The organism is Caulobacter endophyticus (assembly GCF_003116815.1).
Lineage (GTDB): Bacteria > Pseudomonadota > Alphaproteobacteria > Caulobacterales > Caulobacteraceae > Caulobacter > Caulobacter endophyticus.
On the sequence record NZ_QDKQ01000056.1, the window covers coordinates 56,097 to 110,431 of the forward strand.

The following is a 54,335-nucleotide window of genomic DNA, read 5'->3' on the forward strand; positions in this document are numbered from 1 at the left end:
CCGCAAGGTGCTGGGCCGCGATCCGCAGGCCGGCGAGAACGTCATCATTCTCGACGAGTACGCCAACACCTCCTCGGCCGGCTCGATCATCGCCTTCCACACCGCCAATGACGATTTCGCCCCCGGCGACACCGGCCTGATCTGCAGCTTCGGCGCAGGCTACTCGGCCGGCACCGTGTTCGTCAGGAAGCGCTGAGCGGCGCGGCGCGCGGGAACCTGAGTTCGCGCGCGAACGACGCCAGGATCAGCGGCCACCCATGGTCGGAGGCCATTCCCTGGCGGATGGCTTCCGCGCCGTCGCCATGCCGGTCGAGATTGCGGTGCTCGACCGTCACTCGGGTCCCCTCGCCCGCCGGCTCGAACCGGAACTCGACCTCGCTCTGGCGCTCCAGCGGCTCGACGCCGCGATCGGAGGCGACGTTGAAGCCGACCACCAGCCGATGGCCAGGGTCGTAGGCGCGAACGTCGCCCCACGGGCTTTCGGCGCCGTCGCTGTCGACCTCGAACCAGGTCCCACCAGCCACCGGCTCCACATGCACGGTGACGAAGCGCGCGCCGCCGCGGCTGTAGGCCATCGGCCACCAGCGCCCCATGTCGCCGACGAAGCGGGCGAAGGCTTCGGCAGGCAGGGCCTCGACGGTGATCTCGCTGATGATCGGCTGGGCCATACGCATCCTCCTGGCGGAGGGAACGCGCACGGCGCCGAAGGGATCACCCGGGCGTCGCCGCCTGGGCGATCGGCTCCAGCGTGACGGCGACCGGAGCGCCGGCGTCCTGCGCCAGGGTCCAGCCGCTAGCGGCGCGACCGATGGCGTAGCAGCGGCGCGAACCGCGCTCCTCGGTCAGGCACAGTTTTCCATCCGCGATGGCGTAGCGCCCCTTGGACCAGCCGAAATCGTGCCGTTCGAACCAGCTTCCGTCGGCCCTAAGCGCGATCCCGTCCATGCCCACGGGCATTCTCGGAAAGACGACAAGATGGTCGCTGAACGACGCCCGGGCGTCGAGGTCGAGTGCGACCGTCGGCTTAGGATGCGCCGCCTTCCATTCCATGGCCCGCTGGATACGACGGCCGACGGCCGGGTGGTCGTAGAAGATGATCTCTTCCAGCCGCCCCGGCGTGGCGGCGCGGTACTCGATGGTCTTGACCAGGGCCTTGGACAGGCCGTCCGGCTCGTTGAAGTGCGAGAGGCTGTAGTGGTCGGCGTCGCTTTCGGCGATGCGGATCAGGCTGCTGGTCACCGGCGTCGCCAGCAGGAAGAGCACGGTCATCACGGCGCTCAGCACCGGCAGGCCGGCCGGATCGGCCACGCCCCTGATTTCCTCGCCGCCCAGCAGGCGCGCGGCCGGCGCGAACAGCCGGTCGACCAGGAAGAAGGCCAGGACGGCCAGCAGGCTCATGACGCCGGCGATCCATAGTGAGTGGTGACGGGCGTAGTGGCCCATCTCGTGCCCGACCACGCCACGCACCTCGGCGATGTCCGCGCCCTTCTTGAACATGGTGTCGCTCATCGCCACGCGGGCTGAGCCGAACAGGCCCGAGACGTTGGCGGTATAGGCGTTGGACTGTTTGGAGCCGTCGTAGATGAAGATCTTGTCGGACGGCACGCCGACCTGCCTGGCCATGGCCACCACCTCGTCGCGGACCGGACCGGCCGGCGCGGGCGTATACTTGTTGAAGATCGGCTCGATGTAGAGCGGCGCCAGCAACATGGCGGCGGCGATGAAGACTGCGGTCAGCCCGCCGCCCCACAGCCACCAGGTGCGCGGCGCCTTGCGGATCAGGGCGTAGAGGGCGGTGAAGAACAGGCCGCCGATCACGGCGGTGATGGCCAGGGAGATCGCGCCCTCGCCCAGCCAGCCTGGAAAGGCCTGACTGGTCAGGCCGTACTGCTTCTGCCGCCACCACTGGCTGTAGGCGGCCCAGGGCAGAGACAACAGGCTGTCGACGACCAGATAGACCACGCCAACCAGAAAACTGGCCAGAATCGGCCGACTGCGCCGCCCCTCGATCTTGCGTCGGAGCGCGGTCAGCGCCCCGCTGCGCACGATCAGGAAGGCGACAAGGAGCGCCACCAGCGTCCCCCACAGCAGCAGCCAGTGACCGCCGTGGGTATAGGCGCTTGCCCGGGCGTGCGCCTCGGGCGGCAGCTGGGCCAGGTAGGCCGCAGTCGCCGCAGCCGGATCGAAGTTCTGCGCCATACGTCTCCCCCGAGAAGCAAACCTGCAGCAGCAAGCCAGAGCCGGACGCCCGCGTCAGGTTAAATCGCCGTCAGGTCGCGCTGGCCTTGCGTCGCAGACGCCTTGGCCCCTGGCGGCGACGGCGCAGCGGTATAGAACTGGGCCGATGACCTTCGCTTCGAGGCCCGCCATGCGATTCCCAGCCCGCCGTGACATCCTGCTGGGCCTGGGGGCCGGAGGCGCGTTGACCCTGGCCGGCTGCGGCGGCAAGGACGCTGGCGCGGGCCAGAGCGGCGCGGCCCGGGTCGAGGCGACCAAGACCCTGCGCATCGGCCTGGAGGGCACCTATCCGCCGTTCAACTTCCAGGGCGCCGACGGCCAGCTGACCGGCTTCGACGTCGACTTCGCCAAGGCCCTGGCCGAGCAGATGAAGGTGAAGCCCGAGTTCGTGGCCGCGCCGTTCGCCGGTCTGCTGGGAGCGCTGGAATCGGGCCGCACCGACGTCGTCATCAACCAGATCACCATCACGCCCGAGCGCGCGGCCAAGTACGACTTCTCCAGGCCCTATACGGTGTCGGGCATCTTGATCATCGTGCCCAAGGGCAAGACGGGCGTCGCCGGCCCGGCCGACCTGGCCGGCAGGAAGGTCGGCGTGGGCCTGGGCACCCATTACGAGCAGTGGCTGCGCCAGAACCAGCCCAAGGCCGAGATCCGCACCTATGACGACGATCCGACCAAATACCAGGACCTGCGGGCTGGCCGCATCGACGCCGTGCTGAACGACCGCCTGGTCGCCGCCGACTTCCTGAAGACCGCCCCCGACCTGGTCGCCGCGGGGCCGGCCTTCGCCCCGCAGAGCCAGGGCGTGGTCATGAAGCGCGACCCGGCCCTGAAGGTGCTGGTGGACGAAGCCATCGAGGCCCTGCGGGCCGACGGACGCCTGGCCGCCATCTCGCAGAAGTGGTTCGCCCTGGACGTGACACGCTAGGCCATGAACGCGGCCGAGCTCATCGCCCAGTCGGCGCCGCTGCTGCTGAAGGGCGCGGTCTATACCGTGCTGCTCAGCGTGATCGGCATGAGCCTGGGCCTGCTGCTGGGCTTTGGCCTGGCGCTGATGCGGCTGTCGCGCTCGCCGCTGCTGGCTTGGCCGGCGGCCGTCTACGTCTCGGCCTTCCGGGGCACGCCCCTGCTGGTGCAGCTGTTCCTGATCTATTACGGCCTCCCGCAGCTTGGACTGGAGCTGCCGCCGCTGCTGGCGGCCGGGATCGGCTTTTCGCTGAACGTCGCCGCATACGCCGGCGAGATTCTGCGCAGCGCGATCGCCGCCGTCGACAAGGGCCAGTGGGAGGCCGCCGCGGTGCTGGGCCTGACCCGCGGCCAGGCCATGCGCCGGATCATCCTGCCCCAGGCCGCCCGGACCGCCGTCGCGCCCCTCTCGAACAGCTTCATCAGCCTGGTGAAGGACACCTCGCTGGCCGCGACCATCCAGGTGCCGGAGCTGTTCCGCCAGGCCCAGCTGATCACCGCCCGGACGTACGAGATCTTCGCCATGTACCTCAGCGCCGCGGCCATCTACTGGATCCTCTCCAGCCTGCTGGCGCTGGGCCAGGGATGGCTGGAACGCCGCGCGGAGGCCCGTCGATGAGCGCCATCGAGGCCAGGGGCCTGTCCAAGCGCTTTGGCGACACCGCCGTGCTGAACGGCGTAGACCTGACGCTCGCCCCCGGCGAGGTGGTGGCCGTGATCGGCCCCAGCGGCTCGGGCAAGAGCACCCTGCTGAGGTGCCTGGCCGGCCTGGAGGCGCTGGACGGCGGAAGCCTGTCGATCGCCGGCGTGCAGGCCGGCGGCAAGACGCCTCTGGCCCGCGCCCTGAAGGGCCGCGTCGGCTTCGTGTTCCAGAACTTCAACCTGTTCCCGCACAAGACCGCGCTGGAGAACGTGGCCGAAGCCCCGATCGTCGTGCGCGGCGATCCGCCCGCCAAGGCCCGCCGGAGGGCGCTGGAGCTGCTGACCAAGGTGGGGCTGGCCCATCGCGCCGACGCCTATCCCGGCGCCCTCTCAGGCGGCCAGCAGCAGCGCTGCGCCATAGCCCGGGCCCTGGCCATGGACCCGGAGGTCATCCTGTTCGACGAGCCGACCTCGGCGCTGGATCCCGAACTGGTCGGCGAGGTGCTGGCGGTCATTGGCGACCTGGCCGCCGAGAAGCGGACCATGGTCATCGTCACCCACCAGATGGACTTCGCCCGCGAGGTCGCCGACCGGACGATCTTCATGGACGAGGGCGTGATCCTTGAGCAGGGGCCGTCCGCGACGCTGTTCTCCGAACCACGAGAAGATCGAACGCGAAGGTTTCTCAGTAAATTGCGAAGCTTGCAGCCATAATTTAGCCTCTGGCGCCCGCCACCCCTCCCGGGCTACGCCGCGTGTGTCTAGAGGCGAGGATTCGTGAAAACCTACATCGACCTGAAAGGCGTCTCCGGCGCCGTCTATCGCTACAAGCTGGCCGAGGATCGCGACCCGCGCACCACGATCGCCGGCAACTATCTCTACGTGAACGCCGAAGGCGTCGTGGTGTTCGCCGGCGAGGCCAACAATCTGCACGACTCCACCCGCGGCTTCGCTGAAGCGGCCGAGAAACACGGGGCCGAGCACCTGTATACGCGCCTGAACGTGTCGGGGGCTTCGCGCGCCGACGAACTTGCCGACCTGCTGGCGGAACTGTCGCCGGCCGGCAACGCCGCGCAAGCGGAAGACTGATCCCGTCAGGCCTCGGCGAAGAACTCGCCGAGCCTCACGACCACGTCGGGCGCGGGCGTCATGATCGCCTGCAGGTGATCGCCCGGCGTCGACAGGAACGGCAGCCCATGGGCCGCCGCGAAGGCCTGGGACGGCGCGTGATAGGGATCCGCCGTCCCGTCCCACAGCAGCACCGGCGCGCCCGCGCCCAGCACCGCCTCGGCTGCGCCGTCCAGCGTGTTCAGCGCCTCGAACGCAGCCTGGACGCCCGGCAGGATCTCCGGCGTCACCCAGCTCACCAGGGCCGGCGCGACCTGCTGGCTGAACCCCCAAAAGATATCGAAGCGGATCGGACCCGACGGCCCCTTGGGCACGCCGTTCGCCAGATCCCAGCCGCCGATGGTCAGCGAGGCCAGGCGCCGCGGATAGTACCTGGCCACGCCCACGGCCATCCAGCCGCCCATCGAATAGCCTACGAGGTGCGCCTTCTCCGCGCTCAGGGCGTCCAGCACCGCCACGATGTCGCCGGCCCGCTGGTCCTGGGCGTAGAGCGCCGGATCGGTCGGCTTGTCGCTGAGGCCATGGCCCAGGGAATCGACGCAGGCCACGGTGAAGCGATCGGCCAGGGCGGCGACGAACCCGTTCGCCCGCCAGCTTTCGGCGTCCATGAACAGCCCGTGCTGCAGCACCACCAGCGGTCCCCGCCCCTCCACCGTGTAATGGATCTTCTGGCCGCGATGGGTGGCGAAGGGCATGGGCGAGTCTCCGGACAAGGGGACCGCCAGTCAGGCTGGTCCACAATTTCGCGCAAGGCGAACGGGACGAGAACACCCCGGCTTGTCTATCCTGACGGCGATGCGTCCCGAGTCGCTCTTTCCCCTGTTCGCCGCGATCTCGACCCTCAAGGGGGTCGGGCCGCGCGTCGCCCCGCTGGTCGAGAGACTGGCCGGCCCGATCGTGCGCGACGTGCTGTTCACCGCGCCGCAGAGCCTGATCAGGCGCACCGCGACCACGGCCGCCCTGGCCCAGGACGGCCAGGTCCAGACCTTCGTCGTCACCATCGACGCCCACCTGCCGCCGCAGCGCTCGGGCCAGCCCTGGCGGATCCGGGGCTGGGACGACACCGGCTTCGTCACCCTGGTGTGGTTCAAGGGCCACGGCCCGCACCTGGAGCGTCAGCATCCGGTCGGCGCGCGCCGGGCCGTCAGCGGCAAGGTCGAGCGGTTCGGGTCGGAGATTCAGGTCGCCCACCCCGATTACATGCTCGAAGCCGAGCGGATCGACGAGATTCCGGCGATCGAGCCGGTCTATCCGGCGACGGCGGGCCTGCCCTCGCGCACCTTCCGCAAGTTCGCGCTGGAGGCCCTGTCGCGCGCCCAGCCGCTGCCCGAGTGGCAGGACGCCGCGTGGATGGCGCGCGAGAGCCTGCCGCCCTGGCGCGAGGCCTTCGAGCGGCTGCATGGCCCCGAGGGCGAGATCGACCTGTCGCCGATGTCGGCGGCCCGCCGGCGCCTGGCCTATGACGAACTCCTGGCCCACCAACTGGCCCTGGCGCAGCGCAAGGCCGGCAAGCGCGCCCAGCCGGGGCCGCGCATCGTCTCGGGGCCGCTGGCCGAGGCGGCCGAGAAGGCCCTGCCCTTCCGCCTGACCGGCGCCCAGGTGCGGGCGCTGTCTGAGGTGCGCGGGGACCTGGCCCATGGCGAGCGGATGAGCCGCCTGCTGCAGGGCGACGTCGGCTCGGGCAAGACCGTCGTGGCCATGCTGGCCATGGCCGACGCGGCCGGCGCCGGCTTCCAGTCGGCCCTGATGGCCCCGACCGAGATCCTGGCCCGCCAGCATTACGAAACCCTGGCCCCGCCGCTGGAGGCGCAGGGATTGGCGGTCGTGCTGCTGACCGGCCGCGACAAGGGCGGCGCCCGCGCCGCCAAGCTGCAGAAGCTGGCCGACGGCTCGGCGGCCGTGGCGGTGGGCACCCACGCCCTGTTCCAGGACGACGTGGCCTTCAAGAGCCTGGCCCTGACCATCATCGACGAGCAGCACCGCTTCGGCGTCAACGAGCGCCGGCGGCTGCAGGAAAAGGGTGAAGGGGTGCACCTGCTGGCCATGTCGGCCACGCCGATCCCGCGCACGCTGGAGCTGACCGTGTTCGGCGACCTGGACGTCTCGCGGATCGACGAGAAGCCGCCGGGGCGAACGCCGGTGGCCACGCGCGCCGCGCCGACGCCGCGCGTGCCCGAGATCGTCGATCGTTTGCGCAGCGCCATCGAGGGCGGCGCCCAGGCCTTCTGGATCTGCCCGCTGGTCTCGGAGTCCGAGAAGGTCGACCTGCGCGCCGCCGAGGACCGCGCCGCCGACCTGAGGAAGGTTCTGGGGTCGCGCGTGGGTTTGGTGCACGGGCAGATGCCGGCGGCCGAGAAGGACGCGGTCATGCAGGCCTTCGTCGACGGCGAGGTCGGGGTGCTGGTGGCCACCACCGTGGTCGAGGTGGGCGTCAACGTACCCAACGCCAGCATCATGGTCATCGAGCACGCCGACCGCTTCGGCCTGGCGCAGCTTCATCAGCTTCGCGGGAGAGTGGGTCGGGGAATGCGCGAAAGCTCCTGCGTGCTGCTGTACGACCCGCCTCTCTCGGAAGTCGCCCAGCAGCGGCTCGACATCCTGCGGCGCTCCGACGACGGCTTCGAGATCGCCGAGAAGGACCTGGAGCTGCGCGGCGGCGGCGACCCGCTGGGCCTCAAGCAGAGCGGCTTTCCCGCCTATCGCCTGGCCGATCCCGTCGCCCACCGCGACCTGATCGCCGTCGCCGCCGACGACGCCCGCCTGATCCTGGCGCGCGACCCGGCGCTGGCCTCGCCGCGCGGCGAGGCGGTGCGGACCCTGCAGGCCTTGTTCGACTGGAAGCCGGCGTCGGGCCTGAACGACGCGGGGTGAGGCGCCAGCCCTCCGGCCCGTCTATCGAAATGCTCCCCCTGAAGGGGGAGCTGTCGCGGAGCGACTGAGGGGGAGGTGACTGCTGCTTGGGCGGGAGCACTGATCTCATCAGTCACTTCCCCCTCCGGCCCTCCGGGCCACCTCCCCCTTCGGGGGGAGGATCTTGGACACGCGACTTCGGCCTCTCGCGCGATTGCGCAGAGCTTATGGAGAGGGCGCGGGGCGTCCGGGCCTCGCCCGGATGTGTGAGTTCTAAGTACCGTTTCGACGAAGCTTGAACGCCCCGCGCGATCGTTACGCCTCAGGCCGGGACGCGCGGGCCTCTTCCGCCCTGTGCCCCTTCCCCATGCAGTGCGCCCCGTTTCTTGGCGGCCAGGCGTGCATGGCGGCGCGGACCCTTGGACGGGCGGGAGCCTAGTCAGGCAAGCTCCCGATGGATGGGTTTACGTCCCCCATCCTCATTTAAGCCTTCAGGCCCGGCTCACGCCGCTCCTTCAGCCCCGCTCGATCGCATCCACGTCGCACGCTTCGGGCCGGATCCTTGCGCCCTCTCCCTGCGACGGGACCCAATGATTATGCGGCGGGATTCAGCGCGTCTGATCCAGGCGCTTGAGAAAGTTGTAAACGGTTGATCGCGTTCAGGTCTTTGCGCCGAACGCCGGGGATCCACGCTGCTCTATCCCCGTCCGACCCACCTTCCGTAAAATCCCCGCTTTCGCGGAGATTTTACGGGTGGGGTATGGTCTTGCTCCGGGAGGGCTGCCAGCCCTGCCCAAGCTGGGGACGGTAATCCTTAGCGCCGGCGCTGCCCCCTCCGGCCCTTCGGGCCGCCTCCCCCTTCAGGGGGAGGATCCACGCCCCCTACCCCGTGACGAACACCTTCTTCAGCTCGGTCTTCAGGATCTTGCCGTTGGCGTTCCTGGGCAGGGTCTCGGGCCAGAAGATCACCTTCACGGGCACCTTGAAGGCGGCGAGGCGGTCGGCGACGAAGGCGCGCAGCTCGTCTTCGGTGGCGATGGCGCCGGGCTTGAGGGTGACGACCGCGGCGGGCTCCTCGCCCAGGGTCTTGTGCTCGACGCCGACAAGGGCGGCGTCCATCACGGCCGGGTGGTCGTAGAGGACGTTCTCGACCTCGATGCAGTAGATGTTCTCGCCGCCGCGGATCAGCATGTCCTTGGCCCGGTCGATGATGTAGCAGAAGCCCTCTTCATCCAGCCGCGCCAGGTCGCCCGTGCGCACCCAGCCGTCGATGAAGGTCTGGGCCGTGGCCTCGGGCTTGTTCCAGTAGCCCTTCACCACCTGCGGCCCCTTGCACCAAAGCTCGCCCACCGAGCCGATCGGCAGCTCCTCGTAGGGAGCTTCCAGGGTCATGATCTTCAGGTCGGTGACCGGCACGGCCGGACCGCAGCTTTCGGGGCGGTTCTCGTAATCCTCGGCCGAGTTGGAGGTGGCCGTCGCCGAGGTCTCGGTCATGCCCCAGCCGTTGCCCGGCGAGGACTTGGGCCAGATCTCCTTGATCTTGCGCACCAGCTCCGGGGCCGAGGGCGCGCCGCCATAGGCCACGGCCTCGAGCGACGACAGGTCGTACTTGTCGCGACTGGGGTGCTCGATGATCTGCCAGGCGATGGTGGGCACGCCGCCCATCTGCGTCAGCTTCTCGTCCTGGATCAGCTGCATGGCCTTTTCGGGATCCCACTTGCGGATCATGGCCATCTTGGCCCCGCCGAACAGCGAGGGGTTCATCACCGCGAAACAGCCGGTGGCGTGGAAGAACGGCACCGAGATCAGCGCCCCCTTCTGCGGCAGGCTGGGATCGGGCTGGGGCGGGGCCTCGCCGCGGCGCAGGAAGCTGCGCGCGGAAGCGGCCGCGGCGGCGAAGATGTTGCTGTTGACGGCCCGATGGGTGGCCAGGGCGCCCTTGGGCTTACCCGTGGTGCCCGAGGTGTAGAAGATCGTCGCGTCGTCCTCGGGACCCAGTTCGACGTTGGAGAGCGGGCGCTCCTCCAGCTTGATCCAGTCGTTTGGACAGCCGATCACGCTTTCCAGACGCGTGACGTACGGATGGGCGATGTCTTCCTTGCTGCGCGAGACGTAGACGCGCTTGAGCTGCGGGCAGTTGTCGAAGTGCTCGGCCAGGCGCTCGAAGCGCTCGACGTCCATGATCGCCACCGAGGCGCCGGAGTCGGTGAGGCCGTATTCGAGCTCCGGCCCGGTCCACCAGGCATTCAGCGGCGTGAGGATCGCGCCGATCGACAGGCCCGCATAGAAGGCCACGGGCCATTCGGGCAGGTTGCGCATGATCAGGGCGACCCGGTCGCCCTTCTGGACGCCCTTGGCCTCCAGCTCGGCGGCGAAGGCCGTCACCGCCCGGTAGAAGGCCTCGAAGCTGACCCGCTCGTCCTCGTGGACGAGGTAGATCTTGTCGCCGTGGGTGCGGCCGACCTGCAGGGTGTGGCGCAGCGTGGGCGGGAGGTTCTTCCAGGTCCGGGTCGGCACGCCGCGGATCACCACCTCCTCCATCTCGCCGGCCGATCCGGGGGCGGTGATCAGGGCGTAGGCCTGCTTCACCGACATGGCTGGCCATGGAACAGGGGTAGGCGCCTGAGCGGCCTGGGTCATTCGTTACTCTCCCGGTGTCGATCGCGCTCGTTCGAGCGGCGCGTTTCCGTCGAGTAAGCACGCCCGGGCGGCCGATGTAAACGGTCGTTTGGACGATAGGGGAACAATGTTTAGTTGGCTGCCCGATCCCTCTCCCCTTGCGGAAGAAGGTGGCGGCGAAGCCGACATATGAGGGGTCGCGCGGCGAGGTCTGAGAGATCCCTCGCCCACCCTCGCTCCGCGGGGCCACCCTCTCCCACAAGGGAGAGGGATCGCGATCAGCCCATCGCCGCCAGACGGCCCAGGGCCGCTTCCAGCTTGGCCTTGGCCGCTTCGGCTTCGGCGAGGCGCTCGCGGTTTTCCTCGACGACCTCGGGCTTGGCGCGGGCCAGGAAGTCGGGGTTGCCGAGCTTCTTGCCGGTCTTTTCGATCTCCGACACGTGGCCGGCGATCTCCTTGGTCAGGCGGGCCTTCTCGGCGGCGACGTCGATGAACTCGGCGACGCCCAGGGCGCCGGTCGCTTCACCCATCACCACCGGGGCCGTGCCGGCGGGCGCGGCCTCGGCGATGGAGACCTCGCCCAGGCGGGCCAGGCTGACCAAGAGGTCGCGCTGGCGCTCCAGGCGGCCAAGGGTGCCCTCGCCCGCCCCCACCACGGCCAGGGCCGGCTTGGCCGACGGCGGCACGTTCATTTCGGCGCGCAGCGAGCGGATCTCGCCGACGGTGTCGACCAGCCAGCCGATCTCGGCGGCGGCCTCGGCGTCGATCCAGCTGTCGGGCATTTGCGGCCAGCGGGTGGAGATCAGCATGCTCTCGCGAGCCGGACCGCCCTCCTCGGCCGTCTTGTCCCACAGCTCCTCGGTGATGAACGGCATCACCGGGTGCAGCAGGATCAGGATCTGGTCGAGCACCCAGGCGGTCATGGCGCGGGTCTCGGCCTTTGCGGCTTCGTCCTCGCCGTTGAGCACGGGCTTGGCCAGCTCCAGGTACCAGTCGCAGAAGACGTTCCAGATGAAGCGGTAGAGCGCGCTGGCGCCCTCGTCGAAGGCCGGGGCCTCGAAGGCCTTGGTGACCTCGGCCAGGGTCTTGACCACCTCGCCGCGGATCCACTTGTTGAGCGGCTGGGCGACCTGCGCCGGGTCAAAGCCCTCGACGCGGACGCAGCCGTTCATCTGGGCGAAGCGCGTGGCGTTCCATAGCTTGGTGCCGAAGTTGCGATAGCCTTCGATGCGCTGCTTCGACAGCTTGATGTCGCGCGCCTGGCCCGACATGGCCGTCAGGGTGAAGCGCACGGCGTCGCAGCCCAGCTCGTCGATCAGGGCCAGCGGGTCGATGACGTTGCCCTTGGACTTGCTCATCTTGGCGCCCTTCTCGTCACGGACGAGGGCGTTGATGAACACCTGCTTGAAGGGCACTTCGTCCATGAAGTGGATGCCCATCATCATCATCCGGGCGACCCAGAAGAAGATGATGTCGAAGCCGGTGACCAGGGTGCTGGTCGGATAGAAGCGGGCGACGTCGGGCGTCTTTTCCGGCCAGCCCAGGGTCGAGAACGGCCACAGGGCCGAGCTGAACCAGGTGTCGAGGACGTCCTCGTCCTGGGTCAGCTGGACGTCGGCGCCGAACTGCGCGCGGGCGGCGGCGTAGGCGGCTTCCTTGGTCTCCTCGACGAAGATCGAGCCTTCCGGCCCAAACCACGCCGGGATGCGGTGGCCCCACCAGAGCTGGCGCGAGACGCACCAGGGCTCGATGTTGCGCAGCCACTCGAAGTAGGTCTTCTCCCAGTGCCTGGGCTCGAAGACGGTGTCGCCGTTCTCGACCGCCTTCAGGGCCGGCTGGGCCAGGGTGTAGGCGTCGACGTACCACTGGTCGGTCAGGTAGGGCTCGATGACCACGCCCGAACGGTCGCCGTGCGGGACCATGTGGCGGGTCTTCTCGATCTCCTTCAGCCAGCCCTCTTCCTCGGCGCGGGCGACGATGGCCTTGCGCGCGGCGAAGCGGTCCATGCCGACATACTCGGGCGGGACGTCGCCGTTGAGCTTGGCTTCCGGCGTCAGGATGTTGATCGACGGCAGGCCGGCGCGCTTGCCGACCTGGAAGTCGTTGAAGTCGTGCGCCGGGGTGATCTTCACCGCACCCGAGCCCTTGGTCGGGTCGGCGTAGTCGTCGGCGACGATGGGGATGCGGCGGCCGACGATCGGCAGGACGACGTCCTTGCCGACCAGGTCCTTGTAGCGCTCGTCGGTCGGATGGACGGCCACGCCGGTGTCGCCCAGCATCGTTTCGGGACGGGTGGTGGCCACGACGATGTAGCCGCGTGTCTCATATTGGGTCGGCTTGCCCTCGTCGTCGAACGCGACGGGGTGCTGGTAGGTGACGCCGTCGGCGAGCGGATAGGCGAAGTGCCAGTAGGCGCCGTCGACCTCCTTCTGCTCGACCTCAAGGTCGGAGATGGCGGTCTGGAACTGCGGGTCCCAGTTGACCAATCTCTTGTCACGATACAGCAGGCCCTGCTTGTGCAGCTGGACGAAGACCTTGCGGACGGCGGCCGACAGGCCCTCGTCCAGGGTGAAGCGCTCGCGCGACCAGTCGCAGCTGGCGCCCAGGCGGCGCAGCTGGTTGGTGATTGCGCCGCCGCTTTCGGCCTTCCATTCCCAGACCTTGTCGACGAAGGCCTCGCGGCCCATGTCGCGGCGGCCGATGTTGCCGGCGGCGGCCAGCTGGCGCTCGACCACCATCTGGGTGGCGATGCCGGCGTGGTCGGTGCCCGGCAGCCACAGGGCGGCCTTGCCGCGCATACGGTGGAAGCGGGTCAGCACGTCCTGCAGCGTGTTGTTCAGGGCGTGGCCGATGTGGAGGCTGCCCGTGACGTTCGGCGGCGGGATCACGATGACGAACGGCTCGGCGTTCGGATCCTCGGACGGCTTGAAGGCCCCGGAGGCCTCCCAGGCTTCGTACAGGCGCGGTTCGACGGCTTTGGGATCGAAGGTCTTTTCAAGCATGGCGGAGGGGATATGCCATCTGCGGCCGCCTGGCGAAACCGGGCGACGGGATTATCGGGGATTTTGAACGGGAAAAGGCGGCCGCGAGCGCGACCGCCTTCTCAAAGTCCGGGCGTCGCACTCCGCTCAGCGGCGGAGCGACGCCGATATCATACGCCGCGGCCGCGCGAGATCCGGTGGACCTCTTCCTCGACCTTGTTCTCGACGATGCGCGGCAGGTTCTGGTCCAGCCACTCCTTGAGCAGCGGACGCAGCAGCTCGCGCACGACGTCTTCCAGCGTGCGGCCGTTGGCCGGCATCAGCAGGGCCGAGCTGAGGCTGCCGAAGGCGCTGGCGGCCAGGCCCGCGGCGTGGTCGCCGACCAGGGTCTCGGCCACTTCGTCGCGGTTGAACACCGGCGGCGGGGTGTAGGCCGGCTCCGGCGCGGGCGGAGGCGGCGCCGGCTCGTAGGCGGGTTCCGGCTCGGGTTCCGGGGCGTAGAGGTCGAGGTCGCCGAGCGTCTCGACCGGGGCCGGCGGCTCGATCGGATCGGTCAGCTCGAGGACGTCGTCCTCGATCACCGGCTCGGGCTCGGGAACCGGCTCGGGCGCGGGCGGCGGCGCCGCTTCGGCGGCCGGAGCGTCGTCTTCGGAGATGATCCGCCTGATCGAGGCGAGGATCTCCTCCATCGTCGGTTCTTGGGAGCTCTGGTCGGACATGATGGGCTGGGCCGTATTAAAGGGCTACGAATCCTTGCGCGCCTCGCAAGACGCGTGCCGCCGATGGTGCAGACTTGCACGGCTTAAGCAAGCCAAGGATTCGCGCCGCGTTGATTCGTCCTGAGAATGGACGGAATTACTTGCCGTCGGAAGACGTAGCGATCGCAGGCGAAGCGACCTTGTCGAGGCTGCGCACCAGGGGCTCCCACGGCACCGAACCCGAATTCACCACGCGATCGTACGAGGTCTTGGGGTCGTAGCGCTCGACGCCCGGCGCCAGCCTGGCCACGTCCAGCGCGCCCATGGCCTGCAGGACGCCGGCGCTGGCGACGTATTCGTCACGGCGGGCGGTGACCAGGGCCAGTTCGGCGGCGCGGAGCTCCTGCTGGGCGTTGAGCACGTCGAGCGTGGTGCGCAGGCCGACCTGCTGCTCCTGGCGCACGCCCTCGAAGGCGATCCTGGTCGCCCTCACCTGCTCTTCGTTGGAGACGAGGTTGGCGCGGGCCGCCAGCAGCGTGCTCCACGCGGCCGAGACCTGCTGGACCACGGTGCGCTTGGCGCCTTCGACCGCGATGCGGGCGGCGTTCTCGCGTTCCTTGGCGGCGCGGACGTTCGAGGCGTTCAGGCCGCCGGTGAACAGCGGCACGCGGGCGGTGACAGCGCCGCTGATGGCGCGGTCGTATTCGCCGAACTGCTTGTACTCGCCGTTCACCTCGTTGGCCGAATAGCCGAGGCTGGCGCCGGCCGAGACGGTCGGCAGATAGGCCGACTTGGCCTGGGCGACGCGGGCGGCGGCGGCGCGCTCGCCGTAGCGGGCGGCCTGGACCGCCGGGTTGTTGGCCTCGGCGGCGTCGAAGGCCTGCTCGACCGAAGCCGGCAGCAGCTCGGCCAGCGACGGCTCGGGCGCGAGATCGGCCGGGTTCTGGCCGACGACCTGGGCATAGTTGGCGCGGGCGACGGCCAGGGTGGCCTGGGCCGACGACAGGCTGGCCCTGGCGGCGGCCAGGCGGGCCTGGGACTGGGCGACGTCGGTGCGGGTGATCTCGCCGACCTCGAAGCGGGCGTTCGACTCGTCGAGCTGACGGGTCAGGACGCTGACGTTCTCCTGGGCGATGCGCAGGCTTTCCTGGCCGCGGCGGACATCGACATAGGCGGTGATGACATTGGCCAGCACGGTCTGCTCGACGCTGCGCAGGTCTTCGCGACCGGCCAGGACGTCGGCCTCGGCGGCCGAGAGCCGGGCGCTGGCCTGGCCGCCCGTGTAGAGCGGCTGGCTCAGTTGCAGGGTGGCGCTGCTGGACGCGGACTTGGTGACGTCCGCGCCGGTGACCACCTGGCCGCCGACCAGGGTGGTGCGGGGGTGGGCCAGATCGGTGCGCGATCCCGAGATCGAACCGTCCAGGCCCAGCGTCGGGCGGAAGCCGGTCTTGGCCTGCACCACGCCTTCGTCGGAAGCGCGCTGGACGGCGCGCTGCTGCTGGATGGTGGGATTGGTCTGGTAGGCCAGGGCGACCGCATCGGTCAGGGTCTCGGCGCTAGCCGCCGAGGCCAGGAAACCCATGCAGCAAGCAGCGGCCAGCAGACTGGCCCGACGGCTCTTCGACATCCCTCATTCCCCAACACACGCGAAGTCCGCGCTTTACACCCAAGCGCTGTAAGGCCCACCGTGGACCATCGCTAGTTAAGCTTTTTTCACGCGAATTTCGCGCGCTTGTCACCGAGGACGCCAGACTAGGCCCAGCCAAGCTTGGATGAAATACCCAAGCCTGGGCAGCAGTCCCTGGATTCAAGGACTTGAGTTGAGACGTCCGGGCGGGTTCAGCACCCGGACGCCCCTTATTGCAAGACTAGAACGCGAAGCCGGACTCGACCGTGAAACCGGCCAGCAGCGACGGGGTCGAATCGAAGGCGGCGCGACGGGCCAGGCCGTCCTCGGCGCGGGCGTAGATCGCCGCGCGGCCGACCGGGCCGTCACGCTCGACGACGCCGAGGCGGCCGTTCAGGGCCAGGGCGCCCGTCCACGAGGCGGGAGCCTTCGGCACCGCGCCTTCGCAGATGATGACGTCGTACTCGCCGCCCGGGACGGCCGTCAGGTCGTCGCCGTCCAGGCGGGTGACCTCCAGGCCCATCGTCTGCAGCACCACGGCGGCATACGGCGCGGCGATGGCCAGGGCCTTCTCGCCGGCGCGCGGCTTGAGGTTCTGCAGCAGCTTGCCGATATCGCGCGGGCGCATCAGCGTGCGGCCCGGGGCGTACTCGACCTCGGCGTCGGCGTAGGCCAGATAGGCCTTGCCGGCGGGCACGAGGCTTTCGCGCGGAACCACCCGCAGGGCGTCCTGCAACGGCAGGTCGGTCACGTCGGCGGTGCGGATCTGGCTTTCCACCATGTTCAGGCGGGCAGCCGCGAAATCGGAGCTCATGGACTTCCTCGGACAGCAGTTCGAGAGGCTTATAGGTCCGGGCCTCGTCGGAAGGCAATCAGGCCCGTGCAACCAATCGCGCCGAGGATTTGGCGAACTCAGGCCGTCTCGCCGAGCAGGCGGCGCAACTGGTTCACCGCCGGCTTCATCAGCGGGCACACGGTCGCGGCGGTGGCGAGCGGCGGCCCGAGCACGGCGGCGCGCGAGGCGTCGTTCTCGCAGAGTTGCACGGCGATGCGCGCGATCAGCGCCAGATCGGGGTCCAGCAAGGCCGTGCGCTGGTCCATCAGGCGGGTCAGGTAGCGTGGATCGGCGTCGTCGGGATAGGCGTCGATGGCCTCCTCTACGCTCTTGAGAAGCACCTCGATCCGCTCGGCCACGCCGACGGCCGCCGCCGCATCCCGCAATTTGGCTTCGATGTCACTCATGCCCCAACGCGCCCCCCGCGTTCACCATCCCCTGAATCGGCGGCCCGTATGACGCAAATCGCAGCGCTGCGCCTCCCCGAAAAGCGCTCTGTCCCCAAAATGGGGACATGGTGAATTTTCTCACAGAAGCGACTCACCCCCAGCCTGCACCCAGCGGCTTTCTCTGGGAGCAGGCATGACCACGGATGTTCGGCGCGCGGTGATCCGCCTATCGGCGGGCTATTTCCTGCGATCGCTGGACGTGGCCAAGGGCCTGCACCAGGACGATCCGGTGCGCGCCATCGTCTTCACGACGATCTGGGTGGCCAATGTCGCCCACATCCGCCCCAACGCCGGCTTCGACGCCAAGGACGAACTGGCCAAGGACGCCCAGCGGCGACCGGTCACCGTGGTGCAGGTCGCCGACTCGCTGGCCATGCCGGCCGAGACGGTGCGCCGCCATGTGGGCGCGCTGATCGCCGACGGCCTTTGCGTGCGGCACGGCCGCAAGGGCGTGACCATTCCCGCCGAGGTCTTCACCCGCCCCGGGATGCTGGAGGCCCTGGATCGCCAGCATCAGTATACCGAGACCTACTATCGCGAACTTCAGAAGCTGATGGCGATGTGAGACGCCGCTCGCCAAGGCGAGGAAGCGACAGCTTCAGATCTTGGAGATCTCACCAGCGACGAAACCTTCGACGAACGAAGGAGAGTGGCTCCGCGGGTAGGATTCGAACCTACGACCAGCCGGTTAACAGCCGGCTGCTCTACCACTGAGCTACCGCGGAACAGGTCGCTCTCAGTTGAGGAGGCGGTTGATAGCCGCCGAACTGACTCGGCGCAAGACGCACGAACGCCGCATCCGGACAAAAGCTGATGTTCTTGTGGAGGAATTCTCGGCAGCAGGAGCTTCGAAGCGATCGAAGGAAGAGTGGCTCCGCGGGTAGGATTCGAACCTACGACCAGCCGGTTAACAGCCGGCTGCTCTACCACTGAGCTACCGCGGAACAGGTCGCTCTCTGTCGAGGCGCGGTTGATAGCCGCCTCACTGACTCGGCGCAAGCGCCTTCTGACAAAAAAACAGCCCGGCCAGAAAGCCGGGCTGTGAAAAGTTGAGTGATGGTGGGGCGCCTTCAAAAGAAGACGTCCACAGGCTCGCCAATCATGGTTAACCAGATCCTAATTTCAGACTGACCGGCCAAAAGGTCGCAGGTCGCCGCCCCGCCGGGCCGCAGGATCGCGGCAATGTGTAACGGCGATACGCCGCTCCCTTTCCGCGACGCGACTCGCTCGCTAAAGCGTTCATGATGAACGCCCCCGACGACCAGTGGTCCGTCACGCTGCAACGCGGCGTGGCCAGTCTCGACTTCAAGCTGACGCGCGACCCGGCCATGGGGACCCCGATCATGACCGGCGCCCTGGGCGACGTGCGCGGCGCACGCGCCCTGGTCCAGGCCGCCGCCCTGGCCGCCGTCGAAGCCGACCGCTGGGTGGCCTCCGGCGCCGGCGACGTTCCGATTCCGCGCGACCTGGTGCTGACCCGCCGCGACCTGGCCAACGCCAAGGCGGCCGAACCTCCCGGCAGCGCCACCTCGCCGTTCACGGCCGGCTACGCCGCCGTATATCGCCTGGAGCTGGCGCGGCTGCTGTGGTCGGCGATCTGCGACGCCCCGGCCCGCCGGCTGGAAGAGCTGGCCCGCCGCATCCCGTCCTGACGCCTCAGAACCGCCGCCAGACGGCGACGACGCCGCCGCGCTCTCGCAGGGCGTTGCGGCCCGAGGCCGTACCGACGGCGCCGGCCTGCACCGACCAGCCGGCCGGCAGGTCATAGACCGCGGTGAGCTGCACATTGCGATAGCGATAGGCCTCGAAAGGCCCCTGCCCGGCCCCCACCGACGCCACGTCGAACACCTGGGCCATCAGCATCACCCGCCGGGCCGGACGGCCGCCGACCGTGACCTCCAGCCGGCGCTCGTCCGGGGCCTCGCCATCGCGGCGGCGAACGCCCGCCTGCAGGTCCAGGAACATCGCCTTGCCGGCCAAAGTGGCGCTTTTTCCCAGCAGGAACCGGCTGTCGTACTCGGCGTCCGAAGAGCCGCGTTGGGCCGATCCGGGATCGCCGTCGCCGCCGGGCAGCCGCACCGCGCTCTCGCTCGACAGAACCCAGGTCTCGCCCGACGCGATCCTGTAGCGGGCGGCGAGTTCGAAGTGGCCCGGCTCGGTTTCCCGGGCGTTGCGCGTGTGCAGCCGGCGCACCGAGCCCTGCGCCCGGACGGTCAGGCGATCCGACAGGCCGTACTCGGCGAAACCCTGCAGCTCGGTCTTGCGGTAGTCGACGATGTCGACCGCCTCGCCGTCCAGATCGAAGCCGTGGGTGCTGTCCTGGCGATGGAGGCTGACGATGACCTCCCTGCCGCCCCGGGGCTGGGTCCAGGCGGCCGCCTGCGCCGAACCCGCGACGAGCATGGCCGCAGCCGTCCATCCAAGCAGCATCGATCGCCGCGCCATGCCATCCCCCACACGACCGCAAGACGGAGATAGAAGCACGAACTAACGCATAGGATGTATATGATTTTATGCGATTGACTCGCAACAACGACCGACCTAGACCTTGTTGCGATCAATTCTCAAATCCGATGTCGGGTTTCCTCCCCTCACCCACATCGACTGCGTCCGGCGGGGCTCCCCTCCGCCGGACGCCTTTTCTTCCCGCCTGGAGCCTTTCATGAGCTGCGCCTGCGGACTGGACCTCGATTTCGAAGACACCGGCCCCGATGGCCTGGCGCGGGGCGAACGCCTACTGCTGTGGGGCGTGCGCACATGGGCGGCGCTGCGACTGCAGGGCCAGCCGGCCGACGGGACTATCCGCAGCGCCTTCGCCCGGGCCGCCTCGCCCCGCACGGCCTCGCTGTTCCTGCAGACCATGATGCTGATCGAGGGCGAGCTGGTGCGGCCGCTGCAGATCCAGTGCCCGCACTGCGTCGGCTATGCGCTGGACGAGCAGCGTCTCGTCACGGCCTGCGGCCTGGCCGCCGCCGCGCCGGGCCTGGCCTCGCGGCTGCTGTCGTCGCTGGTGGCGCGTCCGGACGTGACGGCGGTGCTGGCCCGCGCCCTGAACCACGCCCTGGCCCTGGACGGCGCGCCCCTGCCCGTGCGCATGGGCGAACCGGTCGACCACGCGCCGCCGGTCCAGATGGCGACGCTGCACTAGCGGCGTCTACAGAGCGACCTCGAAGCGCATGCCGTCATAGGCCGGCTCCACGCCCGGCGGCAGCTGGCCGGCCAGGGCGTTGTAGTCGAGGTCGATGTGCAGGTTGGTCAGGATCGCGCGCCTGGGCCTGGCCCGCTCGATCCAGGACAGCGCCCGCTCGACATTGGCGTGGGTGGGATGCGGGGTCCAGCGCAGGGCGTCGACGATCAGCACGTCGAGATCCTCCAGCACCGGCCAGCTCTCTTCGGGGATCTGCAGCACGTCGGGCGCATAGGCCGCGCCGCCGAATCGGAAGCCGGCGGCGCGGATCTCGCCATGATCGACGTCGAAGCTGACGACCGGAATCTCGCCGCTGGGCCCCTCGACGCTCCAGGCCTGGCCGTGCGGCGGCAGGTGACGGGCGTCGCAGATGGCCGGATAGCCGCCCTTGGTCTCGAAGACGTAGCCGAACCGCGCCAGCAGGCCGTCATAGGTGGCCGGATCCATATAGGTCGGGATCCTGAAGCGATGGTTCAGGAAGAAGGGCCGCACGTCGTCGATGCCGTGGGCCTGGTCGGCGTGGTCGTGCGTGAACAGCACCGCGTCGATGCGTCCCGCCCCGGCCCTCGCCGTCTGCAGCCGCAGGTCGGGCGAAGTATCGACCAGCACGGTGGTGTCGCCGCGCGGATCGCCGCCCGATAGCCGCCGCACCAGCATCGAGCAGCGGGAACGGTGATTCTTCGGCTCGGCCGGATCGCAGTCGCCCCAATTGCCGTCGGCGCGCGGCACCCCGCCCGAGGAGCCGCTGCCGAGGATGGTGAACTCGAGCCGGCCGCCGGTCATGGGCGCGGTATCGCGTCGAAGAGGGCGAAGAAGGCGTCTTCCGAGCGCTTCTCGGCGTCGGCGCGGGTCCAGCCGCGAATCTCGGCCAGCTTGTCGACGATGTGAGGCAGGTGGGCCGGCTCGCAGCGACGGCCCCGCATCGGCACGGGCGCCAGGTACGGGCAATCGGTCTCGACGATGATGCGCCCCTCCGGCATGTCGCGGATCACCGCGCGCACGTCCTCGGCCTGCTTGAAGGTGGCGATGCCCGAGACCGAGAACCAGGCGCCGAGCGCCGCGGCCCGGCGGGCCAGCTCCGCGCCGCTGGTGTAGCAGTGCATCAGGATCTTGAAGGCGCCCTTGGCGTGCTCTTCCTCCAGGATCTGGCCCATGACGTCGTCGGCCTCGCGGGTGTGGACCACCAGCGGCAGCCCCGTCTCGCGGGCGGCGGCGACGTGCTCCTTGAACACGGCGGCCTGAACGTCGCGCGGCGACAGGTCGTAGTGGAAGTCGAGGCCCGTCTCGCCGATGCCGACGACCTTGGGCCTGCCGGCCAGATCGACGAGGTGAGCGGTCGTCAGATCGAGGTGATCCTTGGCCTCGTGCGGGTGGGCGCCGACCGTGCACCAGATGTCGGCCTCGGCCATGGCGATGGCGTGGACGGCTGGGAAGTTGGGGATTTTGTCGCAGATGGTCAGCATCATTTCGATGCCGGCCTCGCGGGCGCGGGCGATGACGGCGTCGCGGTCCTCGGCGAACTGGGGCGCGTGCAGGTTTACGTGGCTGTCGATGAGCATGCGGTCAATTGGCGGCCTTGGCGGCGGCGCGCAAGTCCGCAATCGCCGTCCAGAACACGTCGGCGCGGTCGAGGTTCACCGCCTCGGCCTCGATCGGCCAGCGCACGACGCGTTCCCAGGCGGCGACCCAGCGGTCCAGGCCCGCCGGGGTGCGCTCGCCGGCCATGCCGACAGCCATGGCGTGGATCTGGTCGGCCAGGCGCTCGAACAGGAGCTCAAAGCGGGCCTGGCCCTCGGCGCCCTTGAAGGTGTCGGCCAGGGCCAGCAGCGCGGCCTCGTCGATCTCGGGCAGCTTGCGCAGGATCTCGCCGGCGGTGTCGTCGGCCTCCAGGGCCTTGGCGGCGGCCAGCTGCAGGGCCTTGCCGGGCGCGCCATGAGCCATGCGGCCCAGGCGCTCGGCCTGGCGGCGATCCAGGCCCAGGCGGTGCTCGACCATGTCGGCGGCGCGCTCGACGCCGGGCGCGGGCACGGCCAGGCGCCGGCAGCGTGAACGGATGGTGGGCAGCAGCTTGCCGGGCGAATGGCTGATCAGAAGAATCACGCCACGCGCCGGCGGCTCCTCCAGCGTCTTGAGCACGGCGTTGGCGGCGTTGACATTGAGGTCGTCGGCGGCGTCGATGATCGCCACCCGATAGGGCGAGGTCGCCGGCGAATTGGCGAAGAAGCCGGGCAGCAGGCGAGCCTCGTCGACAGGGATCGACTTGCGGGCCTTGCCGTCGTCGGTGGCGCGCTCCAGCACCATCAGGTCGGGATGCGAGCGGGCGGCGACCTGGCGACTGACGAAGTCGGACGGGGCCGAGCCCAGCACGCCGAACGACTTGTCCTCGCGCGCGCCCAGCAGGCGGCGGGCCATGCGGTAGGCCAGAGTGGCCTTGCCGACGCCCTCTGGGCCGGTCAGCAGCCAGGCATGGTGCAGACGACCGCGCCCCAGGGCGTCGAGGAAGGACAGCTCGGCCTTCTCCTGGCCGTCCAGCGAGAAGACGTCGCGGGGATGCGGAGGCGCGTCGCTCATGCCAGATCCAGCCGCTCGCTGACGGCGGTCCAGACGGCCTGAGAGACCTCGTCGATCGAGGCGGCGGCGTCGACCACGACGCAGCGCTCGGGCTCGCGGCGGGCGATCTCCAGGAAGCCGGCGCGCAGGCGCTCGTGGAAGTCCAGGCCCTTGGATTCGAAGCGGGCGGCGCCGCCCCGCGCCGAAGCGCGCTCAAGGCCCACAGCGGCGGGCAGGTCGAAGACCAGGGTCAGGGCCGGGATCGTACCGCCCAGCACGTGCTCTTCGAGGCTGGCGATCAGCGAGGCGGGCGCATCGCCGCCGGCGCCCTGATAGGCGCGGGTCGAATCGGCGAAGCGGTCGCAGACGACCACCGCCCCGCGCGCCAGGGCCGGACGGATGACCCGCTCTACGTGGTCGCGGCGGGCGGCGTACATCAGAAGTGTCTCGGTCACCGGCGACCAGCGGTCGGCCTCGCCGTGCACCAGAAGCTCGCGGATCGCCTCGCCGCCAGGGCTGCCGCCGGGTTCGCGGGTCAGCACGACCTCGCGGCCAAGGGCCTCCAGGCGCTGCGCCAGAAGGCGCACCTGGGTGGATTTGCCGGCGCCCTCGCCGCCTTCGAAGCTGATGAACGTTCCGCTGGCCATCGGCCTCAAATCGGCCGGAACGCCCGCCTTGTCCAGACCCGCTTAGGGCCTCAGCACCGTGGCGTCGCCAAAGCCCAGCGAAGCGACGCGATCGCGCACGCCCCAGGCCAGGCCCTCGTCGTCGCCGGCATTGACCAGCACGCGATAGAGCGTGCCGCTGGCGCGCTCCATGGGCTCGACCGTCACGCGGCCGGCGCCCGACAGCCGCTCGGCGGCCCGCTCGGCGTTGTCGCGATTGGCGAAACTGCCGGCCTGGACACGGTAGGCGCCTGACGGCGGGGCGGCGACATTGACGATCTCTGGCTCGCGCGGCGGCGGGGCCGCCGGCGGACGGTACGGCGCGACGGGCGGCGGCGTGACCGGCGCCGAAGCGTAGCGCCGGGGCTGGTCGGCGGCGGACTTGGGCGCGGGGCCGATATAGCGCACGCGGACCTGGGCTAGGCCCTTGCCCCGATAGCCCAGCTCGTCGGCGGCGGCCTTGGACAGGTCGATCAGGCGATCGCCGACGAACGGTCCGCGGTCATTGACCCGCAGGCGCATCTTGCGGCCGTTCTCGAGATTGGTGACCTCGACGATGGACGGCAGCGGCAACGTCTTGTGGGCGGCCGACGGCAGGTCCATGTCGAAGACCTCGCCATTGGCGGTGCGGCGGTTGTGGAACTGCTCGCCGTACCAAGAGCCGGTCCCGACCACGTCGTAGTTCGGATCGGCCTTCGGATAATACCAGATGCCCTTGATCTGATAGGGCTTCTCGGTGCCGCGCAGGCCCTGGCCGTAACCGGGCGGCGGCGGACCGTGATATTCGCGATCGGGCGTGGACTTGGGAACGCTCTTGGCGATCGGCAGACGCGGGCTCGGCGTGGCGCAGGCGGCGAGGCCCGCGGCGCCCAGCGCCAGCAGGCCCAGAACCTTCAACGCCCGGATTTCAGATCTGTGCTCGCGCCGCATACGTCGCCAAAACTCCGGATGGTTCGTCCCCCATCATGGTTTCAGCTTCGTTCAGATGTTTTTAGGCTTGGTTAAGGATGCCTGCGACAGATCGTTCTGGAGCCGAAGCACAAGCGCTGATATAGCCGCCCGCTCCGGACAGGTGGCCGAGTGGTTTAAGGCAGCGGTCTTGAAAACCGCCGTAGGTGGAAGCCTACCGTGGGTTCGAATCCCACCCTGTCCGCCACTTCCTCGTCGTCGTCGCCGTGCTATCCCGGTGACATGACGCTTTCCGCCCTCCTCCGCTCCGCCGCCCTGGTCGCCGCGCTCGCCTGCGCCGCGCCGGCCATGGCTAATGACACCTCGGCAGAACTGGCGGCCGGCGGGCTGGTGCTGACGAAAACCACCGCCGTCGCCATGCGGTCGGAGGACCTCTACATCTCGCCGACGGCCGTGCGGGTGCGCTACGTGTTCGAGAACACCAGCGGCAGGGATGTGACGCTGCGGGTGGCCTTCCCGATGCCCGACATCGGCGGCGACGGCTTCTTCATGGGCGACGTGTCGATCCCGGTGGACGATCCGGCCAACATCCTGGGCTTTTCCACCAAGGTCGACGGCAAGCCGGTGAAGGCGCAGGTCGAGCAGAAGGCGTTCGGCGGCGGCGTCGACCGCACGGCATGGCTGGTCGCCAACAGGATTCCGCTGGCCGTGCACCAGGAGGCGGCCACCAAGGCCATGGAGGCCCTGCCGCCCGCCAGGCTGAAGGAGGCCCAGGCGCTTGGCCTCTACGACGAGGACCAGGGGCCGATCTGGGTGCTGAAGACCACCTACCACTGGAGCCAGACCTTCCCGGCCGGCAAGCCCATCGTCGTCGAGCACGCCTATACGCCCTCGGTCGGCGCGACGGTGGCGACCTCGGTCGGCAGCGCCTACGGAGCCGAGACGGAGGCCAAGTACTGCGTCGATCCCGCCATGGTCGCGGCGGTGAAGCGCGCCGGCGGCGAAGACGGGGCCTATATCGAGAAGTGGATCGACTACGTGCTGGTCACGGGCGGAAACTGGAGCGAGCCGATCGGCGACTTCCGGCTGGTGGTCGACAAGGGCGCGGCGCGCAACCTGGTCAGCTTCTGCGCCGACGGCGTCAGGAAGATCGGCCCGACCCAGTTCGAGGTGCGGCGCAAGAACTGGCGCCCGGAGAAGGACCTGCAGATCCTGCTGCTGGAGCGGCGGGAGCCTTAGGGACCTATGGCCCTCTATCTTTGCGAAAGGGTTCTCTCCCTACCCAAGCCGCGCCAGGATCTCGTCCGTCCGCGTCACCACCGCATATTCGCCGTCGAGGTTGGACAGGCTCATCAGGTGCCAGTCGTCGGCGTCGCGGGTCAGGCCGTGCAGGTCGGCCTTGTCGAAGGTGAAGCAGGCGTCGCCCGGCAGGCAGGCGGCGGCGCGGACGGTGGCCTCGACCGAGTTGTTGGTGGCCACGCCGACCACGACCAGGTGATGCACGTCGCGCAGGCGCAGCCAGCGCTCCAGCCCGCTGCCGGCGAAGGCGTCGGGGACGTTCTTCTCCAGGCGCTGCTCTGAGGGTAGCGGCTCGAAGCGTGGCTGGAACTCGCAGTTGGAGGAGCCGGGCCAGAACGAGCCTTCGGGCGAACGGCTCATGTGGCGCACGTGGACGACCGGCAGGCCGCGCGTACGCCAGGCGTGCAGCAGGTGGGCGGCGTTGTCCTCGGCCTCGGGATTGTTGCGGGGTCCGGTGTTCTCCGGGAGCATGCCGCGCTGCAGGTCGATGAGGATGAGGGCCGTGGCGTTCATGGCCTCCAGCTTGAGGGCCCGCCAGCCGTTGCGCAACGGCTAGCCGCCGGCGTCGCGGTAGGCGCTTCGTTCCTTGTCGACCACCGCCTGCGCCTTCTTGCGTTCGGAGCGCCAGCGTCGGCGAGCGGCTGCGATCTCCTTCTCCAGGACGGCCATCCGGCGATCGAGCTCGGTCTTTTCGTCATCCTGGCGGGTTTCGAGTTCGGCCAAGTCGGCTTCCGCCCTGTCGAGGGCCGAGCGATCCGGCGGCGCAGGCGGCTCGGCGGGCCTGGTCGCACGAGCCTTCGCCTTGGGCTTGCGGGGCGCGTCGGGAATATCCGGCAGGTTCGGAGCCAGACCGAACGGATCGTTGGAACCAGCCGCGCGGCGCAGCGGCGTTCCCGGATGGGCCAGGGCGGCCTTGACCGCCGCCTCGTCCTCGGAAACCCGGGCGTCGCCCTCGGCGAACAGGTCCTGGCGCACGCCCCAGGCGTCCAGCGCCGCCTTCTGGTTCGGCGCGGCGACGACGGAATCGTGGAAGCCGAAGCGGGCCTCGTAGACCTTCAGCCGCCGGACGGGCGCCTTGGCCATGCCGGGTACCTCCTCTACCCGCAATCCGCCGTCTGGACGGGCGGTTCCTGAAACTCTGGCGTCGGGGGCCTCGCCAAGGTAACCAACGCCCCTTTAGCCCCTTCGCTTTCCACGGCCCAAGATCCTTTCCTCATGACCGACACCGTCTCCGCCGCCGTCTATGGCTTTCCTCCCCGCGAGGTGATCGAGACGCCGCGCGGCGCCGTGCAGACCGCGCCGACCGTGCCGGGCGCGCAGCCGCTGGAAGGCCTGGCCGACGCTTCGCTGGACGCCTTCGTGATCCTGGCCCCGGCTGGCGCGGTCGAGCGTCGCTACGTGCTCGCCCAGGCCCTGCGGACGCTCAAGCCCGGCGGCCGCCTGAGCGTGGCCGCGCCCAAGGATCGCGGCGGCCTGCGCCTGAAGAAGGAACTGTCGGGCTTCGGCTGCACCATCGGCGAGGACGCCCGGCGTCATCACCGCATCTGCGTGACCCTGCGTCCCGAGGCGCCGACGGGCCTGACGGACGCCCTGGCCGAGGGCGCGCCGCGCCGCATCGACGGCGAGGGCCTGTGGACCCAGCCTGGCGTGTTCAGCTGGGATCGCCTCGACACCGGCACGGCGCTGCTGATGCAGGCCCTGCCCGCCTTCTCGGGCGCCGGCGCGGATCTGGGCTGCGGCATCGGCGTGCTGGCCCACCAGGTGCTGGCCTCGCCCAAGGTGACGAAGCTCGCCCTGGTCGACATCGACCGCCGGGCGCTGGACGCCGCGCAGCGTAACGTGGACGACGCGCGGGTCAGCTTCTCGCACGCCGACATTCGCCTGGGACTGCCGGAACTGTCGAACCTCGACTTCGTGGTCTCCAACCCGCCTTTCCACGAGGGCGGCGGCGAGGACAAGGCGCTGGGCCAGGCCTTCATCCGCGGCGCGGCCGCGCTGCTCAAGAAGGGCGGCGTGCTTTGGCTGGTGGCCAACCGCCACCTGCCTTACGAGGCCGTGCTGGCCGACCACTTCGCCCGCGTGCGCCCCGTGGTCGACCAGGAAGGCTTCAAGGTGCTCGAGGCCGTGAAATGACCAAGGCGCTGATGGCGCGGCTGGACCGGCTGCTGGCCAATCTGGGCTATGGCGCGCGGCGCGAGGTCCAGGCCCTGGTGGCGGCCGGCAAGGTGACCTTCGACGGCGCGCCGCTGAAGGACGCCGGCAAGCGCATCGCCGTGACCGCCGACCTGCCCCAGCACCTGTTCGTGCGCGGCGTTCCGATCGATCCGCCGGCGCCGCTGGTGCTGCTGATGAACAAGCCCCTGGGCGTGGTGTGCTCGCATCGCGAGGACGGGGCCAAGATCTACGACCTGCTGCCGCGCCGCTGGCAGATCCGCGACCCGGCGCTGTCGAGCGTCGGGCGACTGGACAAGGACACCTCGGGCCTGCTGCTGATCACCGACGACGGCGACTTCCTGCACCGGGTGATCTCGCCCAAGCGCCATGTGGCCAAGACCTATCTGGCGAGCCTGGACCGGCCGCTGTCGGGCAAGGAGGGCGAGGCCTTCGCCAGCGGGACGCTGATGCTGGACGGCGAGGAAAAGCCGCTGCTGCCGGCGCAGCTGGACGTGATCGACGACAGGACCGCGCGGCTGACCATCACCGAGGGTCGCTATCACCAGGTGCGCCGGATGTTCGCGGCCATGGGCAACCATGTCACGGCGCTGCATCGCGAGCGGATCGGCGGCATCACGCTGCCGGCCGACCTGGAGCCCGGCAAGCACCGCATCCTCACTGCAGCGGAAGCCGAGCAGGTGTTTTCGTGAGCGATATCGAGGTCGACGCGCGGGGCCATCGCTGCCCCGTGCCGACGCTGCGGCTGCGGCGGGCGCTGGAGCACGCCCCGGCCGGGACGACGGTGCGGCTGCTGGCCGACGACCCGCTGGCGCGGATCGACGTGCCCCACTTCGCCCGCCAGTTGGGCGCGACGCTGGAAGGCGTCGAGGACCTGCCTTCGGGCGCGATCAGCTTTCGGGTGACGAAGGCGCCTTGAGGGCGATGGCCTTGGGGCCGTCGACCAGGGCCTGGGGCCGCTCGTCGAGCGCGATCTCGACCTCGGTGGCGAGAGCGCCGCCGAAGAACACCGCGTTCACGCTCCACGACAGCCAGATCAGGAAGATGATCACGGCCGAGATCGAGCCGTAGGTCGCGCCCAGGTGCGCCACCTTCTCGACGTAGAAGGCGCTGGCCCACGACATAAAGACGCAGAACAGGCCAGCAGCGAAGCCGCCGGTCAGCGAGGCGCGCCATCCCACCGTCTGGCGGGACATGGCGTAGCGGTAGATCAGGGTCATGCCCACGATCAGACCCATGGTGGCCCAGGTCCACTCGCTCTGGATCCAGGAGACGCCCTCCAGCGGCCGCAGGTCCAGAGTGCTGGCCAGCAGCCGGAAGGTCAGGAAGATGCCGGACATCAGGAACAGCAGGCCAAAGGCCGCGATCAGCACGAACAGGGCCATCAGGTTGAAGCCGAAGAAGCCGCGCTGGTCCTCCTCGTCGTGGATGAACGACAGGCCAGCCAGCAGCGCCTTGAAGCCGCGATGGGCGGCGTAGACGCCGATCACCAGGATCACGAGGCTTTGCAGCGAGACGGTGTAGACCGGCGCGTGGGCCAGGCGCTGCATTTCGCTCTGGAAGATCGGGCGCGCTCCGGGCGGCATCATGAAGGCCAGGGCGTCGGCCTGGCGGGCGGCGGTGTTGGGATCCAGCAGCAGGCTGTAGAGGCCGATCAGGATGGCCAGGCCGGGAAACACCGCCAGCAGGGCGAAGAACGAGACGCCGCCCACATAGAGCATGACGTCGCGCCCCCACAGCCGGGACAGGGCCAGGCCGAGAACGCGAAGGATTTCCTGAACCCAGTGGATCGGGTCGAGATCGAGGTCTCGCCAGCGAATGGGGGCCTTGGGGGGCTGCATTCGCCGGAAACTGCCTCCCCGCGCCCGGTGAAGCAACCCTGGGACGGTCAGGCCGCCCAGAAAACACCCGTCCACAAAGTCAAAGACGCGCCGCCTCAGGGAAAGCGACGCGTCTCCGCAGGTCTTGCCTGAACCGGCCGCCGCATCGAGGGACGGGTTGGCGCGGCGGCCGGTCACAGTTCGAAGGTAGGATTCGCCGCCTGAACCGCATCTGAACGCGGTTGTCAGCTTGCGTCAGAGCGCGCCGGTCGCCTCCAGCTCGGCGATCGCCGCCGCATCGAAGCCCCAGTCGCTAAGCGCCGAGGCGTTGTGGGCGCCGATCTTCGGCGGCGGCCCCTGGATGACGCCAGGCGTGGCCGAGAAGCGCGGCGCGGGGGCGGGCTGGATCACGCCGGCGACCTCGACGAAGGTCTCGCGGGCCTTGTTGTGAGCATGGTCAGGCGCCTCATCCATCGACAGGACCGGGGCGAAGCAGACGTCGGTTGCGTCCATGATCTGGCACCACTCGTCGCGGGTCCTGGTGGCGATCACGGCGGCCAGCTTCTCGCGCAGGGCCGGCCAGTCCTCGCGGCTCATCTGGGACTGGAAATGCGGGTCGGTGATGCCGGTCTTCTCCAGCAGCAACAGGTAGAACTGCGGTTCGATCGAGCCGATCGACACCCACTTGCCGTCGGCGCACCGGTAGGTGTCGTAGAAGTGGGCCCCTCCGTCGAGCAGGTTGCTGCGCCGGCCCTCGCGCCACATGCCCATGGCCTTGAAGCCGTAGAACATGGCCATCAGCGAGGCTGCGCCATCGCTCATGGCGCAGTCGATGACCTGGCCCTGGCCGCTTTCGCGGGCGTGGATCACCCCGGCCAGCAGGCCGAAGGCCAGATAGAGCGCGCCGCCCCCGAAGTCGCCCACCAGGTTCAGCGGCGGAATCGGCTTGTCGTCCGTACCGATGGCGTCCAGCGCGCCGGTGATGGCGATGTAGTTCATGTCGTGGCCGGCGGCCTTGGCGTAGGGACCGGTCTGGCCCCAGCCGGTCATGCGGCCGTAGACGAGCCTGGGGTTGCGGGTCAGGGCGACGTCGGGACCAAGGCCCAGGCGCTCCATCACGCCGGGACGGAAGCCCTCGAACACCGCGTCGGCGGTCTCCATCAGCTTCAGGCAGGTCTCGACGGCGGCGGGCTGCTTGAGGTCCAGCGCCACCGAGCGGCGGCCGCGGGCGGTGACGTCGGCCGGCGACGAGCGGCCCGAACCCTTGCGGTCGATGCGCACGACGTCGGCGCCGAGGTCCGACAGCAGCATGCCGCAGAACGGCCCGGGGCCGATCCCGGCGAACTCCACAACCTTCAGCCCAGACAGCGGTCCCTGGCCCATCGCGTCCTCCCGTTTCATCTCGTTGGCGGCAGTAGGACCCGGTTGACGCCCGGTCAGGCAAGCCCGGGCCAAATCGCCTGTCGACAAGGTAAAGACTGCGACCACGCATCCCTTTGCCGCACCCTCGCCTCTGCTATGTTGGCTCGCGAATCGAAGGCCTGCGCCAGCGGAGTGACGAATTTGGCGGTGAACGCCCGGATCCTGATCGTGGCGCGTGACGACACGCGGGCCGGTCCCCTGTCCGAAGGGCTGGACCGCCTGGGCTGGCGCACCATCACCGCACGCGGTCCCTACGCCGCCCTCGCCGCCCTTGGCGACCTGCAGATCGAGGCGGTGATCGTCGACCTGGACGCGGCCGGTCCCGACAGCCAGACGCTCGCTCGCCGGCTCAAGGCCGCCGTGGCTCCGCGCCGCCTGCCGGTGATCGCCATCGGCGAACCGGGCACGGATGTCGGCCAGAGCGCCTTCGACCTGACCCTTTCGCCGCCGCTGCATCCCTCGCAGGCGGTGCTGCGCCTGGAATCCCTGGTCCGCACGGCCATCGCCGAGGAAGAGTTCGAGCTGCGGCTGACTACCTTCGGCGATCGCGGCCGCCGGCTGGACCTGCCGGAAGCCTCCGCCGCCCCCTATCGCGTGCTGGCCATCGGCGAGCCGGCCCCGCAGTTCCTGGCTCTTTCGAACGCCCTGACCCGCGGCGGCGCGGACGTGGTCGGCGCCTTCACCGCCTACACCGCCTTCGACTACCTGCACGAGCGCGCCTTCGACGCGGTGGTGCTGTGGGCCGGCGAGAACCAGCAGGAGGCGCTGTCGATCGCCGCCGGCATGCGGCGCAACACCCGCCTCTTCCACATCCCGGCGCTGCTCTACATGAACGCCGAGAGCTATGTGACGATGTCCGAGGCGTTCCATCGCGGCGTGTCGGACGTGGCCTCGCCGCAGACGCCCGAAGGCGACACCGCCCGCCGGGTCATCGAGCTGGCCCGCAACTATCGTCGCGGCGAAGCCATCCGCGGCGCTCTGGAAAAGGCCCGCAGCTCGGGCCTGATGGACGCGGCCACGGGCCTGTTCACCCGCGACCTGTTCGCCGCCCACCTGGCCCGCCTGGCCGGCGCAGCGCGCGAGCGTGGACGCCCGCTGTCGATCGGCGTGCTGCGGGTGGCCGACAAGGCCGACGTGGTCTGGGCGCGCCAGAACGGCTGGCTGGACCGCGCCATCCCGCAGATCGGCTCGATGGTCGGCCGCCTGGTCCGCGTCGAGGACACCGCCGCGCGCCTGGCGCCGGAAGTCTTCGCCCTGGCCCTGCCGGCCACGAACCTCGCCGCCGCCAAGGCCGCCGCCGAGCGCATCGCCGCCGTCATCGGCTGCACCGCCTTCGACGCCGGCGAGGACCGCAGCCCGTTCGTCTGCGAGTTCGACATCGGCGTCGCCCAGATCGAGCCGGGCGAGACCGCCATCCACGCGCTTGAGCGCGCCGCTTCCCAGGCCCTCCAGAAGGCCATCTAATCTAGGAGTCTTCCCATGGGCCAGCCGATCACCGTCGACGTCGTCGCCGACGTCGTCTGCCCGTGGTGCTATCTGGGCTGGCGGCGGGTAAAGAGCGCCCTGGCCGCGCGCCCCGACCTCGAGCCGATCGTCATCTGGCGTCCGTACCAGCTGGACCCGACCCTGCCCGAGGAAGGCGTCGACCGCGCCGCCTACATGGCCGGCAAGTTCAAGGACCAGACGCGGCTGAAGGCCGTGCACAAGGCCCTGCAAGAAGCCGGCGCCGAGGAAGGCATCGATTTCGCCTTCGACAAGATCGCCCTGTCGCCCAACACCAGCGCCGCCCACCGCCTGATCCGCTGGGCGCGCGGCGCGGCCGTGCAGGACGCCGTGGTCGAGGGTCTGTTCGCCGCCTATTTCGAGGAAGGCCGCGACATCGGCGATCCCGTGGTGCTGGGCCAGATCGCCAAGGCCGCAGGCATGGACGAGGTCGCGGTGCTGCAACTGCTGTCGGAAGGCGCCGACAAGGACGTGATCGTCCAGCAGCACGCCATGGCCGTGCAGGGCGGCGTCACCGGCGTGCCTGTGGCGATCTTCGCCGGCAAGGTGGCGGTGGTCGGCGCCGAGAGTCCCGAGAACCTGCAGAAGGCGATCGACCAGGCGTTGGCGTAGAAAAACTCCCCCTCTGGGTGAGGTTCCCTAAGCCAGCGCCGGCTGCGCCTCCAGCCGCATCCGGTAGGCCATCACCGCCGTGTGGCCGAGCTTTTCCACGAGGCGCCAGTTGACGAACGCGCCCACCGGCGCGCCGACGACCGGCAGCAGTTGCGCCAGTTTCGCCAGATCGATGTGATCGCGATACTGCTGCTGGAAGGCCCGCCAGTCGAAGCCGGAGAGATCGGTCGGATGCGCTCGCGCATCCCAGCCGTCCATGGCCTCGAACACCTTGGCGCGGTGGGCCGCGTCCGAGAAGGCCAGCTCGAAGATGTGCAGGATGTAGAGCCGCTCCGACAGTTCCGCCCCCTCGTGCCCGAAGGCGGCGGCGATCTCGAACAGCAGCTTGATCTTGAAGCTCATCAGGAGCGGGAAGTCGGCGGCGGCCAGGACGAAGCCCCCTGCCCCGGCTATGCCGCCCTCGGCGGCGGCGGCCTTCTTCCAGGCGCCGATCGCCGCGCGCACGCGCTCCAGCCGCTCGTCGAGCGTGGCCTGGACCAGCGGCGCGCCGGTGGCGAAGTCCGAACCGGTGAGGATCGCCCGGGTCATGCCCTGCATCGCCGCTGTGATGGCGGCATGGACCTTTTCCGGGATGATCTGGTTGACCTTCACCTGCACGGCGCGGGCGGCCATGCCGAGCGCGCCCGGCGGCCTGGTCATCTCGGCTCGCCAGGCGGCGAGGTCGGCGGTGGCGGCGGTCTGGGCCAGGTTCAAAGGCTCCGAAAGTGAATCGCGGCGACGCACGAAGCGTTCGCCGCGAGATCATGCCGCAATCGGCGAAAGGGTCGAAGTCCCCAGAAGATTAACGTTCAACAGGCCAGTGGACCATTTGACCACCACCGTCCACACCGGCGTCCACACGAGCATCCACACCCGCTTCCTGCGTCCACATCTATCGTGGCCTATATCCCCAAGACCGCCCGCCCGCCGTCTCGCGGCGCAGCGGCCCGCCGCCTATACCTTGCCCACCCATTCACCATGTGACTTCGCCCCGACCTTGAGCCAGCTGAAATTGCCGTTGGAACGCCTGCCCACCTTCGAGCGGGCCGACTTCGCCGTCTCCCCGGCGAACGAAGACGCCGTGCGCGCCATCGATACGTGGCCGGAGTGGCCGAACGGCCGCCTGGCCCTGATCGGCCCGTCGGGCTCGGGCAAGACCCACCTGGCCCGCGCCTGGGCCGCGGAGGCCGGCGGCGCCGTGATCATCGACGCCACCGATCCCCATCAGGCGCCGCTGAACCTGCCGGCCCTGCGCGGCCGCACCGTGCTGGTCGAGAACGCCGACCGCCGCGCCCTGGGCGGGGTGGTGTCGGACGAGGACCTGTTCCACCTGCTGAACATGGCCGGCGTCGACGGGGGCAGCCTGCTGCTGACGGCGCAGACCGCGCCGCTGGAATGGCAGACGATCGTGCCGGACCTGCGCTCGCGCCTGAACGCCATGACCGCCGCCGTCATCGACGAGCCCGACGACGTAGTGCTGGAGGCCGTGCTGCGCCGCGCCTTCGCCGACCGCCTGATCCGCCCCGCCGACGACGTCTACGCCTATCTGCTGCGTCGCATTCCGCGCAGCGCGCCCGAGGCCGTGGCCTTGGTGGCGCTGCTGGACGAGGCCGCCTCGGAAGGCAATCGCGGCATCACTCGCGCCTTCGTCGCCCAAGTGCTGGCGTTCGGCGAGGACGACGCGTTCGAGGACTAGACAAGACCGGCCGAAAGCCCGGCTTTTCTTGAACAAATCCCTGTTTGTCTTGCGGCTGTCATCGGGCTCGTCCACCATGTCGGGCATTGCCCCGGAGTAGACGATGACAGACGCCGCCGCCCTCGCGCCCCCCCTTCACAAGGTGGAGACCGCGCCTGAGGATTGCGCGCGCCTGGTGCTGGACGAAGACCTGCTGGCCTCGCCGGAACGGTTCTTCAATCGCGAACTTTCCTGGCTGGCCTTCAACCAGCGCGTGCTGGACGAGAGCGCCAACCCGCGCCACCCGCTGCTGGAACGCCTGCGTTTCCTGTCGATCAGCGCCAACAACCTCGACGAATTCTACATGGTCCGCGTGGCGGGCCTGAAAGGCCAGGTGCGCGAGGGCGTGCGCGTGGTCAGCCAGGACGGCCTGACCCCCGGCGAACAGCTGACCCGCATCAACGCCTCGGCCTTCGAACTGATGAGCGAGCAGCAGAAGATCTGGCGCGAGGTGCGCGCCGAGCTGTGGGCCGAGGGGCTCAAGCTGCTGGACGCCAAGGACATTGTCGGCGCCGACCGCGAGCGGGCCGAGGAAATCTTCAAGTCGCGCATCTTCCCGGTGCTGACGCCGCTGGCGGTCGACCCGGCCCATCCGTTCCCGTTCATTCCGAACCTGGGCTTCTGCCTGGCGCTGAAGCTGCGCCGGATCGCCGACGACAAGCACCTGTACGCCCTGGCGCCGATCCCCAACCAGGTGCAGCGCTTCTGGGAGCTGTCGGCCGGCCCCAGCAAGGGCCGCAAGCGCGAACGCAAGATCGTGGCGCTGGAAAGCTTCATCATCCTGTTCCTCGACCACCTGTTCCCCGGCTACGAGGTCGAGGGCCGGGGCCTGTTCCGCCTGATCCGCGACAGCGACCTGGAGATCGAGGAAGAAGCCGAAGACCTGGTGCGCGAGTTCGAGGCGCGCCTGAAGAAGCGGCGCCTGGGCCGCGTGGTGCGGGTGAAGATCCAGACCACCATGCCCGCCGACCTGCGCGATTTCATCATCGAGGGCCTGCGCGCCCAGCCCGAGGACGTGGTGCTGGTCGACGGCAAGCTGGGTCTGGCCCAGATGAGCGAGCTGATCCCGCCCGATCGCCCGGACCTGAAGTTCAAGCCCTACAACGCCCGCTTCCCCGAGCGCGTGCGCGACCACGGGGGCGACTGCTTCGCGGCGATCCGCGAGAAGGACATCCTGGTCCACCATCCGTTCGAGAGCTTCGACGTGGTGGTGCAGTTCCTGCGCCAGGCCGCGCGCGATCCGAACGTGCTGGCCATCAAGCAGACGCTGTATCGAACCTCCAAGGATAGCCCGATCGTGGCGGCCCTGATCGAGGCGGCCGACAACGGCAAGAACGTCACCGCCCTGGTCGAGATCAAGGCGCGCTTCGACGAGGAAAATAACCTCAAGTGGGCGCGCGACCTGGAACGGGCCGGCGTGCACGTGGTGTTCGGCTTCGTCGACTGGAAGACCCACGCCAAGCTGTCGGTGGTCGTGCGGCGCGAGGGCGATTCCCTGCGCACCTACTGCCACTTCGGCACCGGCAACTATCACCCCCAGACGGCGCGGGTTTACACCGACCTTTCCTTGTTTACCTGCGACCCGGCCATGGGCCGCGACGGGGGCAAGCTGTTCAACTTCATCACCGGCTACGCCCAGCCCGGCGCGCTGGAGAAGCTGTCGTTCTCGCCCCAGACGCTGAAGCCGGACCTGCTGGCGATGATCGCCGCCGAGGCCGCCAACGCCCGCGCCGGCAAGCCCGCGGGCATCTGGGCCAAGATGAACGCCGTGGTCGACCCGCAGATCATCGACGCCCTCTACGCCGCCAGCCAGGACGGCGTGCAGATCGATCTGGTGGTGCGCGGCATATGCTGCCTGCGTCCGGGCATTCCGGGCCTTTCGGAGAACATCCGGGTCAAGTCGATCGTCGGCCGCTTCCTGGAGCACGCCCGCGTCGTGGCCTTCGCCAACGGCGCCGACATGCCCAGCGCCCAGACCCGCGCCTTCATCAGTTCGGCCGACTGGATGCCGCGCAACCTCGACCGCCGGGTGGAAAGCCTGGTGCCGATCGAGAACCCGACGGTGCACCAGCAGGTGCTGAGCCAGATCATGGTCGCCAACCTCAACGACGAGGCCCAGAGCTGGCGCCTGGACCGCGAGGGCCACTACACCCGCGATCCGGCCTGGGACAGCAAGGGCGCCTTCTCGGCCCACGAGTACTTCATGACCAATCCCAGCCTTTCGGGCCGCGGTCATCACGTGCACGACCTGCCGCGGGCGTTCGACCACGTCGGCCCCAAGCGCAAGCGCTAGCAGCGAAAGCCAACGGGCCGGGCCCTGTCATCCCGGCCCCGCCAGAGCGTTGCGGGCGCCGATAGCGTAAGGGTCCACCGGCTTGTTGCGGCTCTCCTGGATCACTTCCGTGCGCACGCTCCACCCCAGGCGCGCGGCGCTTGCGGCCAGCTCCCGCTCGATGCGCTCCCAAAGCTCGCGCCGCATTTCCAAGCCGCCGACGTTCCAGGTCTCGACGAGCAAGCCGTCACTTCCCGGACGACGTTCCACATAGGCGTTGTACCAGCGGCCTTCGAGCTGCAGTTGTAGCTGGCGCAACCGGTTCGGATCATGGAGAGGTCGACCGCCTCGAAAGGGCCGTAGGCGACATTCGGCAAAAAGCGCCACATCTCCTGCTCGCGCTCGGAAACCTCCGGGCCGATGACCTCCGCGATGAAACGCGCGGCTTCCCGACGCACGAAGGCCTCGGCTTCCTCCACGGGCATATAGCCGGCGGCATGCTCGAGCTCTTCCCGGTAACCCTCGGCGTGCGTCCGCAGCGGCGGCTCGCCCTGATCGCCGAACTCGATGCTCCAACCAGCCCATCGGGCCCGGAAGTAGAATTCCTCGCCGGCTACCCAGCCTTCTCCCTGCACGGGGCATGAGCCGCCGATGCCCTTGATCCTCACCCGCTCAGGCGGCCCGTACGAAACTCCATCAATGAGCGTGTTGACGGGAATGATCACGCCATGGACGCACGTTCCAGCGTAAATATTCTGGGGACTTGAAGTCCAACAGCGCATTTCCGTACAAGGCCGCCGCTTCCCCTGCGCGACGAATGCGTTAAACCAGCCTCATGCCTCTCTCGGCGCCGCGCGACGCGGCCGTGATCGATATCGGCTCCAACTCGGTCCGCCTGGTGGTGTACCGCCTGGAAGGCCGCGCCATCTGGACCGTCTTCAACGAGAAGGTGCTGGCTGGCCTTGGCCGTGAACTCGGCTCCAAGGGGCGACTGGCGCCCGATGGCGTCTCCCAGACCCTTTCGGCGCTGAAGCGCTTCAAGGCCGTGCTGGAAGCCGTGCAGCCGGCCGAGACCTTCGTCGCCGCCACGGCCGCCGTGCGCGAGGCCAGCGACGGCCCCGCCTTCGTCAAGCGCGTGGCCGAGGAGACCGGCCTGCACATCCGCGTGCTCTCCGGCGAGGAAGAGGCTCGCTACGCCGCGCTCGGCGTGCTGGCCGGGGCGCCCGACGCCACCGGCGTGGTCGGCGACCTTGGCGGGGCGAGCCTGGAGCTGGTGCGGCTGGAGCCGACCGGCGCCGGCCAGGGCGTGACCCTGCCGCTGGGACCGTTCAGCCTGGGCCTGGCCGAAGGCTTCGACGCCGACCGCGTGCGACGCCTGGCGGCCCAGCGCCTGGCGCCGGTGGCCGAGGTGTTCAAGGCCGACGCCTTCCACGCCGTGGGCGGCGCCTGGCGAAACCTCGCCTTGCTGCACATGCGGCTTTCCGGATACCCGCTGCAGGTGGTGCACCAGTACGAGATCGGCCGCAGCGAGGCCCTGGAAGCCGCGCGCCTGGTGTCGCACCAGTCCAGAAGTTCGCTCGAACGCATCGAGGGCATGTCCAAGAAGCGCATCGAGACCCTGCCCTACGCGGCCGTGGTGCTGGAAAGCCTGATCGAGCGCCTGGACCTCAAGCGTATCGAAATCTCGGCCTTCGGCGTGCGCGAGGGCCTGCTGTTCGAAGCCATGGCGCCGCGCGTCCGGGGCCTGGATCCGCTGATCGAGGGCTGCGCTTCGCTGACGGCCCGCCAGGGCGTGGCCGACGACCTGGGCGTGGCGCTCCAGACCTGGCTGGAGCCGGCCTTTGGCAAGCTGGAGCCCTTGTTCGACGGCCGCGACGCGGTGCTGACGGCGGCCGCCTGCCGGCTGGCGGACCTCGGCGCGCGGCTGCACCCGGACCATCGCGCCGACCTCGTCTTCGAGCAGGTGCTGCGCGCCCCGATCGCCGGCCAGACCCATGTGGAGCGCGCCTTCCTGGCGGCCGCGGCCTTCGCCCGCCATTCAACGCCGTTCAATCCACCCGAGATGGACGTGCTGGAACGCCTGCTGACCCCTGCCCGCCTCAAGCGCGCCAGGGCCCTGGGCGCGGCCATCCGCCTTGGCTGCGATCTTTCCGGCCGCAGCCCGGCCCTGCTGTCGCGCTCGCGGCTGGCCATCGAGAAGGCCGACGTCCAGCTGTCGGCCGAACCGGGCTATGCCGCCCTGCTGCTGGGCGAGCAGACCGCCAAGCGGGCCAGCACCCTGGCCCAGGTGCTGGGACTGAAACTGAAGGTCCTGCCGCTCTAGCGGCCCCCCGGCCGCGACAGCGCGCCGCAGCCGAACGGCGTTCTTCCGGCATGGTTTGTTAGGCACGCCACGCCGAAGCTTCTCCTCCTCAGCACGGGGAGAAAACCGACATGCAGAAGCAGGTCGCCTACCAGGTTCACGACGACGTCGCCACGGCCGCCGAGGCCTCATCCGGGCCGCAGGCGGTCCATCTGGCGGACGCCAGGTCCAGGCCGGCGGACAGCCCCGCCAGACAGTTGCAGCGCGACCTCGCCGCCGCCTTCGGCGCCAGAAAGGGATGGTCGGTGAAGCGGACGGTGGTGCTGGGCGCGGCCTATCACGCGGTGATCCTGTCGGCGTTGTGCATGGCGGCCTTCGAGACCTTCACGCACGTCACGAGCTAGGCGGCCTCGGCCTCCTCGAGCACGCGCACCAGCACGGCGTGAAGGGCGGCGACCTCGAACGGCTTCTCGACGAAATCCTGCATGCCGGCGGCCCGGCATGCGGCGATGTCGCCCTCGCCCACCGCGCCGGTGACGGCGATCACCGGCGTGTCGCGGTTCAGTCCCTCGGCGCGCAGGCGGCGGGTGGTGTCCAGACCGTCGAGACCGGGCATGTTGACGTCCATCAGTATGGCGTCGAAGCGGGTCTCGCCCGCAAACAGAATGGCCGTCTCGCCGTCGGCGGCCAAGGCGACCTCCAAGCCGAAAGCTTCCAGCACCTGGGCCAGGGTGCGGCGGTTGATCTCGTGGTCGTCGACCACCAGAACCTTCGGCGTGTCGGAGAAGCCGTCGGCGGGCGCGTCCAGCGGTTCAGGCGTCGGCGGCTCCTCGCCCTCGGGCGCCGGGAGCGTCAGGACGAAACGCGCGCCGCGCCCCTCGCCCGACTCCGCGGTCAGGTCTCCGCCCATCAGGCGCGACAGATCACGGCTGATCGCCAGGCCAAGGCCGGTGCCGCCGAAGGTGCGCGCGGTGTCGGCGCCCAGTTGGTCATAGGCCGTGAACAGCCGCGCCAGTTGCTCGGGGCCAAAACCTGGCCCGGTGTCGGTGACCGCCAGGGCAAGGACGAGGCCGCCTTCGGCGCGGGCCGCCATGCTCAGCTCGACACAGACCCGGCCCTCCGGCGTGAACTTGATGGCGTTGGACAGAAGGTTGTTGAGCACCTGGCGCAGGCGCACCGGGTCGCCCTTGATCCAGCGCGGCAGGTGACGCCCGCCCGTGAAGCGCAAGGCCAAGCCCTTGTCGCGCGCCTCGGCCCGCCAGAACCGCAGCGTGTCGCAGATCAAGGCGCGAGGCGAAAAGTCGATGGACTCGACGCTCATCCGGCCGGCCTCGATCTTGGACAGGTCCAACAGGTCGTTGAGCAGGGCCCGCATCATCACGCCGGCGTCGGCGATCAGCTCGGCCTTGGCCTTGGGCTGGCCTCCGGTTCCGCGAGCGATCTCGCCGGCCCCGGCCAGGATGGCGCTGAGCGGCGTGCGCAGTTCGTGGCTGACCATGGCGACGAAAGCGCTCTTGGCGGCGTCGGCGGCCACCGCCTGCTCGCGGCGGATCTCGGCGGCGGCGCGGGCCTCGCGTTCGGCCAGCAGGGTCTGTCGCGACCAGCCGAAGACCAGCGAGGTGACCAGCACCATCAGCCCGCTGCCGATCAGGAAGGCCTTCACCCCCACGTCGTCGTGATTGCCGGCCAGGATCGGCGAGGCGAAGAGATAGGCCAGATGTGGCGTGGCGGTGGCGGCGAAGGCCATCCGCGAGCCCTTGGCGCCCATCAGGGCGGTCATCACCGAGCCGGCTAGCAGCAGAGCGCCGCCCGCCGCGCCGGCGGGCAGGCCCGTCCGCCATAGCGGCACCGCCAGCCAGCCGAACGCGACGGCTAGCAGGAAGTCCGCGCCCAGGCAGGCGAGCACCCAGCGGGGCGGATTTGCCTCGAATGCGCGCAGGGCCAGGGCCTGGAGACCTTGCGCCGCGAGACAGGCGAAGGCCCAGGGCAGCATGAAGGAAAAACGCGGCGCCAGGCCGATCGCCGCGCAGACCATCGCGATGACGAAGAGACGCAGAGGAATCTGCTGCCGCAGGGCCTTGGCCGGCCTTGCATAACTACGCGCGGCCCTGACCGGCCACGGATCCTGCACCGCATACGCCAACTCGACTAAGTCCCCAGCCTTCGGCCGTCCCCACAGCCGATTATCTCCGCGACGCTTATAGCGCCCGGAGACCAACAATCGATTTTCAAAGCATGTCGGCCATAAGGCAGCTGTGCCGTCTTGCACAAAGACGACGCCTGCACTTCGCGCCAGGGGCTTCGGCGGCGCAACCCTTTTTGAGTCGCGCCGCCGACTGAGCCCGATCAGGCCGGACGCGGGGTCCGGCGAACTTCCACGACGCGGACCTTGATCCCGTCGAGCACCAGGGCCAGCTCGCCCCGCTTGATCTTCAGGGCGTCGCTGCCGAAGGCCTCGCGACGCCAGCCCTGCAGGGCGGGCGTGTCGGCCTCGTCGTCGGCCGCGATCTTTTCGAGGTCCGAGACGGTGGCGATCAGCTTGGAGGCCACGCCGGCCTCCTCGGCGCGAGCCTTGAGCAGCACCTTGAGCAGCTCGACCACGGCGCCGGCCGAAGGCGGCGGCGGCGGGCCGGGCTTGTCGACCACCGGGGCGTAGCCTTCGGGATCGGCCAGGGCGGCCTTGATCGCGGCGATCAGGTCGGGACCGAACTTGCTGCCGCCAAAGCCCTTGGGCACGCCGCGCAGGGTGTTGAGACCCTCCAGCGAGGTCGGGGCTTGGGTCGCCAGCTCGTCGATGGCCTCGTCCTTGAGGATGCGCCCCCGCGGCTGGTCGCGCTGCTGGGCGGTGCGCTCGCGCCAGGCCGAGACCGACTTGAAGACGGCCAGGTACTTGGCTTGCGTCTTGCGAGGACGCAGGCGGCGCCAGGCCTTCTCGGGGTCGACGTCGTAGGCGGCCGGATCGCTCAGCGCCTTCATCTCCTCCTCGACCCAGGCCAGACGGCCCGATTCTTCGAGGCGATCGCGCAGGACCGGGAACAGCCGCGCCAGGTGCGTCACGTCGGCCAGGGCGTAGGCCAGCTGGGCGTCGGTCAGCGGACGGCGGGCCCAATCAGTGAAGCGGCTCGACTTGTCGATCTCGATCTTCAGCATCTGGCGCACGAGGGCGTCATAGGCGATCTGTTCGCCGAAGCCCGCGGCCATGCCGGCCACCTGGGTGTCGAACAGGGGCGTGGGCATCGCCTTCAGATTATTGAAGATCTCGACGTCCTGACGGGCGGCGTGAAACACCTTCAAGAGGGTCTCGTCACGCATCAGCTCGAGCAGAGGCTCGAGGTCGAGGCCGTCCGCGAGCGGGTCGATCACCGCGTCGGAAACGGGCGAAGCGACCTGAATCAAGCAGAGCTTGGGCCAATAGGTGGTCTCGCGCATGAACTCGGTGTCCACGGCGATGAAGGGCTGCCCCTTCAAACCATTACAGAACTCCGCCAGCTCGGCGGTGGTGGTGATCGGCGTCATCGGCTGCTAATAGCCTCGCGCACCCCCGAGTCTGCAAGCGTCAAGCGTTGCGGAGCAGCCACTTTTCTGTCCCAAAGCGCCAAACAAGGGTCGCCGAGGGCCTGGAACCACAGATGAGCGACCCGATGAGCGATCCGAAGACCGACCAAGCCGGCGGCCTGACCTACGCCCAGGCGGGCGTCGACATCGACGCCGGCAACGCCCTCGTCGACGCGATCAAGCCGCTGGCCAAGGCGACCCGCCGCCCTGGCGCGGAAGCCAGCCTCGGCGGCTTCGGCGCGCTGTTCGACCTAAAGGCGGCCGGCTACGAGGACGCCCTGCTGGTCACGACGACCGACGGCGTCGGCACCAAGCTGCGGATCGCCATCGACGCGGGCATGCACGCCACGGTCGGCATCGATCTGGTGGCCATGTGCGTCAACGACCTGCTGGCGCAAGGCGCCGAGCCGCTGATGTTCCTGGACTACTTCGCCACCGGCAAGCTGGACGTCGAGACCGCCAAGAGCGTCGTCGCCGGCATCGCCGAGGGCTGCAAGCTGGCCGGCGCGGCCCTGGTGGGCGGCGAGACCGCCGAAATGCCGGGCATGTACGGCGACGGCGAATACGACCTGGCCGGCTTCTCGGTGGGCGCGGTCGAGCGCGACGGCGTGCTGCCCAAGCTGGACAAGCAACGCGCCGGCGACGTGATCATCGGCATCGGCTCGTCTGGTCCGCACTCGAACGGCTATTCGCTGGTGCGCCGCGTGGTCGAGCTCTCGGGCCTGGCCTGGGACGCTCCGGCGCCCTTCGAGGAAGGCAAGACCCTGGCCGAGGCCCTGATGGCCCCGACCCGCATCTATGTGAAGTCGATCCTGCCGCTGTTGCAGTCGGGTCGGGTCAAGGGCGGCGCCCACATCACCGGCGGCGGCCTGATCGAGAACCCGCCGCGCTGCATCGCCGAGGGCCTGGTTCCGGAATTCGACTGGAACGCCTGGGCCCTGCCGCCCGTGTTCGAATGGCTGCAAGAGGTCGGCCAGATCGACGCCCACGAACTGCGCCGCACCTTCAACTGCGGCGTCGGCTTCATCCTGATCGTGGCGCAAGGCGACGTCGAGCCGGTGCTGGCCGCCCTGCTGAACGCCGGCGAAGACGCCTTTGTCTGCGGTCAGCTGGCCAAGGCGTGATGAAGGCCAAGACCAAGGTCGCCGCCCTGATCTCTGGCCGGGGCTCCAACATGGAGGCCCTGGTCCGCGCCGCCCAGGACCCGGCCTGCCCGTTCGAGATCGCCCTGGTGCTGGCCAACAAGGCCGACGCTGGCGGTCTCGCGACGGCTGAAGCTGCCGGGATCGAGGCGCTGTGCGTGCCGAGCAAGCCGTTCGGCAAGGATCGCGAGGCCCATGAACGCGCGGTCGACGCCGCCCTGCGCGAGCGCGGCGTCGAGGTCATCGCCCTGGCCGGCTACATGCGGATTCTCACGCCCTTCCTGGTCGACGCCTGGGAAGGCCGGATGCTGAACATCCACCCCTCGCTGCTGCCGAAATATCCGGGCCTCGACACCCATGCCCGCGCCATCGCCGCGGGAGACACCGAAGCCGGCTGCACGGTGCATCTGGTCACGGCCGGCGTGGACGAGGGTCCGATCCTGGGTCAGGCCCGCGTGGCGATCGAGGCCGGCGATGACGATCATGCGCTGGCCGCCCGGGTGCTGAAGGAAGAGCACAGGCTCTATCCGGCGGTGCTGGCGGAGTTCGTGCGGGGGCTTTGAGGGCGGTTTTCGCCCTCGGCTTTTGCATGATAGGTTCGGCGCATGAAGCCCGAGCCCTCCATCTTCGACGAGATCGATGAAGACGCCGACGCTCGGCGCTATGCCGAGGCGATGGACGACATCGCGGCCGGCCGGCTGATCCCCAATGACGAGGTCTGCGCCTGGCTGGAAAGCTGGGGCACGCCTGACGAGAAGCCGGCGCCGGCCTCATGGTTCAAGTAGTCTGGACCCGTAGCGCGGCGTCCGACCTGCGCGCGATCCAGACCTATGTCGCGGAATTCAGTCCGCTCGCCGCCCAGCGCCTGGCCTCACGGCTGATCGCTGCAGCGCGCAGCCTCGAAAGCTCGCCAGACCGAGGTCGCGCCATCAGTCGCGGAAGGCGCGAACTGATGGTCATTCCGCCCTATCTGATCCGCTACGTCTCGCAACCCGATCGCGTGGTGATCCTGGAGATCCGCCACGGGGCGCGCGAGCCGGACTGAGCCCAGAAAACAAAAAGGCCGGCGGGTCGCCCCGCCGGCCTTTTCGCTAGCCTAAAGCCCGGAAGCCTTAGCCGACGATGTCGGCGTCGGTGAAGAACTGGGCGATTTCGATGCCGGCGTTCTCGAGGCTGTCCGAACCGTGGACCGAGTTTTCGCCGATCGACAGGGCGAACAGCTTGCGGATGGTGCCTTCGGCGGCGTTGTCCGGGTTCGTGGCGCCCATGACTTCGCGGTACTTGGCCACGGCGCCTTCGGCTTCCAGGACCTGCACGACGACCGGCTCGGCGGTCATCTGGGCGACGAGTTCACCGTAGAACGGGCGCTCGGCGTGGACTTCGTAGAACTTCTTGGCCTGAGCTTCGGTCAGGTGGACGCGGCGCTGGGCGACGATGCGCAGACCGGCTTCCTCGATCACGGCGTTGATCTTGCCGGTGATGTTGCGGCGGGTCGCGTCGGGCTTGATGATCGAGAAGGTACGTTCGGTCATTCCGAAAATCTCACAGAGAAAGTTTGTGAATTGGGAGGTTGCGGGCTTATAGCCGGGCGCCTCCTCGCCGCCAACCCCGCGTTCCCAACATGCTTCAGATCAACGACCTTACTTTCGACGCCTGGGGACGCCGCTTCTTCGAGAAGGCGACCGTCAGCCTGCCGCCGGGCGCCAAGGTCGGCCTGATCGGCCGCAACGGCGTAGGCAAGTCGACGCTGTTCAAGCTGATCCTGGGCCATCTGGTGGCGGCCGGCGACGAGATCAGCCTGCCCAGGAACGCCCGCATCGGTTCGGTGGACCAGGAGCACCCGGCCACGCCCGTCTCCCTGCTCGACACGGTGCTGGAGGCCGACGAGGAGCGTCACGGCCTGCTGACCCGCCTGGAGACCGCCGATCCCGAGGAGATGGGCGAGATCTGGGGCCGGCTGATCGAGATCGACTCCGACAGCGCCCCCTCGCGGGCCTCGGAAATCCTGGCCGGCCTTGGTTTCAGCCAGGACGACCTGCAACGGCCGATGAGCGAGTTCTCGGGCGGCTGGCGCATGCGCGTGGCCCTGGCCGCGGCCCTGTTCGCCGAGCCCGACATGCTGCTGCTGGACGAGCCGACGAACTATCTCGACCTGGAAGGCGCCCTCTGGCTGGAAGCGCGGCTCAAGAAGTATCCGCACACCGCCCTGATCGTCAGCCACGACCGCGAACTGCTCAACAACAGCTGCACCCACATGCTGCACCTGGCCGGCGGCAAGCTGGAGCTCTACACCGGCGGATACGACGACTTCGAAAAGCGCCGCGCCGAGAAGGCCCGCCTGCAACTTTCCGCCAAGGCCAAGCAGGACGCCGAGCGCGCCCACCTGCAGGCCTTCGTCGACCGCTTCAAGGCCAAGGCCTCGAAGGCGGCCCAGGCCCAGTCGCGGATGAAGCGCCTGGCCAAGATGGAGCCGGTGGCGACCACCATCGAGGAGCGCGTCGCGCCCTTCACCCTGCCCTCGCCGCCCAAGCCCCTGGCCCCGCCGCTGATCCGGCTGGAGAAGGCCGACGTCGGCTACGAGGCTGGTCGCGCGATCCTGAAGAACCTAAACCTGCGCATGGACCTGGACGACCGCATCGGTCTCCTGGGCGTTAACGGCGCGGGCAAGTCGACCTTCGCCAAGATGATCGCCGGCGCGCTGGACATCCAGAAGGGCGAGCTGCACCGCGACAAAAAGATGAAGGTCGGCTGGTTCCACCAGCACCAGATCGAGGCGATGGATCCCAACGACACGCCGCTGGAGATCGTCCGCCGCGCCATGCCCGAGGCCAGCGAATCCTCGCGGCGCTCGCGCCTGGCCCAGTGGGGCCTGAACTTCGACAAGCAGGACACCACCGTCGGCAACCTGTCGGGCGGCGAGCGCGCCCGCCTGCTGCTGAACCTCGTGGCCATGGACGCCCCGCATGTCCTGATCCTCGACGAACCGACCAACCACCTCGATATCGACAGCCGCCGGGCCCTGCTCGACGCGCTGAACGACTACGAGGGCGCGGTGCTGCTGATCACCCACGACCGCTCGCTGATGGAGCTGGTGGCCGACCGCCTGTGGCTGGCGGCCGACGGCAAGGTGGTTCCCTTCGACGGCGACATGGACGACTACGCCAAGTTCGTGCTCGAACGCGCCAAGCAGGCGGTGAAGCCCACGCAGGTCGCCCGCGAGCCGGCCAAGGCGCCCGCCTCCGCCCCGGCTCCCAAGAAGGTCGCCGTCGAGCCCCTGCGCCGCAAGGTCGAGGCCGCCGAGCAGGTGATGAACCGCAAGACCCGGGACCTGGCCGAGCTGGAAGCCCAGCTGGCCGACCCGCAGCTCTACGTGAAGACCCCGGCCAAGGTGCCGGAGCTGGAGAAGCGCCGCGACAACGCCAAGGCCAAGCTCGACGAGGCCGAGGCCGCCTGGATGGAGCTGGCCGAGCAGCTGGCGGACGCCGAAGGCTGAGGCTGCCTGGAAACAACTTTCGGTAAACGCCGGTAAACCAAGAGCTTTAGCCGTATCGACAGACCTCGCGGGTTATCGATACGGCCATGACCGCCGCCCTTTCCAGCCGCAACCACGTCGTCGCCAACCCCGAAGGGCTGTCGGCTTCCTGCGTGCTGGAAGCCTTCGCGGCCTGGCTCGACCAGCGCCTGGCCGAGGCCACGCGGCTGGAGATGGACCTGGCCTTCCGCGACCGTCCGTTCGACGTCGAGATCGGCCGCACGCCGGCCCTGGTGGGCTGGGAGCACCGCTATCTCGCGCCGGGCGCCGCGGCGCCCAAGGGCAAGATGTGGACCGTCTATCGCCTGCACGACCAGACGGGCCGGCCCAGCGAACTGGCGACCGCCCGCGCCCAGGCCGACACGCTGGAGGACCTGACGCCGCTGCTCGGCGAGCTCGGCTATCTGGGCGTCTTCGACGGCGAGGCGGCGATGTTCCCGGGCCTGGGCAAGCGCTAAACCGATTTTCGGCGGGCCTCGGCCGCCTTCATCGCCTTGGCGATACCGGGCCAAGCCTGCTTGCGCGGCAGGCTCAGGGCTTCGAGGTGGATGTTGCGGACGCTGGTCCAGCAGCGGATGCCCTCCGCGATCTCCTCGCGGAAACTGGCCATTTCCTCGGCCGGCGCCTCGTGCGCGACGCTTTCGACCTCGCGGGTTATCTTCTGCAGCCGCTCGATGATGTCGTCGCAGGCCGCGATCGTCCGCTGATGGGTGCGATCAACGGGCTTGCCGTTGGGCGCGCGACGCAGGCGGCTACGCGGGGGCTTGGACTTGGGCATGGGGGTCTCCGCTTTGATCCTTCTCCCCCTGCGGGAGAAGGTGTCGGCGTAGCCGACGGATGAGGGGTCGCGCGGGCGGTTCTGAGAGACCCCTCACCCGACCCCCGCTTTCGCGGGGCCCACCCTCTCGCTCAAGGGGAGAGGGCATGGAGAGGCGATCTCCCGTGAAATCTCACGAAAGCTGATGGGGAGGCGCGGAGCGGCCGGGCGGAGCCCGGAGACCGTGTGTTTGTTTAGCGTTTCGGCTTCGTCGACCGCTCCGCCGCATCATTGGCTCGAAGGACCGGGGGCGTAGGTCTCTTTCAACCGTTGGCCCGGCTAGCCCTCGGACGGGCAGGATCGACAGCCCCGCGGTAATCCGGCGCGGCCTCGGCTGATCCTGTTAGGCCGGTTTGAACGTTCCCGGCCCTGTCGACCCGCTCGCAGCATCATGGACGGCTTGGCGGCCCAATCACGCCCGTGAGCGCTCCTGCAAACCCGCCTTCCCACGACGCTTCCAGCGGCCCCGCTCGATGCGGTCCTCGCCACGCTTGGGCCGGTACCAAGAGCCCTCCCCATGGCGGGGACGGTTTGATTATGGCTCAGGGCTGGGCGCGTCTGATGGAATTGGATGAGAAAGTTATAGGGGATTGATCGGGTTCAGGAGTTTTCGCTGAACGCCGGGGATACACGCTGCTCTATCCCCATAACCGGGAACCTCCCCCTGTGGGGGAGGCGATCGCGTAGCGATCGGTGGGGGGTGTTGGTGATGACTTTCCACGACCTCGGAAGCTGAGAACTTCCCCCCACCGGCCTTCGGCCGCCTCCCCCACAGGGGGAGGTTCCTCTTGATCGCCTTCCTCGCCCTTGCGGCGAGGGAGGCGGAGTTGGGCGAGCTTAGGACAGTCTCGTGATCACCCGCACTTCACCTGCTGGACCACGCCCGTATCCGGATTGAACAGGATGTTCAGGCGGTCGGCGCGGTAGTCCATGGTCACCGGACAGGTGGTGCAGGCCACGCGCCAGCGTGACGGATCGACCGGCGCTGGCAGGGCCGTGCGGTTCTTGCCGACGAAGGCCTGCGCTTCCTTCAGGCCGCACTGGTCCTTCTCGGGCGCCGGGGGCTTAGGCAGGGCGATGGCCGGCGGGGCCACGGGGGTCTCGGGCGGCGGGGGCGGCGCGGGTTCAGGCGTGCTGGTCGAGCAGGCCGCCAGGACCATGGCAGCGCCCAGAACCATAAGAAGCCGCTTCATGCCTTCTTCTCCCATCCGCGTTCGGCCTGCTGCCAGTACGAGACCGGATGGCCGGCCGCCTTGAACGCCTTCCAACGGCCCCGCGCCAGCCGCAGGGCCTCTTCGTCACGACCGTCGAACAGCAGGATGCAGCGGGCGAAACCGCCCAGGTCCCCCGGCTCGGCGCCGTCGAGCAGGAACAACGCATCGCCGCCGTTCGGGTTGTCCAGCGCGGTGCTCAGCAGCACCGGCTGGCGCTCGGCCAGCGGTTCTTCGGCCAGGCCGTGCGGCAGGAAGCTGTCGTCGCGAAAGGTCCAGAGGTGAGCGTCCAGCGCGTTGAGCCGCGCCGGATCCCCTCCCCTGACCAGAGCCTTCCAGCCGCGCCCCAGGGTCTTTTCCAACAGTTCGGGCAGCACCTGTTCGGCGCTGCTTCGCTCCAGGTGGTAGAACCAGATCTCGCAGGGCGCGGCCGACATGCGCAGCGTCAGCCTTCGTAGGCGTCGGCGACGAGGCGGTTGAGCAGGCGCACGCCGAAGCCCACCGCGCCGTCCGGCACGGTCGGGTCGGACGAGCCCTTGCGCCAGGCGGTCGAGGCGATGTCGAGGTGGGCCCACGGCACGCCATTGACGAAGCGCTGCAGGAACAAGCCCGCCGTGATCGAGCCGGCCGGGCGGCCGCCGATGTTCTTCATGTCGGCGATCGGGCTTTCGATCTGCTTCTCGTAGGCCTTGGGCAGCGGCAGGCGCCACAGCGGCTCGCGCTCGGCCTCGCCGGCGGCGAGCAGCTTTTCCGACAGGCCGTCGTTGTTGCTGAACAGGCCCGCATAGTCGTTGCCGAGCGAGATGATGATCGCGCCGGTCAGGGTGGCCAGGTCGACCATGAACTTCGGCTTGAAGCGGTCCTGCGTGTACCAGAGGGCGTCGGCCAGCACGAGGCGGCCTTCGGCGTCGGTATTGATGACCTCGATCGTCTGGCCCGACATGGAGGTGACGACGTCGCCGGGACGCTGGGCGTTACCGTCGGGCATGTTCTCGACCAGGCCGAGCACGCCGATGGCGTTGACCTTGGCCTTGCGGCCGGCCAGGGCGTGCATGACGCCGGCCACGGCGGCAGCCCCGCCCATGTCCCACTTCATGTCTTCCATGCCCTCGGCGGGCTTGATCGAGATGCCGCCGGTGTCGAAGCAGACACCCTTGCCGACGAAGGCGATCGGTTGGGCCGACTTGTCGGCCGCGCCGTTCCACCTGGCGATGACCAGCTGGCTTTCGCGGACGCTGCCCTGGCCGACGCCCAGCAGGCTGCCCATGCCCAGAGCGGCCATTTCCTTCTCGCCGAGAATCTCGACTTCGAGGCCCAGGCTCTCCAGGCCCTTCACGCGGGCGGCGAACTCTTCGGGATGCAGGATATTGGCCGGCTCGGAGACGAGATCGCGGCTGAACAGGATGGCGTCGGCCAGAGGCTCGAGCGCGGCGAAGGCCTTCTGGGCCTTGACAGGATCGGCGGCGGCGACCTTGACGGTGGCGACCGAGGGCTTCTTCTCGGCCTTCTCGGTGGTGCGATACCGGTCGAAGCGGTAGGCCGCCAGCTTGACGCCGAAGGCGACGCGCGCGGCGGTCTCGGCGTCGCCGCCCAGCTTGAGCAGCAGCTCGGTGACGCCCGAGGTCTTGACCGCGTTGTAGGCGTGGGCGGCGGCGATCTCGGCCGTCTCGGGCTCGACCGCGCCGGCGCCGTCGACGCCGACCACCACCACGCGGGCGGCGTCCAGGCCGGCCGGGGCGAGGATGTCGAGGACCTGGCCCTTGGCGCCGATGAATCGGCCGCCCGCCGCGGCGCGCACGATGGCGCCGCCCGCGGCCTCGTTGACGGCCTTGGCCTCGGGCGAAAGGGCGGCGGCCTCATAGGCCAGCACCGCCAAGGCGGCGGTGGCGCCGGCCTGGCTGTCGGCGGGGACGAACTCGATACGCATGCAGCGCTCCTGGGAAGCGGGAGATCCCGTCGCGGCGCGGCCTTGAGAAGGCCGCGATCCGACGCGACAGGACGTGAACGCCCGGCATAGTCCATGCCGATCCTTGGGAAAAGACCGTCGCCGTTCACAGCCCCGTCACGCCGTCCCACATGATGTCTTCGGTTGTGCCAAGCCGAGCCAGACGTGTAGAACACGCCTCAACGCCGGGGTTCGCCGCGCGAATCCGTGAAGCCCCCGAAACACCCCCTGCATGCGCCTGATCGAACGCTATCTCTTCCGACAGCTGGTCGGGCCGACCATCCTGGCCACCGCGGCCCTGGCGGCCTTGGCCCTGTTGGCGCGCAGCCTTTCGGAATTCGACATCCTGATCGAGCAGCGCCAGACGGCGCTGATCTTCGCCAAGATGATCCTGCTGGCCCTGCCCCAGCTGCTCAACATCATCATGCCGATCGCGCTGTTCGTGGCCGCGCTGGTGGCGCTGAACCGTCTGCATACCGAGCAGGAGATCGTGGTCTGCTTCGCCGGCGGCATGAGCCGCTGGCGGGTGATCTCGCCGGCCATGCGGCTTTCGGTGTTCGCGGCCCTGATCTCGCTGGTGCTGGGCCTTTGGGCGCAGCCGTGGTCGGCGCGCCTGATCCGCGAGACCGCCTTCGACATGAAGACCGACCTGGCCTCGACCCTGGTGCGGCCAGGCGAGTTCACCGAGCCCGGCCCGGGCCTGACGGTCTACGCCCAGTCGATCGACCGCGACAACCTGATCAAGAACCTGTTCATCCACCAGGAAAAGCCCAACGGCGGCTCGGTCACCTATACGGCGCGCGAGGGCGTGATCGCCAAGCGCAACGACCTGCCGGTGCTGATCATGCGCAAGGGCTCCAACCAGGAGTTCAACAGCGCGGGCGTGCTGAACTACCTGTCGTTCGAGGAATACGTGTTCGACCTGTCGACGCTGTTCCAGAGCGACGAGCTGCTGCACTACAAGATCGCCGACCGCTATCCGCACGAGCTGTTCTTCCCGGACATGACCCAGGAATGGGAGCAGCATAACCGGGTGAAGATGCTGGCCGAGGGCCACTCGCGCCTGGCCGGTCCCCTCTACAACATCGCCATGATGGCCATGGCCCTGGCGGCCGTGATCGGCGGCTCGTTCAGCCGCATGGGCTATGGCAAGCGCATTGCCGCCGTCGGCGCGGCCGCGGCCGTCGTGCGGATCATGGGCTTTGGCGTGCAGGCGGCCTGCGACGACCAGGTCTGGCTGAACGTGCTGCAGTACGCCGTGCCCATCGCCGCCACCTGGTGGGGCCTGGCCCAGATCTTCCGCCAGAAGGTGCAGCGCTACGTGCCGATCGGCCAGACGGGCGGCCAGACGGGCGGCCTGCAGCCGCTGGGAGGCGTGTCGTGATCGGCATCGGCATGCTCGAGCGCTATGTGCTGCGCAAGACGCTGGCCTCGCTGGGCGCGGCCCTGGCGGTGCTGGGCGCGCTGGTGATGCTGATCGCCTTCGTCGACATCACCCGCAACGTCGGCACGCGTTCGGAAGACGCGGGCTTTGGCCAGCTGCTGTACCTGACGATCCTGCAGGCCCCGGCCACGCTGCTGACCCTGACGCCGTTCATCTTCCTGTTCGGCACCCTTGGCGCGTTCGTGGGCCTCAACCGCCGCAGCGAGCTGATCGCCATGCGCGCGGCCGGCGTCTCGGCCTGGCGCTTCATCCTGCCGGCGGCCTTCGCGGCCTTCGCCATGGGCGTGGTCACCGTCACCCTGCTGAACCCGCTGACCTCGGCGATGAGCGCGCGGTTCGAGACCGAGCGCGACGCCCTGCTGGCCGGCTACCTGAAGAACGCTCCCAAGGGCGCCTGGCTGCGCCAGGGCGACGACAAGCGCCAGATCGTCATCCGCGCCCGCATTCGCGACATGGTCGACGGCGCGGTCCGCCTGCGGGGCGTCTCGTTCTTCGTCTACGACGTCAAGCCGGACGGCAGCCTGGTGTTCACGCGCCGCTACGAAGCCGCTGAGGCCCGGCTGGAGCCCGGCTTCTGGCGCCTGACCGGCGTCAGCGAAGCCACGCCCGGCGCCGGCGCCCTGCGCTCGGAAAGCGCCTCGGTGCCGTCGGACCTGGACGAGCGCACCGCCGCCGACCGCTTCAAGAACCCGCAGGCCGTGGCTTTCTGGCGCCTGCCCGAGACCATCGCCCGCACCGAAACCGCCGGTTTCTCGGCCACGCCGTTCAAGATGCGCCTGCAGCAGATGCTGGCCACGCCGCTGCTGTTCGCGGCCATGTCGGTGCTGGCGGCGGCGTTCTCGCTGCGCCTGATGCGCCTTGGGGGCCTGGCCGCCCTCGCCGGCTCTGGCGTCGCGCTCGGCTTCGGGTTCTTCTTCTTCAACGAACTGTGCGGCGCGCTGGGCAAGGCCGACGTCCTGGGGCCTGTCCTGGCCTCCTGGACTCCTCCGGTGGCGGCGCTTTTGGCGGGGCTGACCCTGCTTTGCTATACCGAGGATGGTTGAGTCTGTGACGCCGGCATCGAGGCCCCTGATGATCGATCTAAGCCCTGCGCCGGGCGCGGCGGTTCGCAAGCTGCTGATGGCGGGCGTCGCCTGGCTGGCCGTCGCCGCCGCAAGCGGCGTCGCGCA

At 69.2% G+C, this 54,335-nt stretch carries 56 protein-coding genes and 3 tRNA genes (2 of these 59 cut by a window edge); 29 read left to right on the forward strand and 30 right to left on the reverse strand.

All coding sequences use genetic code 11. The annotated features are described in order from the left end of the window. A protein-coding gene (locus DDF67_RS15885) for a beta-ketoacyl-ACP synthase III (RefSeq protein ID WP_109101933.1) crosses the window boundary here: on the forward strand, nt 1–196 show its end. It extends 920 nt beyond the left edge of the window; the window shows 196 of its 1,116 coding nt (coding positions 921–1,116); the start codon falls outside the window, past its left edge; the stop codon is at nt 194–196. On the opposite strand, the gene DDF67_RS15890 is transcribed toward DDF67_RS15885, so the two are convergent. Next, nucleotides 183–668, reverse strand: a complete 486-nt coding sequence (locus DDF67_RS15890; RefSeq protein ID WP_158278065.1) for an SRPBCC family protein — start codon at nt 666–668, stop codon at nt 183–185. The two genes, DDF67_RS15885 and DDF67_RS15890, sit on opposite strands and share 14 nt — an antisense overlap. 43 nt (nt 669–711) lie before the next feature. After that, nucleotides 712–2,199, reverse strand: coding sequence for a M48 family metallopeptidase (locus tag DDF67_RS15895; protein WP_109101834.1), 1,488 nt, complete (start codon nt 2,197–2,199; stop codon nt 712–714). Between the two features lie 169 nt (nt 2,200–2,368). Between DDF67_RS15895 and tcyJ the strand changes: the two genes are divergently transcribed. The 4 genes from tcyJ (at nt 2,369) to DDF67_RS15915 (ending at nt 4,935) form a co-directional block, all read left to right on the forward strand. Further along, on the forward strand, nt 2,369–3,166 hold the full coding sequence (gene tcyJ, locus DDF67_RS15900) for a cystine ABC transporter substrate-binding protein (protein WP_109101835.1): 798 nt from the start codon (nt 2,369–2,371) through the stop codon (nt 3,164–3,166). A gap of 3 nt (nt 3,167–3,169) precedes the next feature. Then, on the forward strand, nt 3,170–3,823 hold the full coding sequence (tcyL, locus tag DDF67_RS15905; RefSeq protein WP_109101836.1) for a cystine ABC transporter permease: 654 nt from the start codon (nt 3,170–3,172) through the stop codon (nt 3,821–3,823). Beyond that, nucleotides 3,820–4,560, forward strand: coding sequence for an amino acid ABC transporter ATP-binding protein (locus DDF67_RS15910; RefSeq protein ID WP_109101837.1), 741 nt, complete (start codon nt 3,820–3,822; stop codon nt 4,558–4,560). The genes tcyL and DDF67_RS15910 overlap by 4 nt, the downstream gene beginning before the upstream one ends. A gap of 63 nt (nt 4,561–4,623) precedes the next feature. After that, a complete protein-coding gene (locus tag DDF67_RS15915; RefSeq protein ID WP_109101838.1) occupies nt 4,624–4,935 on the forward strand; it encodes a hypothetical protein in 312 nt (103 codons plus the stop codon). 5 nt (nt 4,936–4,940) lie between these two features. Here the strand turns inward: DDF67_RS15915 and DDF67_RS15920 are convergent, their stop codons facing one another. Next, nucleotides 4,941–5,669, reverse strand: a complete 729-nt coding sequence (locus tag DDF67_RS15920) for an alpha/beta fold hydrolase (RefSeq protein ID WP_109101839.1) — start codon at nt 5,667–5,669, stop codon at nt 4,941–4,943. A gap of 100 nt (nt 5,670–5,769) precedes the next feature. Between DDF67_RS15920 and recG the strand changes: the two genes are divergently transcribed. Beyond that, complete coding sequence (gene recG, locus DDF67_RS15925) at nt 5,770–7,845, forward strand: ATP-dependent DNA helicase RecG (RefSeq protein ID WP_109101840.1); 2,076 nt, start codon at nt 5,770–5,772, stop codon at nt 7,843–7,845. Nucleotides 7,846–8,706: 861 nt separating this feature from the next. Here the strand turns inward: recG and DDF67_RS15930 are convergent. The 6 genes from DDF67_RS15930 to DDF67_RS15955 form a co-directional block, all read right to left on the reverse strand. Further along, nucleotides 8,707–10,464: a class I adenylate-forming enzyme family protein gene (locus DDF67_RS15930; protein WP_109101841.1), complete on the reverse strand. Its 1,758-nt coding sequence runs from the start codon at nt 10,462–10,464 to the stop codon at nt 8,707–8,709. Nucleotides 10,465–10,721: 257 nt separating this feature from the next. Continuing rightward, nucleotides 10,722–13,445 (reverse strand): valine--tRNA ligase, encoded by a 2,724-nt coding sequence (locus tag DDF67_RS15935; RefSeq protein WP_109101842.1) that lies wholly within the window; start codon nt 13,443–13,445, stop codon nt 10,722–10,724. 149 nt (nt 13,446–13,594) lie between these two features. After that, nucleotides 13,595–14,143: a pole-organizing protein PopZ gene (popZ, locus tag DDF67_RS15940; protein WP_109101843.1), complete on the reverse strand. Its 549-nt coding sequence runs from the start codon at nt 14,141–14,143 to the stop codon at nt 13,595–13,597. A gap of 136 nt (nt 14,144–14,279) precedes the next feature. Next, entirely contained in the window at nt 14,280–15,749 is a 1,470-nt protein-coding gene (locus DDF67_RS15945; RefSeq protein ID WP_109101844.1) for a TolC family outer membrane protein, read from the reverse strand. 241 nt (nt 15,750–15,990) lie between these two features. Further along, nucleotides 15,991–16,563, reverse strand: a complete 573-nt coding sequence (locus DDF67_RS15950) for a protein-L-isoaspartate O-methyltransferase family protein (RefSeq protein ID WP_109101845.1) — start codon at nt 16,561–16,563, stop codon at nt 15,991–15,993. A 98-nt stretch (nt 16,564–16,661) separates the two neighbouring features. Then, entirely contained in the window at nt 16,662–16,991 is a 330-nt protein-coding gene (locus DDF67_RS15955) for a hypothetical protein (protein ID WP_109101846.1), read from the reverse strand. A 175-nt stretch (nt 16,992–17,166) separates the two neighbouring features. Between DDF67_RS15955 and DDF67_RS15960 the strand changes: the two genes are divergently transcribed. Then, entirely contained in the window at nt 17,167–17,598 is a 432-nt protein-coding gene (locus DDF67_RS15960; RefSeq protein ID WP_109101847.1) for a helix-turn-helix domain-containing protein, read from the forward strand. Between the two features lie 85 nt (nt 17,599–17,683). Here DDF67_RS15960 and DDF67_RS15965 read toward each other — a convergent pair. Together DDF67_RS15965 and DDF67_RS15970 are read right to left on the reverse strand one after the other, a co-directional pair. Beyond that, a tRNA-Asn gene (locus DDF67_RS15965) sits at nt 17,684–17,758 on the reverse strand. A 144-nt stretch (nt 17,759–17,902) separates the two neighbouring features. Then, nucleotides 17,903–17,977, reverse strand: a tRNA-Asn gene (locus DDF67_RS15970). A 300-nt stretch (nt 17,978–18,277) separates the two neighbouring features. Here DDF67_RS15970 and DDF67_RS15975 point away from each other — a divergent pair. Then, nucleotides 18,278–18,685, forward strand: a complete 408-nt coding sequence (locus DDF67_RS15975; protein WP_109101934.1) for a hypothetical protein — start codon at nt 18,278–18,280, stop codon at nt 18,683–18,685. Nucleotides 18,686–18,689: 4 nt separating this feature from the next. Here the strand turns inward: DDF67_RS15975 and DDF67_RS15980 are convergent, their stop codons facing one another. Beyond that, entirely contained in the window at nt 18,690–19,463 is a 774-nt protein-coding gene (locus DDF67_RS15980; RefSeq protein WP_146198045.1) for a hypothetical protein, read from the reverse strand. A gap of 232 nt (nt 19,464–19,695) precedes the next feature. Here DDF67_RS15980 and DDF67_RS15985 point away from each other — a divergent pair, with 232 nt between their 5' ends. Then, nucleotides 19,696–20,181: a hypothetical protein gene (locus DDF67_RS15985; RefSeq protein WP_109101849.1), complete on the forward strand. Its 486-nt coding sequence runs from the start codon at nt 19,696–19,698 to the stop codon at nt 20,179–20,181. Nucleotides 20,182–20,187: 6 nt separating this feature from the next. Here the strand turns inward: DDF67_RS15985 and DDF67_RS15990 are convergent, their stop codons facing one another. The 5 genes from DDF67_RS15990 to DDF67_RS16010 are packed head-to-tail and all read right to left on the reverse strand — an operon-like array spanning nt 20,188 to nt 24,332. Further along, on the reverse strand, nt 20,188–21,003 hold the full coding sequence (locus DDF67_RS15990) for an MBL fold metallo-hydrolase (RefSeq protein WP_109101850.1): 816 nt from the start codon (nt 21,001–21,003) through the stop codon (nt 20,188–20,190). Then, nucleotides 21,000–21,788 carry a TatD family hydrolase gene (locus DDF67_RS15995; protein WP_109101935.1) on the reverse strand — a complete coding sequence of 263 codons (789 nt, stop codon included), beginning with the start codon at nt 21,786–21,788 and terminating at the stop codon, nt 21,000–21,002. The genes DDF67_RS15990 and DDF67_RS15995 overlap by 4 nt, the downstream gene beginning before the upstream one ends. After that, nucleotides 21,784–22,791, reverse strand: coding sequence for a DNA polymerase III subunit delta' (locus tag DDF67_RS16000; RefSeq protein WP_109101851.1), 1,008 nt, complete (start codon nt 22,789–22,791; stop codon nt 21,784–21,786). The genes DDF67_RS15995 and DDF67_RS16000 overlap by 5 nt, the downstream gene beginning before the upstream one ends. Continuing rightward, on the reverse strand, nt 22,788–23,417 hold the full coding sequence (gene tmk, locus DDF67_RS16005) for a dTMP kinase (RefSeq protein WP_109101852.1): 630 nt from the start codon (nt 23,415–23,417) through the stop codon (nt 22,788–22,790). The genes DDF67_RS16000 and tmk overlap by 4 nt, the downstream gene beginning before the upstream one ends. A gap of 42 nt (nt 23,418–23,459) precedes the next feature. Then, a complete protein-coding gene (locus tag DDF67_RS16010; protein WP_408608613.1) occupies nt 23,460–24,332 on the reverse strand; it encodes a septal ring lytic transglycosylase RlpA family protein in 873 nt (290 codons plus the stop codon). Nucleotides 24,333–24,501: 169 nt separating this feature from the next. Between DDF67_RS16010 and DDF67_RS16015 the strand changes: the two genes are divergently transcribed. Next, a tRNA-Ser gene (locus DDF67_RS16015) sits at nt 24,502–24,591 on the forward strand. Nucleotides 24,592–24,626: 35 nt separating this feature from the next. Next, complete coding sequence (locus DDF67_RS16020; protein WP_146198046.1) at nt 24,627–25,583, forward strand: DUF4424 domain-containing protein; 957 nt, start codon at nt 24,627–24,629, stop codon at nt 25,581–25,583. Between the two features lie 39 nt (nt 25,584–25,622). Here DDF67_RS16020 and DDF67_RS16025 read toward each other — a convergent pair whose 3' ends face one another. Together DDF67_RS16025 and DDF67_RS16030 are read right to left on the reverse strand one after the other, a co-directional pair. Further along, nucleotides 25,623–26,192, reverse strand: coding sequence for a cysteine hydrolase family protein (locus DDF67_RS16025; protein WP_199229256.1), 570 nt, complete (start codon nt 26,190–26,192; stop codon nt 25,623–25,625). A gap of 3 nt (nt 26,193–26,195) precedes the next feature. Further along, nucleotides 26,196–26,726 carry a hypothetical protein gene (locus DDF67_RS16030; protein WP_109101855.1) on the reverse strand — a complete coding sequence of 177 codons (531 nt, stop codon included), beginning with the start codon at nt 26,724–26,726 and terminating at the stop codon, nt 26,196–26,198. 132 nt (nt 26,727–26,858) lie between these two features. On the opposite strand from DDF67_RS16030, the gene DDF67_RS16035 reads away from it, so the two are divergent. The 3 genes from DDF67_RS16035 to DDF67_RS16045 are packed head-to-tail and all read left to right on the forward strand — an operon-like array spanning nt 26,859 to nt 28,734. Beyond that, the gene (locus tag DDF67_RS16035; protein ID WP_109101856.1) at nt 26,859–27,776 is read left to right on the forward strand and encodes a class I SAM-dependent methyltransferase; all 918 of its coding nucleotides are present in this window, start codon (nt 26,859–26,861) and stop codon (nt 27,774–27,776) included. Next, nucleotides 27,773–28,507 carry a pseudouridine synthase gene (locus DDF67_RS16040; protein WP_109101857.1) on the forward strand — a complete coding sequence of 245 codons (735 nt, stop codon included), beginning with the start codon at nt 27,773–27,775 and terminating at the stop codon, nt 28,505–28,507. The genes DDF67_RS16035 and DDF67_RS16040 overlap by 4 nt, the downstream gene beginning before the upstream one ends. Continuing rightward, nucleotides 28,504–28,734 carry a sulfurtransferase TusA family protein gene (locus tag DDF67_RS16045; RefSeq protein ID WP_109101858.1) on the forward strand — a complete coding sequence of 77 codons (231 nt, stop codon included), beginning with the start codon at nt 28,504–28,506 and terminating at the stop codon, nt 28,732–28,734. Before DDF67_RS16040 ends, DDF67_RS16045 begins: the two co-directional genes overlap by 4 nt. Here the strand turns inward: DDF67_RS16045 and DDF67_RS16050 are convergent. Together DDF67_RS16050 and DDF67_RS16055 are read right to left on the reverse strand one after the other, a co-directional pair. Next, the gene (locus tag DDF67_RS16050) at nt 28,706–29,656 is read right to left on the reverse strand and encodes a YihY/virulence factor BrkB family protein (RefSeq protein WP_109101859.1); all 951 of its coding nucleotides are present in this window, start codon (nt 29,654–29,656) and stop codon (nt 28,706–28,708) included. The two genes, DDF67_RS16045 and DDF67_RS16050, sit on opposite strands and share 29 nt — an antisense overlap. A 234-nt stretch (nt 29,657–29,890) precedes the next feature. Next, nucleotides 29,891–31,018, reverse strand: a complete 1,128-nt coding sequence (locus DDF67_RS16055) for a CaiB/BaiF CoA transferase family protein (protein ID WP_109101860.1) — start codon at nt 31,016–31,018, stop codon at nt 29,891–29,893. A gap of 180 nt (nt 31,019–31,198) precedes the next feature. Between DDF67_RS16055 and DDF67_RS16060 the strand changes: the two genes are divergently transcribed. Further along, the gene (locus tag DDF67_RS16060; protein WP_109101861.1) at nt 31,199–32,521 is read left to right on the forward strand and encodes a diguanylate cyclase domain-containing protein; all 1,323 of its coding nucleotides are present in this window, start codon (nt 31,199–31,201) and stop codon (nt 32,519–32,521) included. Nucleotides 32,522–32,536: 15 nt separating this feature from the next. Continuing rightward, nucleotides 32,537–33,172, forward strand: coding sequence for a DsbA family oxidoreductase (locus tag DDF67_RS16065; protein ID WP_109101862.1), 636 nt, complete (start codon nt 32,537–32,539; stop codon nt 33,170–33,172). A gap of 27 nt (nt 33,173–33,199) precedes the next feature. Here the strand turns inward: DDF67_RS16065 and DDF67_RS16070 are convergent, their stop codons facing one another. Next, entirely contained in the window at nt 33,200–33,919 is a 720-nt protein-coding gene (locus DDF67_RS16070; protein ID WP_408608614.1) for an EcsC family protein, read from the reverse strand. 289 nt (nt 33,920–34,208) lie between these two features. Here DDF67_RS16070 and hdaA point away from each other — a divergent pair, with 289 nt between their 5' ends. Both hdaA and DDF67_RS16080 read left to right on the forward strand, forming a co-directional pair. Next, nucleotides 34,209–34,907, forward strand: a complete 699-nt coding sequence (gene hdaA, locus DDF67_RS16075; RefSeq protein ID WP_109101863.1) for a DnaA regulatory inactivator HdaA — start codon at nt 34,209–34,211, stop codon at nt 34,905–34,907. Between the two features lie 103 nt (nt 34,908–35,010). Continuing rightward, entirely contained in the window at nt 35,011–37,239 is a 2,229-nt protein-coding gene (locus DDF67_RS16080; RefSeq protein WP_109101864.1) for an RNA degradosome polyphosphate kinase, read from the forward strand. Between the two features lie 101 nt (nt 37,240–37,340). On the opposite strand, the gene DDF67_RS26095 is transcribed toward DDF67_RS16080, so the two are convergent. Next, on the reverse strand, nt 37,341–37,943 hold the full coding sequence (locus tag DDF67_RS26095) for a hypothetical protein (RefSeq protein ID WP_233247674.1): 603 nt from the start codon (nt 37,941–37,943) through the stop codon (nt 37,341–37,343). A 110-nt stretch (nt 37,944–38,053) separates the two neighbouring features. Here DDF67_RS26095 and DDF67_RS16090 point away from each other — a divergent pair, with 110 nt between their 5' ends. Both DDF67_RS16090 and DDF67_RS16095 read left to right on the forward strand, forming a co-directional pair. Further along, nucleotides 38,054–39,541 carry a Ppx/GppA phosphatase family protein gene (locus DDF67_RS16090; protein ID WP_109101866.1) on the forward strand — a complete coding sequence of 496 codons (1,488 nt, stop codon included), beginning with the start codon at nt 38,054–38,056 and terminating at the stop codon, nt 39,539–39,541. A gap of 110 nt (nt 39,542–39,651) precedes the next feature. Further along, complete coding sequence (locus DDF67_RS16095; protein WP_109101867.1) at nt 39,652–39,924, forward strand: hypothetical protein; 273 nt, start codon at nt 39,652–39,654, stop codon at nt 39,922–39,924. On the opposite strand, the gene DDF67_RS16100 is transcribed toward DDF67_RS16095, so the two are convergent. Next, complete coding sequence (locus tag DDF67_RS16100) at nt 39,921–41,651, reverse strand: ATP-binding protein (RefSeq protein ID WP_233247675.1); 1,731 nt, start codon at nt 41,649–41,651, stop codon at nt 39,921–39,923. The two genes, DDF67_RS16095 and DDF67_RS16100, sit on opposite strands and share 4 nt — an antisense overlap. Nucleotides 41,652–41,866: 215 nt before the next feature. Then, nucleotides 41,867–43,036 (reverse strand): ribonuclease D, encoded by a 1,170-nt coding sequence (gene rnd, locus DDF67_RS16105; protein WP_058350414.1) that lies wholly within the window; start codon nt 43,034–43,036, stop codon nt 41,867–41,869. A gap of 125 nt (nt 43,037–43,161) precedes the next feature. On the opposite strand from rnd, the gene purM reads away from it, so the two are divergent. The 4 genes from purM to DDF67_RS16125 are packed head-to-tail and all read left to right on the forward strand — an operon-like array spanning nt 43,162 to nt 45,262. Next, complete coding sequence (gene purM / locus DDF67_RS16110; RefSeq protein ID WP_109101939.1) at nt 43,162–44,199, forward strand: phosphoribosylformylglycinamidine cyclo-ligase; 1,038 nt, start codon at nt 43,162–43,164, stop codon at nt 44,197–44,199. After that, nucleotides 44,199–44,780, forward strand: coding sequence for a phosphoribosylglycinamide formyltransferase (gene purN / locus DDF67_RS16115; RefSeq protein WP_109101868.1), 582 nt, complete (start codon nt 44,199–44,201; stop codon nt 44,778–44,780). The genes purM and purN overlap by 1 nt, the downstream gene beginning before the upstream one ends. Before the next feature lie 42 nt (nt 44,781–44,822). Further along, nucleotides 44,823–45,002, forward strand: coding sequence for an antitoxin (locus DDF67_RS16120; RefSeq protein ID WP_109101869.1), 180 nt, complete (start codon nt 44,823–44,825; stop codon nt 45,000–45,002). Then, entirely contained in the window at nt 44,990–45,262 is a 273-nt protein-coding gene (locus tag DDF67_RS16125) for a type II toxin-antitoxin system RelE/ParE family toxin (RefSeq protein WP_109101870.1), read from the forward strand. Before DDF67_RS16120 ends, DDF67_RS16125 begins: the two co-directional genes overlap by 13 nt. Before the next feature lie 67 nt (nt 45,263–45,329). Here DDF67_RS16125 and ndk read toward each other — a convergent pair whose 3' ends face one another. Beyond that, the gene (gene ndk, locus DDF67_RS16130) at nt 45,330–45,749 is read right to left on the reverse strand and encodes a nucleoside-diphosphate kinase (protein ID WP_109101871.1); all 420 of its coding nucleotides are present in this window, start codon (nt 45,747–45,749) and stop codon (nt 45,330–45,332) included. Nucleotides 45,750–45,838: 89 nt separating this feature from the next. Between ndk and DDF67_RS16135 the strand changes: the two genes are divergently transcribed. Together DDF67_RS16135 and DDF67_RS16140 are read left to right on the forward strand one after the other, a co-directional pair. Continuing rightward, on the forward strand, nt 45,839–47,710 hold the full coding sequence (locus DDF67_RS16135) for an ABC-F family ATP-binding cassette domain-containing protein (protein ID WP_109101872.1): 1,872 nt from the start codon (nt 45,839–45,841) through the stop codon (nt 47,708–47,710). An 86-nt stretch (nt 47,711–47,796) separates the two neighbouring features. After that, entirely contained in the window at nt 47,797–48,207 is a 411-nt protein-coding gene (locus tag DDF67_RS16140; protein WP_109101873.1) for a hypothetical protein, read from the forward strand. Here DDF67_RS16140 and DDF67_RS16145 read toward each other — a convergent pair. The 4 genes from DDF67_RS16145 to DDF67_RS16160 form a co-directional block, all read right to left on the reverse strand. Beyond that, nucleotides 48,204–48,527, reverse strand: coding sequence for a hypothetical protein (locus DDF67_RS16145; RefSeq protein ID WP_109101874.1), 324 nt, complete (start codon nt 48,525–48,527; stop codon nt 48,204–48,206). The two genes, DDF67_RS16140 and DDF67_RS16145, sit on opposite strands and share 4 nt — an antisense overlap. An 893-nt stretch (nt 48,528–49,420) precedes the next feature. Further along, nucleotides 49,421–49,759, reverse strand: a complete 339-nt coding sequence (locus DDF67_RS16150; protein WP_199229257.1) for a peptidase inhibitor I78 — start codon at nt 49,757–49,759, stop codon at nt 49,421–49,423. Continuing rightward, on the reverse strand, nt 49,756–50,214 hold the full coding sequence (locus tag DDF67_RS16155) for a DNA polymerase III subunit chi (protein ID WP_109101876.1): 459 nt from the start codon (nt 50,212–50,214) through the stop codon (nt 49,756–49,758). The genes DDF67_RS16150 and DDF67_RS16155 overlap by 4 nt, the downstream gene beginning before the upstream one ends. A gap of 8 nt (nt 50,215–50,222) precedes the next feature. Continuing rightward, nucleotides 50,223–51,704: a leucyl aminopeptidase gene (locus tag DDF67_RS16160; RefSeq protein WP_109101877.1), complete on the reverse strand. Its 1,482-nt coding sequence runs from the start codon at nt 51,702–51,704 to the stop codon at nt 50,223–50,225. Nucleotides 51,705–51,954: 250 nt separating this feature from the next. Between DDF67_RS16160 and lptF the strand changes: the two genes are divergently transcribed. The 3 genes in view from lptF to DDF67_RS16175 are tightly spaced (at most 28 nt apart) and all read left to right on the forward strand, a layout consistent with a single transcriptional unit that may run on beyond the window. Next, nucleotides 51,955–53,106 (forward strand): LPS export ABC transporter permease LptF, encoded by a 1,152-nt coding sequence (lptF, locus tag DDF67_RS16165; protein WP_109101878.1) that lies wholly within the window; start codon nt 51,955–51,957, stop codon nt 53,104–53,106. A gap of 11 nt (nt 53,107–53,117) precedes the next feature. Further along, nucleotides 53,118–54,209 (forward strand): LPS export ABC transporter permease LptG, encoded by a 1,092-nt coding sequence (gene lptG, locus DDF67_RS16170; RefSeq protein ID WP_408608615.1) that lies wholly within the window; start codon nt 53,118–53,120, stop codon nt 54,207–54,209. 28 nt (nt 54,210–54,237) lie between these two features. After that, nucleotides 54,238–54,335: the 5' end (the start) of an LPS-assembly protein LptD gene (locus DDF67_RS16175; RefSeq protein WP_233247676.1), read on the forward strand. It continues 2,314 nt past the right edge of the window; 98 of the gene's 2,412 nt are visible here — the first part of the coding sequence; its start codon is at nt 54,238–54,240; its stop codon lies beyond the right edge, outside the window.

Bases quoted from the DNA above. Each gene is read 5' to 3' on its own strand.
- DDF67_RS15890 (WP_158278065.1), bottom strand. From the start codon at position 668: ATGGCCCAGCCGATCATCAGCGAGATCACCGTCGAGGCCCTGCCTGCC.
- DDF67_RS15895 (WP_109101834.1), bottom strand. From the start codon at position 2,199: ATGGCGCAGAACTTCGATCCGGCTGCGGCGACTGCGGCCTACCTGGCC.
- tcyJ (WP_109101835.1), top strand. From the start codon at position 2,369: ATGCGATTCCCAGCCCGCCGTGACATCCTGCTGGGCCTGGGGGCCGGA.
- tcyL (WP_109101836.1), top strand. From the start codon at position 3,170: ATGAACGCGGCCGAGCTCATCGCCCAGTCGGCGCCGCTGCTGCTGAAG.
- DDF67_RS15910 (WP_109101837.1), top strand. From the start codon at position 3,820: ATGAGCGCCATCGAGGCCAGGGGCCTGTCCAAGCGCTTTGGCGACACC.
- DDF67_RS15920 (WP_109101839.1), bottom strand. From the start codon at position 5,669: ATGCCCTTCGCCACCCATCGCGGCCAGAAGATCCATTACACGGTGGAG.
- recG (WP_109101840.1), top strand. From the start codon at position 5,770: ATGCGTCCCGAGTCGCTCTTTCCCCTGTTCGCCGCGATCTCGACCCTC.
- DDF67_RS15930 (WP_109101841.1), bottom strand. From the start codon at position 10,464: ATGACCCAGGCCGCTCAGGCGCCTACCCCTGTTCCATGGCCAGCCATG.
- DDF67_RS15935 (WP_109101842.1), bottom strand. From the start codon at position 13,445: ATGCTTGAAAAGACCTTCGATCCCAAAGCCGTCGAACCGCGCCTGTAC.
- popZ (WP_109101843.1), bottom strand. From the start codon at position 14,143: ATGTCCGACCAGAGCTCCCAAGAACCGACGATGGAGGAGATCCTCGCC.
- DDF67_RS15945 (WP_109101844.1), bottom strand. From the start codon at position 15,749: ATGTCGAAGAGCCGTCGGGCCAGTCTGCTGGCCGCTGCTTGCTGCATG.
- DDF67_RS15950 (WP_109101845.1), bottom strand. From the start codon at position 16,563: ATGAGCTCCGATTTCGCGGCTGCCCGCCTGAACATGGTGGAAAGCCAG.
- DDF67_RS15955 (WP_109101846.1), bottom strand. From the start codon at position 16,991: ATGAGTGACATCGAAGCCAAATTGCGGGATGCGGCGGCGGCCGTCGGC.
- DDF67_RS15960 (WP_109101847.1), top strand. From the start codon at position 17,167: ATGACCACGGATGTTCGGCGCGCGGTGATCCGCCTATCGGCGGGCTAT.
- DDF67_RS15975 (WP_109101934.1), top strand. From the start codon at position 18,278: ATGAACGCCCCCGACGACCAGTGGTCCGTCACGCTGCAACGCGGCGTG.
- DDF67_RS15980 (WP_146198045.1), bottom strand. From the start codon at position 19,463: ATGCTGCTTGGATGGACGGCTGCGGCCATGCTCGTCGCGGGTTCGGCG.
- DDF67_RS15985 (WP_109101849.1), top strand. From the start codon at position 19,696: ATGAGCTGCGCCTGCGGACTGGACCTCGATTTCGAAGACACCGGCCCC.
- DDF67_RS15990 (WP_109101850.1), bottom strand. From the start codon at position 21,003: ATGACCGGCGGCCGGCTCGAGTTCACCATCCTCGGCAGCGGCTCCTCG.
- DDF67_RS16000 (WP_109101851.1), bottom strand. From the start codon at position 22,791: ATGAGCGACGCGCCTCCGCATCCCCGCGACGTCTTCTCGCTGGACGGC.
- tmk (WP_109101852.1), bottom strand. From the start codon at position 23,417: ATGGCCAGCGGAACGTTCATCAGCTTCGAAGGCGGCGAGGGCGCCGGC.
- DDF67_RS16020 (WP_146198046.1), top strand. From the start codon at position 24,627: ATGACGCTTTCCGCCCTCCTCCGCTCCGCCGCCCTGGTCGCCGCGCTC.
- DDF67_RS16030 (WP_109101855.1), bottom strand. From the start codon at position 26,726: ATGGCCAAGGCGCCCGTCCGGCGGCTGAAGGTCTACGAGGCCCGCTTC.
- DDF67_RS16035 (WP_109101856.1), top strand. From the start codon at position 26,859: ATGACCGACACCGTCTCCGCCGCCGTCTATGGCTTTCCTCCCCGCGAG.
- DDF67_RS16040 (WP_109101857.1), top strand. From the start codon at position 27,773: ATGACCAAGGCGCTGATGGCGCGGCTGGACCGGCTGCTGGCCAATCTG.
- DDF67_RS16050 (WP_109101859.1), bottom strand. From the start codon at position 29,656: ATGCAGCCCCCCAAGGCCCCCATTCGCTGGCGAGACCTCGATCTCGAC.
- DDF67_RS16055 (WP_109101860.1), bottom strand. From the start codon at position 31,018: ATGGGCCAGGGACCGCTGTCTGGGCTGAAGGTTGTGGAGTTCGCCGGG.
- DDF67_RS16065 (WP_109101862.1), top strand. From the start codon at position 32,537: ATGGGCCAGCCGATCACCGTCGACGTCGTCGCCGACGTCGTCTGCCCG.
- DDF67_RS16080 (WP_109101864.1), top strand. From the start codon at position 35,011: ATGACAGACGCCGCCGCCCTCGCGCCCCCCCTTCACAAGGTGGAGACC.
- DDF67_RS16090 (WP_109101866.1), top strand. From the start codon at position 38,054: ATGCCTCTCTCGGCGCCGCGCGACGCGGCCGTGATCGATATCGGCTCC.
- DDF67_RS16095 (WP_109101867.1), top strand. From the start codon at position 39,652: ATGCAGAAGCAGGTCGCCTACCAGGTTCACGACGACGTCGCCACGGCC.
- rnd (WP_058350414.1), bottom strand. From the start codon at position 43,036: ATGACGCCGATCACCACCACCGCCGAGCTGGCGGAGTTCTGTAATGGT.
- purM (WP_109101939.1), top strand. From the start codon at position 43,162: ATGAGCGATCCGAAGACCGACCAAGCCGGCGGCCTGACCTACGCCCAG.
- purN (WP_109101868.1), top strand. From the start codon at position 44,199: ATGAAGGCCAAGACCAAGGTCGCCGCCCTGATCTCTGGCCGGGGCTCC.
- DDF67_RS16120 (WP_109101869.1), top strand. From the start codon at position 44,823: ATGAAGCCCGAGCCCTCCATCTTCGACGAGATCGATGAAGACGCCGAC.
- DDF67_RS16125 (WP_109101870.1), top strand. From the start codon at position 44,990: ATGGTTCAAGTAGTCTGGACCCGTAGCGCGGCGTCCGACCTGCGCGCG.
- ndk (WP_109101871.1), bottom strand. From the start codon at position 45,749: ATGACCGAACGTACCTTCTCGATCATCAAGCCCGACGCGACCCGCCGC.
- DDF67_RS16135 (WP_109101872.1), top strand. From the start codon at position 45,839: ATGCTTCAGATCAACGACCTTACTTTCGACGCCTGGGGACGCCGCTTC.
- DDF67_RS16140 (WP_109101873.1), top strand. From the start codon at position 47,797: ATGACCGCCGCCCTTTCCAGCCGCAACCACGTCGTCGCCAACCCCGAA.
- DDF67_RS16145 (WP_109101874.1), bottom strand. From the start codon at position 48,527: ATGCCCAAGTCCAAGCCCCCGCGTAGCCGCCTGCGTCGCGCGCCCAAC.
- DDF67_RS16150 (WP_199229257.1), bottom strand. From the start codon at position 49,759: ATGAAGCGGCTTCTTATGGTTCTGGGCGCTGCCATGGTCCTGGCGGCC.
- DDF67_RS16155 (WP_109101876.1), bottom strand. From the start codon at position 50,214: ATGTCGGCCGCGCCCTGCGAGATCTGGTTCTACCACCTGGAGCGAAGC.
- DDF67_RS16160 (WP_109101877.1), bottom strand. From the start codon at position 51,704: ATGCGTATCGAGTTCGTCCCCGCCGACAGCCAGGCCGGCGCCACCGCC.
- lptF (WP_109101878.1), top strand. From the start codon at position 51,955: ATGCGCCTGATCGAACGCTATCTCTTCCGACAGCTGGTCGGGCCGACC.
- lptG (WP_408608615.1), top strand. From the start codon at position 53,118: ATGCTCGAGCGCTATGTGCTGCGCAAGACGCTGGCCTCGCTGGGCGCG.